General features: G+C 68.9%; 58 protein-coding genes (2 of these 58 running past the window's edge). 26 read left to right on the top strand and 32 right to left on the bottom strand.

Annotation, left to right across the window (positions count from 1 at the left end; translation table 11 throughout):
- Positions 1–641, top strand: partial view of a phosphoribosylformylglycinamidine synthase subunit PurL gene (purL, locus tag E1181_RS01185; RefSeq protein WP_207921966.1) — the end only. 1,630 nt of this gene lie to the left of the window's left edge; the window shows 641 of its 2,271 coding nt (coding positions 1,631–2,271); its start codon lies off the left edge, out of view; its stop codon occupies positions 639–641.
- A gap of 6 nt (positions 642–647) precedes the next feature.
- On the opposite strand, the gene E1181_RS01180 is transcribed toward purL, so the two are convergent.
- Both E1181_RS01180 and E1181_RS01175 read right to left on the bottom strand, forming a co-directional pair.
- A complete protein-coding gene (locus E1181_RS01180) occupies positions 648–1,631 on the bottom strand; it encodes a pentapeptide repeat-containing protein (protein ID WP_132671956.1) in 984 nt (327 codons plus the stop codon).
- A 142-nt stretch (positions 1,632–1,773) separates the two neighbouring features.
- Complete coding sequence (locus tag E1181_RS01175) at positions 1,774–2,556, bottom strand: lysozyme (protein WP_165944478.1); 783 nt, start codon at positions 2,554–2,556, stop codon at positions 1,774–1,776.
- A gap of 417 nt (positions 2,557–2,973) precedes the next feature.
- Between E1181_RS01175 and E1181_RS01170 the strand changes: the two genes are divergently transcribed.
- Positions 2,974–5,139 carry a putative bifunctional diguanylate cyclase/phosphodiesterase gene (locus tag E1181_RS01170; RefSeq protein WP_207921954.1) on the top strand — a complete coding sequence of 722 codons (2,166 nt, stop codon included), beginning with the start codon at positions 2,974–2,976 and terminating at the stop codon, positions 5,137–5,139.
- Here the strand turns inward: E1181_RS01170 and E1181_RS01165 are convergent.
- Positions 5,115–6,992, bottom strand: a complete 1,878-nt coding sequence (locus E1181_RS01165) for a glycoside hydrolase family 15 protein (RefSeq protein WP_207921953.1) — start codon at positions 6,990–6,992, stop codon at positions 5,115–5,117. The genes E1181_RS01170 and E1181_RS01165 overlap by 25 nt on opposite strands.
- Before the next feature lie 110 nt (positions 6,993–7,102).
- Positions 7,103–7,678: a type VII secretion system-associated protein gene (locus tag E1181_RS01160; protein ID WP_132671953.1), complete on the bottom strand. Its 576-nt coding sequence runs from the start codon at positions 7,676–7,678 to the stop codon at positions 7,103–7,105.
- 184 nt (positions 7,679–7,862) lie between these two features.
- Between E1181_RS01160 and E1181_RS01155 the strand changes: the two genes are divergently transcribed.
- The 6 genes from E1181_RS01155 to purM all read left to right on the top strand — a co-directional run bounded on the left by E1181_RS01155 (position 7,863) and on the right by purM (position 14,274).
- Complete coding sequence (locus E1181_RS01155; protein WP_132671952.1) at positions 7,863–8,279, top strand: PRC-barrel domain-containing protein; 417 nt, start codon at positions 7,863–7,865, stop codon at positions 8,277–8,279.
- Positions 8,280–8,568: 289 nt separating this feature from the next.
- Positions 8,569–9,741, top strand: a complete 1,173-nt coding sequence (locus E1181_RS01150) for a S8 family peptidase (RefSeq protein WP_132671951.1) — start codon at positions 8,569–8,571, stop codon at positions 9,739–9,741.
- 269 nt (positions 9,742–10,010) lie between these two features.
- A complete protein-coding gene (locus E1181_RS01145; protein ID WP_132671950.1) occupies positions 10,011–10,799 on the top strand; it encodes a helix-turn-helix domain-containing protein in 789 nt (262 codons plus the stop codon).
- Between the two features lie 167 nt (positions 10,800–10,966).
- Entirely contained in the window at positions 10,967–11,353 is a 387-nt protein-coding gene (locus E1181_RS01140) for a sterol carrier family protein (RefSeq protein ID WP_132671949.1), read from the top strand.
- Positions 11,354–11,474: 121 nt separating this feature from the next.
- The gene (gene purF / locus E1181_RS01135) at positions 11,475–13,079 is read left to right on the top strand and encodes an amidophosphoribosyltransferase (RefSeq protein WP_408008939.1); all 1,605 of its coding nucleotides are present in this window, start codon (positions 11,475–11,477) and stop codon (positions 13,077–13,079) included.
- An 82-nt stretch (positions 13,080–13,161) separates the two neighbouring features.
- Positions 13,162–14,274: a phosphoribosylformylglycinamidine cyclo-ligase gene (purM, locus tag E1181_RS01130; RefSeq protein ID WP_132671948.1), complete on the top strand. Its 1,113-nt coding sequence runs from the start codon at positions 13,162–13,164 to the stop codon at positions 14,272–14,274.
- A gap of 674 nt (positions 14,275–14,948) precedes the next feature.
- Here the strand turns inward: purM and E1181_RS01125 are convergent.
- Entirely contained in the window at positions 14,949–15,137 is a 189-nt protein-coding gene (locus tag E1181_RS01125; RefSeq protein ID WP_093419982.1) for a DUF3073 domain-containing protein, read from the bottom strand.
- Between the two features lie 246 nt (positions 15,138–15,383).
- On the opposite strand from E1181_RS01125, the gene E1181_RS01120 reads away from it, so the two are divergent.
- On the top strand, positions 15,384–16,262 hold the full coding sequence (locus E1181_RS01120; protein WP_132671947.1) for a hypothetical protein: 879 nt from the start codon (positions 15,384–15,386) through the stop codon (positions 16,260–16,262).
- Between the two features lie 137 nt (positions 16,263–16,399).
- Here the strand turns inward: E1181_RS01120 and E1181_RS01115 are convergent, their stop codons facing one another.
- From E1181_RS01115 to E1181_RS01095, 5 genes are all read right to left on the bottom strand, one after another.
- A complete protein-coding gene (locus E1181_RS01115; protein WP_132671946.1) occupies positions 16,400–17,206 on the bottom strand; it encodes a methyltransferase domain-containing protein in 807 nt (268 codons plus the stop codon).
- A gap of 98 nt (positions 17,207–17,304) precedes the next feature.
- Positions 17,305–18,222 carry an asparaginase gene (locus E1181_RS01110; protein WP_132671945.1) on the bottom strand — a complete coding sequence of 306 codons (918 nt, stop codon included), beginning with the start codon at positions 18,220–18,222 and terminating at the stop codon, positions 17,305–17,307.
- Positions 18,219–18,779, bottom strand: coding sequence for an RsiG family protein (locus tag E1181_RS01105; protein WP_132671944.1), 561 nt, complete (start codon positions 18,777–18,779; stop codon positions 18,219–18,221). Before E1181_RS01105 ends, E1181_RS01110 begins: the two co-directional genes overlap by 4 nt.
- 212 nt (positions 18,780–18,991) lie before the next feature.
- A complete protein-coding gene (ygfZ, locus tag E1181_RS01100; protein ID WP_132671943.1) occupies positions 18,992–20,134 on the bottom strand; it encodes a CAF17-like 4Fe-4S cluster assembly/insertion protein YgfZ in 1,143 nt (380 codons plus the stop codon).
- A gap of 37 nt (positions 20,135–20,171) precedes the next feature.
- Positions 20,172–20,600 (bottom strand): Fur family transcriptional regulator, encoded by a 429-nt coding sequence (locus tag E1181_RS01095; protein WP_246536093.1) that lies wholly within the window; start codon positions 20,598–20,600, stop codon positions 20,172–20,174.
- Between the two features lie 95 nt (positions 20,601–20,695).
- Between E1181_RS01095 and E1181_RS01090 the strand changes: the two genes are divergently transcribed.
- The gene (locus E1181_RS01090; protein ID WP_132671942.1) at positions 20,696–21,544 is read left to right on the top strand and encodes an aminodeoxychorismate lyase; all 849 of its coding nucleotides are present in this window, start codon (positions 20,696–20,698) and stop codon (positions 21,542–21,544) included.
- Positions 21,545–21,738: 194 nt separating this feature from the next.
- Here E1181_RS01090 and E1181_RS01085 read toward each other — a convergent pair whose 3' ends face one another.
- Complete coding sequence (locus E1181_RS01085) at positions 21,739–22,380, bottom strand: FABP family protein (protein ID WP_132671941.1); 642 nt, start codon at positions 22,378–22,380, stop codon at positions 21,739–21,741.
- A gap of 257 nt (positions 22,381–22,637) precedes the next feature.
- Between E1181_RS01085 and E1181_RS01080 the strand changes: the two genes are divergently transcribed.
- Positions 22,638–23,381, top strand: coding sequence for a class I SAM-dependent methyltransferase (locus tag E1181_RS01080; RefSeq protein WP_132671940.1), 744 nt, complete (start codon positions 22,638–22,640; stop codon positions 23,379–23,381).
- 53 nt (positions 23,382–23,434) lie between these two features.
- Here the strand turns inward: E1181_RS01080 and E1181_RS01075 are convergent, their stop codons facing one another.
- The 7 genes from E1181_RS01075 to E1181_RS01050 all read right to left on the bottom strand — a co-directional run bounded on the left by E1181_RS01075 (position 23,435) and on the right by E1181_RS01050 (position 27,403).
- On the bottom strand, positions 23,435–23,734 hold the full coding sequence (locus E1181_RS01075) for a DUF1416 domain-containing protein (RefSeq protein WP_132671939.1): 300 nt from the start codon (positions 23,732–23,734) through the stop codon (positions 23,435–23,437).
- A 34-nt stretch (positions 23,735–23,768) separates the two neighbouring features.
- Positions 23,769–24,608, bottom strand: coding sequence for a sulfurtransferase (locus E1181_RS01070; protein ID WP_132671938.1), 840 nt, complete (start codon positions 24,606–24,608; stop codon positions 23,769–23,771).
- Between the two features lie 32 nt (positions 24,609–24,640).
- Positions 24,641–25,084: a DUF4395 domain-containing protein gene (locus E1181_RS01065; protein WP_132671937.1), complete on the bottom strand. Its 444-nt coding sequence runs from the start codon at positions 25,082–25,084 to the stop codon at positions 24,641–24,643.
- 130 nt (positions 25,085–25,214) lie between these two features.
- Complete coding sequence (locus E1181_RS32820; protein ID WP_363786369.1) at positions 25,215–25,280, bottom strand: putative leader peptide; 66 nt, start codon at positions 25,278–25,280, stop codon at positions 25,215–25,217.
- Between the two features lie 94 nt (positions 25,281–25,374).
- Positions 25,375–25,812: a TlpA family protein disulfide reductase gene (locus E1181_RS01060; protein WP_132671936.1), complete on the bottom strand. Its 438-nt coding sequence runs from the start codon at positions 25,810–25,812 to the stop codon at positions 25,375–25,377.
- Complete coding sequence (locus tag E1181_RS01055; protein ID WP_132671935.1) at positions 25,809–26,612, bottom strand: LmeA family phospholipid-binding protein; 804 nt, start codon at positions 26,610–26,612, stop codon at positions 25,809–25,811. Before E1181_RS01055 ends, E1181_RS01060 begins: the two co-directional genes overlap by 4 nt.
- Positions 26,609–27,403: an alpha/beta hydrolase gene (locus E1181_RS01050; protein WP_235875610.1), complete on the bottom strand. Its 795-nt coding sequence runs from the start codon at positions 27,401–27,403 to the stop codon at positions 26,609–26,611. Before E1181_RS01050 ends, E1181_RS01055 begins: the two co-directional genes overlap by 4 nt.
- Before the next feature lie 184 nt (positions 27,404–27,587).
- Between E1181_RS01050 and E1181_RS01045 the strand changes: the two genes are divergently transcribed.
- The 6 genes from E1181_RS01045 (at position 27,588) to pstB (ending at position 33,549) form a co-directional block, all read left to right on the top strand.
- The gene (locus E1181_RS01045) at positions 27,588–28,352 is read left to right on the top strand and encodes a winged helix-turn-helix transcriptional regulator (RefSeq protein WP_132671933.1); all 765 of its coding nucleotides are present in this window, start codon (positions 27,588–27,590) and stop codon (positions 28,350–28,352) included.
- A gap of 82 nt (positions 28,353–28,434) precedes the next feature.
- Entirely contained in the window at positions 28,435–29,382 is a 948-nt protein-coding gene (gene mshD, locus E1181_RS01040) for a mycothiol synthase (protein WP_268952419.1), read from the top strand.
- A 221-nt stretch (positions 29,383–29,603) separates the two neighbouring features.
- Positions 29,604–30,719, top strand: coding sequence for a phosphate ABC transporter substrate-binding protein PstS (gene pstS, locus E1181_RS01035; RefSeq protein ID WP_132671931.1), 1,116 nt, complete (start codon positions 29,604–29,606; stop codon positions 30,717–30,719).
- A gap of 165 nt (positions 30,720–30,884) precedes the next feature.
- The gene (pstC, locus tag E1181_RS01030; protein ID WP_235875686.1) at positions 30,885–31,850 is read left to right on the top strand and encodes a phosphate ABC transporter permease subunit PstC; all 966 of its coding nucleotides are present in this window, start codon (positions 30,885–30,887) and stop codon (positions 31,848–31,850) included.
- On the top strand, positions 31,847–32,761 hold the full coding sequence (gene pstA, locus E1181_RS01025; protein WP_132671929.1) for a phosphate ABC transporter permease PstA: 915 nt from the start codon (positions 31,847–31,849) through the stop codon (positions 32,759–32,761). The genes pstC and pstA overlap by 4 nt, the downstream gene beginning before the upstream one ends.
- An 11-nt stretch (positions 32,762–32,772) precedes the next feature.
- Positions 32,773–33,549, top strand: coding sequence for a phosphate ABC transporter ATP-binding protein PstB (gene pstB / locus E1181_RS01020; RefSeq protein WP_132621701.1), 777 nt, complete (start codon positions 32,773–32,775; stop codon positions 33,547–33,549).
- A 257-nt stretch (positions 33,550–33,806) separates the two neighbouring features.
- Here pstB and E1181_RS01015 read toward each other — a convergent pair whose 3' ends face one another.
- From E1181_RS01015 to E1181_RS00985, 7 genes are all read right to left on the bottom strand, one after another.
- Complete coding sequence (locus E1181_RS01015; RefSeq protein WP_235875608.1) at positions 33,807–34,664, bottom strand: helix-turn-helix domain-containing protein; 858 nt, start codon at positions 34,662–34,664, stop codon at positions 33,807–33,809.
- A 133-nt stretch (positions 34,665–34,797) separates the two neighbouring features.
- A complete protein-coding gene (gene phoU / locus E1181_RS01010; RefSeq protein ID WP_132621699.1) occupies positions 34,798–35,445 on the bottom strand; it encodes a phosphate signaling complex protein PhoU in 648 nt (215 codons plus the stop codon).
- A 103-nt stretch (positions 35,446–35,548) separates the two neighbouring features.
- A complete protein-coding gene (locus E1181_RS01005) occupies positions 35,549–37,834 on the bottom strand; it encodes an LCP family protein (RefSeq protein WP_235875605.1) in 2,286 nt (761 codons plus the stop codon).
- A 251-nt stretch (positions 37,835–38,085) separates the two neighbouring features.
- On the bottom strand, positions 38,086–38,940 hold the full coding sequence (locus E1181_RS01000) for a GGDEF domain-containing protein (RefSeq protein WP_408008932.1): 855 nt from the start codon (positions 38,938–38,940) through the stop codon (positions 38,086–38,088).
- A gap of 268 nt (positions 38,941–39,208) precedes the next feature.
- Entirely contained in the window at positions 39,209–39,604 is a 396-nt protein-coding gene (locus tag E1181_RS00995) for a hypothetical protein (RefSeq protein ID WP_235875595.1), read from the bottom strand.
- 9 nt (positions 39,605–39,613) lie between these two features.
- The gene (gene dusB / locus E1181_RS00990) at positions 39,614–40,768 is read right to left on the bottom strand and encodes a tRNA dihydrouridine synthase DusB (RefSeq protein WP_132671927.1); all 1,155 of its coding nucleotides are present in this window, start codon (positions 40,766–40,768) and stop codon (positions 39,614–39,616) included.
- Positions 40,769–40,894: 126 nt separating this feature from the next.
- A complete protein-coding gene (locus tag E1181_RS00985) occupies positions 40,895–41,521 on the bottom strand; it encodes a superoxide dismutase family protein (protein ID WP_132671926.1) in 627 nt (208 codons plus the stop codon).
- Positions 41,522–41,946: 425 nt separating this feature from the next.
- On the opposite strand from E1181_RS00985, the gene E1181_RS00980 reads away from it, so the two are divergent.
- Positions 41,947–42,246: a hypothetical protein gene (locus E1181_RS00980; protein WP_132671925.1), complete on the top strand. Its 300-nt coding sequence runs from the start codon at positions 41,947–41,949 to the stop codon at positions 42,244–42,246.
- 225 nt (positions 42,247–42,471) lie between these two features.
- Here the strand turns inward: E1181_RS00980 and E1181_RS00975 are convergent, their stop codons facing one another.
- Positions 42,472–42,843 (bottom strand): ArsC/Spx/MgsR family protein, encoded by a 372-nt coding sequence (locus E1181_RS00975; RefSeq protein WP_132672095.1) that lies wholly within the window; start codon positions 42,841–42,843, stop codon positions 42,472–42,474.
- Positions 42,843–43,619, bottom strand: coding sequence for a galactan export ABC transporter ATP-binding subunit Wzt/RfbE (gene wzt, locus E1181_RS00970; protein ID WP_132671924.1), 777 nt, complete (start codon positions 43,617–43,619; stop codon positions 42,843–42,845). Before wzt ends, E1181_RS00975 begins: the two co-directional genes overlap by 1 nt.
- A gap of 84 nt (positions 43,620–43,703) precedes the next feature.
- Here wzt and E1181_RS00965 point away from each other — a divergent pair, with 84 nt between their 5' ends.
- Complete coding sequence (locus E1181_RS00965) at positions 43,704–44,318, top strand: TetR/AcrR family transcriptional regulator (RefSeq protein ID WP_235875593.1); 615 nt, start codon at positions 43,704–43,706, stop codon at positions 44,316–44,318.
- A 4-nt stretch (positions 44,319–44,322) separates the two neighbouring features.
- Here E1181_RS00965 and E1181_RS00960 read toward each other — a convergent pair whose 3' ends face one another.
- A complete protein-coding gene (locus E1181_RS00960) occupies positions 44,323–45,189 on the bottom strand; it encodes an alpha/beta fold hydrolase (protein ID WP_132671922.1) in 867 nt (288 codons plus the stop codon).
- Between the two features lie 126 nt (positions 45,190–45,315).
- On the opposite strand from E1181_RS00960, the gene folP (E1181_RS00955) reads away from it, so the two are divergent.
- From folP (E1181_RS00955) to E1181_RS00940, 4 genes are all read left to right on the top strand, one after another.
- Positions 45,316–46,182, top strand: a complete 867-nt coding sequence (folP, locus tag E1181_RS00955; RefSeq protein WP_132671921.1) for a dihydropteroate synthase — start codon at positions 45,316–45,318, stop codon at positions 46,180–46,182.
- A complete protein-coding gene (locus E1181_RS00950; RefSeq protein WP_132671920.1) occupies positions 46,182–46,928 on the top strand; it encodes a pyrimidine reductase family protein in 747 nt (248 codons plus the stop codon). Before folP (E1181_RS00955) ends, E1181_RS00950 begins: the two co-directional genes overlap by 1 nt.
- 152 nt (positions 46,929–47,080) lie before the next feature.
- Positions 47,081–47,896 (top strand): dihydropteroate synthase, encoded by an 816-nt coding sequence (gene folP / locus E1181_RS00945; RefSeq protein ID WP_132672094.1) that lies wholly within the window; start codon positions 47,081–47,083, stop codon positions 47,894–47,896.
- 78 nt (positions 47,897–47,974) lie between these two features.
- Positions 47,975–48,418: a GNAT family N-acetyltransferase gene (locus tag E1181_RS00940; protein ID WP_207921952.1), complete on the top strand. Its 444-nt coding sequence runs from the start codon at positions 47,975–47,977 to the stop codon at positions 48,416–48,418.
- A gap of 1,057 nt (positions 48,419–49,475) precedes the next feature.
- Here E1181_RS00940 and E1181_RS31945 read toward each other — a convergent pair.
- The gene (locus E1181_RS31945; RefSeq protein WP_235875583.1) at positions 49,476–49,907 is read right to left on the bottom strand and encodes a hypothetical protein; all 432 of its coding nucleotides are present in this window, start codon (positions 49,905–49,907) and stop codon (positions 49,476–49,478) included.
- A gap of 317 nt (positions 49,908–50,224) precedes the next feature.
- On the opposite strand from E1181_RS31945, the gene E1181_RS00930 reads away from it, so the two are divergent.
- From E1181_RS00930 to E1181_RS00915, 3 genes are all read left to right on the top strand, one after another.
- On the top strand, positions 50,225–51,241 hold the full coding sequence (locus tag E1181_RS00930; RefSeq protein WP_132671919.1) for an LCP family protein: 1,017 nt from the start codon (positions 50,225–50,227) through the stop codon (positions 51,239–51,241).
- A gap of 568 nt (positions 51,242–51,809) precedes the next feature.
- Complete coding sequence (locus E1181_RS00920; RefSeq protein WP_132671917.1) at positions 51,810–53,354, top strand: serine/threonine-protein kinase; 1,545 nt, start codon at positions 51,810–51,812, stop codon at positions 53,352–53,354.
- 164 nt (positions 53,355–53,518) lie between these two features.
- Positions 53,519–53,749 (top strand): hypothetical protein, encoded by a 231-nt coding sequence (locus E1181_RS00915; RefSeq protein WP_132671916.1) that lies wholly within the window; start codon positions 53,519–53,521, stop codon positions 53,747–53,749.
- A 446-nt stretch (positions 53,750–54,195) separates the two neighbouring features.
- On the opposite strand, the gene E1181_RS00910 is transcribed toward E1181_RS00915, so the two are convergent.
- The 3 genes from E1181_RS00910 to E1181_RS00900 form a co-directional block, all read right to left on the bottom strand.
- Complete coding sequence (locus tag E1181_RS00910; RefSeq protein WP_207921951.1) at positions 54,196–54,402, bottom strand: MerR family transcriptional regulator; 207 nt, start codon at positions 54,400–54,402, stop codon at positions 54,196–54,198.
- A 532-nt stretch (positions 54,403–54,934) separates the two neighbouring features.
- Positions 54,935–55,879, bottom strand: coding sequence for an SUMF1/EgtB/PvdO family nonheme iron enzyme (locus tag E1181_RS00905; protein ID WP_132671915.1), 945 nt, complete (start codon positions 55,877–55,879; stop codon positions 54,935–54,937).
- 52 nt (positions 55,880–55,931) lie between these two features.
- Positions 55,932–56,307, bottom strand: the end of a protein-coding gene (locus E1181_RS00900) for an aminotransferase class IV family protein (protein WP_132671914.1). The gene runs 404 nt beyond the window's last position; 376 of the gene's 780 nt are visible here — the last part of the coding sequence; its start codon lies beyond the right edge, outside the window — the gene reads right to left on this strand; its stop codon occupies positions 55,932–55,934.

Below are 56,307 nucleotides of genomic sequence, written 5' to 3'. Positions count from 1 at the left end.
TGGGCATCCCGGTCACCGGCGGCAACGTCAGCTTCTACAACCAGACCGGTCAGCAGGCGATCCTGCCGACTCCGGTCGTCGGCGTGCTCGGCACGATCGACGACGTCACCCGCCGCATCCCCACCGGCATCGGTGGCGAGGAGGGCGAGACGCTGATCCTGCTCGGCGAGACGCGCGAGGAGTTCGGCGGTTCGGAGTGGGCCCGCGTGGCGCACGACCACCTCGGCGGCACGCCGCCGAAGGTCGACCTGGCCCGCGAGAAGCTGCTGGCCGAGATCCTGCTCGCGGGTTCCCGCGACGGCATGATCTCCGCTGCGCACGACCTCTCCGAGGGCGGTCTGGCGCAGGCGCTGGTCGAGACGGCGCTGGTCGGCGAGTGCGGTGCCCGCGTGGTGCTGCCGGAGGGCGCGGACCCGTTCGTCCAGCTGTTCTCCGAGTCCGCCGGTCGCGTCCTGGTCGCGGTCCCGCGCTCCGAGGAGCTGCGCTTCACCGACATGTGCACCGCCCGCGGCCTGCCGTGGGCCAAGGTCGGCGTCGCCGACGCGGGCTCGAACTCCCTGGACATCCAGGACGTCACCGAGATCCCGCTGCCGGAGCTCCGCGAGGCCTGGGAAGGAACCCTGCCGAAGCTGTTCGGCTGAGTCCGCTCACTCAGGAGCCCCGACCGCGATGGTCGGGGCTCCTGTCGTTCCGGTCAGGTCCGGGGCCTGCTCGAAGACGACGCCGTCGAAGTCCGACCGCCCTTCGAACGTCGAGCCGGCCAGCGTCACCTCGTCGGCGAAGGTGCTGTCGGAGAACTTCACGGGCCCGTGGAACGTGGTGCGCTGGCAGCGCACCGGGCCGCCGAAGTGCACGCCGCTGAACCACGCGCGGCGGTGGAACACCGCGTCGTCGCAGCGGAACCTGCCGCTGAGCCGGCCGGTGCCGAAGGCGCTGCCGGTGAAGTAGACGTGGCCGTGGAAGACGCTGCGGCTGAGGTTGTTGCTGCTGAACAGGTGCGCGTAGCGCAGCAGGACGGTGCCGACCTTGCGGTCGGACAGCTCGAAGTACTCCAGCGTCGCCCCGGTCAGATCGAGGTCGAAGGCGGGTTCGTCGGCGTCGTCCGCACCGGGCAGCAGCTCGGTGATCAGGCGCTGCGCGGTCAGCCGCACCTGCAGCTGGCGCTCGGCGTCGTCGGACTCCTCCGGCGTCCAGCGCTGCGACGACGAGTAGCGCGGGTGCTGGAAGGGGCGTCGCAGGTAGGAGCAGAGCACGTCGAGGACGGTCTGGGTGTAGTCGCGGTTGCTGCGCGCCAGGCCGGCCAGCGCGTGCAGCGCACCCACCCTGACCTGGTCGGTCTCGTGCCCCAGCAGCTCGACCGCGCGGGCGAAGCGCTCGTCGGCGACGCGGTCGCGGTCCAGGTCGGTGCGGCGGCTCTCCAGGGTCTGCCGCTGCTCCTCGACGCGCCGCCGCCGATCGTTGAGCCACAGCGCGTACAGCGCGACCACCGACCCGGCCGCGAGACCCCCGGTCCGCAAGGCGTCGGCCCCGGTGATCCGCGGGTCGAACACCAGCAACCCGATGGTCACGCCGCACAGCACGAGGATCGCCAACGAGATCGTCAGAACCAACCCGACCTTGCGTTCACCCATGCCGGTGATTGTCCACGAAGACGATCACCGACGCGGTGCTCTTCCGCGCAGGGAGGGACGGATTGCTCCCGTATTCCGGTCCCCGATTGCGGCGGTGATCGGTCCCCTCAACGCGGTCGTGATCAGGTCTCCTCCGGCCGGGTCAGCCGTGGGCGAGGGCTTGGAGGCCTGAGAGGGGGCCGTTGAAGGTGTTCTGGTCGAGGGGGTCCGAGGTGTGCTGCCAGAAGGTCCACAGCAGCCAGCCGCGGGGGAGCTCGCCGGGGCTGTCGGCGTAGCGGGCGATCCACAGCGGGTTGGTGGTGCCGAAGGTGCCGGAGACGCACTGGTTCCACCAGTTCGTGCTCGTGTAGATGACCGGGTAGCGGCCGGTGCGCGCGTGGTAGGTGTCGCTGAAGTCCTTGATCCACGTGGTGAGCGCGTCGCCGCTCATGTCGTAGCAGGCCTGGCCGTACGGGTTGTACTCCACGTCCAGCGCACCGGGCAGCGTGCGGCCGTCGGCGGACCAGCCGCCGCCGTTGTCGACGAAGTAGTTCGCCTGGGCGGCTCCGCTGGAGGCGTTGGGGATCGCGAAGTGGTAGGCGCCGCGGATCATGCCGACGTCGTAGGACCCGTTGTACTGCTGCGCGAAGTACGGATTGGTGTAGCTGTGGGACTCGGTCGCCTTGACGTAGGCGAACCGCTTGCCCTGCCCGTACCAGGACGCCCAGTCCACGTTGCCCTGGTAGCTGGCGACGTCCATGCCCGGCACGGTGGCCAGCGGGTCGAGGTTCAGGTCCGGCAGGGGGTCGAGGGGCTCGAACTTGCGGATCTGCGATCCCAGCGTCGCGTTGTCCTCGTCGGTGGGACTCGCCTGAGCCGGGGCGGTGAGCACCGAGCACGCCAGTGCGACCATCATGACCAGGGCTGAGCGACCGCGTGCAGTCATCGTGGCCTCGCATTCACGGATAGTCGTGGAGCATGTCGAGCGGCTACGCATCGTGCCCCGAAAGTGTGGCGAACGCTTTCCGAAAGCTGAAGATGTTGTGTTAGCTTTTGACCGGATCGGCTCAATCCGTACAGCTGCGGGGCACCCGAACAGGGGTTTTGGCGAAGAATTGCCAGCGCAACCTCTAGGGGTGGGTTGAGCGTCTAATAGTGGGGGTTCGAACTCCGTCGCCGTTCATCGATGAACTGATCGCGGACGGTTGCGGTATTCGTCTCTCGGCCACGCGGATGGCCGCCCGACACAGGTGTCGCGACTGCTCCGGGTGCCGTACATGATGTTCGACCGCCAGGCTCAACCGGTCGTATGCTTCGACGAGTGACGGCCCAGGCTAGGACGACGAGTGGAGGGCGCCCAGGCATGACTGGCTGGACCGCGCCGGTGCCCAGCGCTCACGAGGTGGCCGCCAAGGTGAACCGAACGGACCGACGACGCTTCGCCGCGGTCTGGGCGCAGGCGCTGATGGGAACCAGCTACGTGCCGATGACCAGCGCCGAGGTCGAAGGCCGTCTGCACGGCTACACCGACCGCCTGGTCGACGCGCTGGTCGGCGAACCCTTCGACGCCTCGCCCGCCCGCGCGGTGGGAGCCGACCTGATCGGTGTGCACTTCACCAGCTCCGAGTCGCTGGCACGCACCGTCGAGCTCATCGGTGACGAGATGCTCGACGTGCTGCGGATCGGCGACGACCCGATGTGGCGCAAGCGCGTCGCCGCGCTGCAAGCGGCGCTGTGCTCCGGGTTCGTGCAGGCCGCGCGCAAGCGCACGCTCGACGAGCAGGAGGCCATCAGGCAGGCCGTGCTCGACGCGCGCGACGCCGTCGAGCTGGCGTTGCGCACCAGCGAGGCCCGCTTCCGGGCGATCTTCTCCGAGGCCGCCATCGGCATCGGCATCGCCGACATCGAGGGCCGGATCTTGGAGGTCAACGCGTCGCTGGCGCGCATCCTGGGCCGCTCCTCCGACGACATCCGCCGGATGCACGTCCCGGACATGGTGCACCCCGCCGACTCGGAGCGGATCTGGCGGCTCTACGACGAGCTGCTGCGCGGCGAGCGCGAGCAGTTCCGGGTGGAGAAGCAGTTCTCCCGGCCCAGCGGCAAGACGGTGTGGACCGAGCTGTTCGTCTCGCTGATCCGCGACGACGAAGGCAAACCGCTCTACCAGGTGGCCCTGATCGAGGACGTCACCGACCGCCGGGAGCTGCAGGAACGGCTCCGCTACCAGGCGATGCACGATCCGCTGACGAGGTTGCCGAACCGGGCGCTGTTCCTCGACCGTCTGGAGTCGGTCCTCAAGCGCCACGACCGCGATGACCGGATCGCGCTGTGCTACATGGACCTCGACGGCTTCAAGGTCATCAACGACAGCCTCGGCCACCACGTCGGCGACCAACTGCTGGTGACCGTCGCCGAGCGGCTCGCCGCAGCGGTGCACGGCGACGACCGGCTGGTCGCGCGGATGGGCGGGGACGAGTTCGTCATCCTGCTGCAGAACTCCACCGGAACCGAGCAGGCGGTCGAGATCGCCGAGCAGGTGCTGTCGGTGATCGACGAGCCGATCCGCATCGACGGCCACGAGCTGACCGTCTCGGCCAGCATCGGGATCGTCGAGCGCAACGTCGACGGGCAGACCGCCGCCGAGCTGATGCGCGACGCCGACGTGACGCTGTACTGGGCGAAGTCCGACGGCAAGGGCCGCTGGGCGCAGTTCGACCCGGAGCGCAACGCCAACGAGGTCGCTCGGCTTCGGCTGGCCGCCTCGATGCCCGCGGCGCTGGAGCGCGACGAGTTCTACGTGGACTACCAGCCGCTGATCGGGCTGCGGGACAGCTCGGTGGTGGGCGTCGAGGCGCTGGTGCGCTGGGCGCATCCTGACCTCGGCAGGCTGGGGCCGGACAAGTTCATCGGGCTCGCCGAGGAGACCGGGCTGATCGTCCCGCTCGGCCGGTGGGTGCTGCACATGGCGTGCGAGCAGGCCAAGCGGTGGCAGGACCGGTTCGGCGACTCGGCGCCGTTCGTCAGCGTGAACCTCGCGGTCCGGCAGTCGCGCGACCCGAACCTGGTCCGCGACGTCGCCGAGATCCTGGAGGAGACGGGTCTCGCCCCGCACCGGCTCCAGCTGGAGCTGACCGAGAGCACGATCATGTCCACCGCCGACGAGCCGCTGGACAAGCTGCGCGCGCTGTCGCGGATGGGCGTGCGCATCGCCATCGACGACTTCGGCACCGGCTACTCCAACCTCGCCTACCTGCGGCACCTGCCGGTGCACGAGCTCAAGATCGCCGGCTCGTTCATGGAGGGCCTGCGCGACGCCGAACGCGCTGATCCGGTCGACGCCCGCATCGTCGGCACCCTCGTCGACCTCGCCCACACGCTGGGCCTCACGGTCACCGCCGAGGGCGTGGAGACTCAGGCCCAGGCCCGCCGGATGGCCGAGATCGGCTGCGAGACCGGTCAGGGCTACCTCTGGGCCAAACCCGGCGATCCCGAGACGGTCACCGACTACATCTTCTCCCACCTGGACTGAGCGGGTGCCGCCGTCCCGTTGCGGCGGGACTTCTGCTCCCGCGTGCGGCCGCCGTAGAGGACCGACGCCGAGTTGACCAGCGCGAGGTGGCTGAACGCCTGCGGGAAGTTGCCGGTGAAGCATCCGGTCTCGGCGTCGAACTCCTCGGAGTAGAGGCCGACGTCGTTGGCCATCTCGACGAGTTCGTCGAACATCCGCTCCGCCTCGTCGCGCCGGCCGCAGTAGACCAGCGCGTCGACCATCCAGAACGAGCAGGCCAGGAACGAACCCTCCCGCCCGCTCAGGCCGTCGACCTCGCTCGGCTCGTCGGTGGTGGTGTAGCGGTCGACGAGCACCCCGTGCTGGAGCTCGCGCTGGATCGCCTCGACGGTGCTGCGCATCCGCTCGTCGTCGCCGGAGAGGAAGCCGACCGCGGGCAGCAGCAGGACCGCGGCGTCCAGCGAGGTTCCGCCGTAGAACTGGGTGAACGCGCGGATCTCGGGGTTCCACGCGCGACGCAGCACCTCCTCGCGGACCTCGTCGCGCAGCTCCCGCCAGTGCTCGACCGGTCCCGGCAGCCCGTCCTCCTCGGCTCCGCGCACCGCGCGGTCGAAGGCGACCCACACCATCACCTGCGAGTGCGTGAAGTGCCGGTCCGGCCCGCGCACCTCCCACAGCCCGCGATCGGGTTCCCGCCAGATCCGCTCCAGGTGGGCGAGCATGCCGCGCTGCACCGCCCACGAGTCCTCGCTCTCCACCAGCCCGCGTTCGCGGGCCAGGTGCAGCGCGTCCATCACCTCGCCGTAGACGTCCAGCTGCCGCTGCCGGTAGGCGGCGTTGCCGACCCGGACGGGGCTGGAGTCCCGGTACCCGCGCAGCCAGTCCGCTTCCCACTCGATCAGGTGCCGCTCGCCGCCGACGCCGTACATGATCTGCAGGTCGGCGGGGTCACCGGCCACGGAGCGGACCAGCCAGCGCCGCCACGCCTCGGCCTCGGAGGTGCAGCCGAGGTCGTCGAGGGCGAGCAGCACCAGCGTGGCGTCGCGGAGCCAGCAGTAGCGGTAGTCCCAATTGCGGTTGCCGGGAACGGCTTCCGGCAGCGAGGTGGTGGGGGCGGCGACGATGCCCCCGGTCGGCGCGTAGATCAGCGCCTTGAGCGTGGCCAGCGAGCGGCGCACGGCCTTCGGGTAGGGCCCGTCGTAGACGATCTTGGCGGACCAGTCCCGCCAGAACCCCTCGCACTCCCGCAGTTCCTGCTCCGGGTCCATCGGCGCGGGCAGCTCGTCGGGGTCCGACGACCACTGCAACACCCAGGACATGCGCTGACCGGCGGAGATCGTCCCGGTGTGGCGGTGGGCGCGTTCGCCGTCGACCCGGGTGGGCAGTTCCTCGCCGCGCAGCACGACGGTGTGCGGACCGGCGATGCCCAGGACGTACTCGTCGAGCACCGGCTCGGTCTCGCTGACCCGCCGCACCCACGGCACCGAATCGCCGTAGTCGAAGCGCAGCACCCAGTCGAGCTGGAAGCCGACCTCGCCGGACACGCCCTCGACGATCCGCACCACGCACGGCTCGTCGTGCTGGTTCACCTCGTGCGGCGGCATGAAGTCGATCAGCCGCAGCACGCCGGAGTCGGTGCGGAACTCGGTTTCCAGCACCAGGGAGTTCTCCCGGTACCGGCGGCGGACCTCGCGCACCGGATCGGTCGGGGCGATCGACCAGCGGCCGTCACCGCCCAGCAGCCGCGCGAAGCAGGCGGGCGCGTCGAAGCGCGGCAGGCACAACCAGTCGAGAGAACCGTCCTTGCCGACGAGCGCGGCCGTGCGCAGGTCGGACAGCAGCGCGTAGTCCTCGATCAGTCCTGGTCCGGTCACCCCGCCGACCCTAAGTTCGACGCGGGCGACCGGCCATCCGTCGATCGAGGTTCGAGGGCAACCGGTTCTTCAGGTTCCCCTACCGGCACCGCCTAGGGAGACGGGCTGCCTCATTCACCCCGGTCCTCGGCGAACTGGATGAGGACGCCGTTGGGGATCACGGCCTGGACGGCTTCGTGCAGGTTCAGGCCGAGGTCGTAGCCGCCGAGGACGTCGGGCAGCCAGGAACCGGGAACCGTGCGGTAGCCCGGCCAGTCCTCCGGAACCCGCGAGGCCGAGGTGCAGGCCGGGACCAGCGTGGTGCCGTCGGACATCTCGGCGGTGTAGACGTTGCGGTCGTCGGCCGACGGCGCGTACAGCATCACCTCGCCGTCCAGCACGGCCTGCGGCAGGTCGTCCTCCGGGCGCTCGCCGTCGGCGATCTCGTCGAGCACGCGCTCCAGGTCGTTGCTCGGTTCCGGCCGGTGCAGCATCAGGTCCGAGGGGACGTACTGCTCGTTGAACTGGAACTCCTCGTCGATCACGCCGTTCTCATCGATCCGGTAAGCACCGACGACGCCCTCCGGCGGCATGTCGCCCTCTTCGTCCTGGGCGTAGCCCGGGTCGGCGATGTACAGCCAGGTGTTCGGGTTCTCCTTGGCGTGCGCCCGCATCTCGTCGGTGATCGGCGGCGTGGGTTCGGTCATGAGGTTCGAGACTCCGTTAGCTCGGCTGGACAAGAACACGCCCCGCGACTGCCGAGCGTTCCCGTTGAAGGGTCCCATTCTTCGCCCGGCGTGGTCCGAAGAGGTCAGTCCGCCGTTTTGAGGTGCCGCCCCGCGCGACGAAGGGGGAGACTTGGTTCCCGGGCTTTGCGGGGAGGGGTGCTCGATGATCGGTCAGCGGGAAGCGTTGCGCATGTTCGGGTGCGAGGTCTTCGATCCGGCGGGGCAGCGAATCGGCATCGTGGGACAGCTGTTCATCGACGACGACACCGAACAACCCGCGTGGATCACGGTCCAAACCGGTCTGTTCGGCACGAACGAGAGCTTCGTGCCGCTCGACGGCGCCGCTTTCGACGGCGACACGGTCACCGTCTCGGTCGGCAAGGAGGCGGTCCGCCAGGCGCCCCGGGTCGATCTGGACAAGGGCGACCTGCCGCTGGCGACGGAACGGGCGCTGTACCGCTACTACGGGATGACCTACGGCGTGGATCCCGAGTCGGTCGACGGCGATTCCGAGCAGTCCGACGAGTACGTCGAGTCGGTTCGGCTGCGGTTGCGGCGCTGGGTAGCCGCCACCCGCTAGAGCGTACGCACCCTCCGTTATATTGAGTACGCAGTGTTACTACTACTTGCGGGTAACAACTGGGAAATCCGGCGATCGCCGGGCCGTTCAGCCCCTTGCGCTTGCACGGGTTTCAGCTGCTCATTCCCGGTAAGTCTGGTCCGATTGGGAACGCGTTAACCCCAACGTCCGATTGTTTGGCGCAAAATCGCCAACGTCGCCCATACGAGTGCACTCGCTGGTTACGTTCCGCACTGAAACACCTCCGCTCGGCCCCACCCGAGCGGAACCGTTTGAAGGAGGGGAACGCATGAGGAAGCTGCTCTTCGGCACCGGGGCAGGGGTTGCCGCGGCGGCGCTCGTGTTCGCCGGAGCTCCCGCCGGCGCACAGCCGCAGGTCGAACTCGCCCCGCTGACCCTGCACCCGCAGGCTCAGTCCAGGGACACCGCGGACGTCTACATCGTCAACCTCAAGGACGGCATCGCCCCGCAGGGCGTCGCCGAGGAACTGGGCGTCCAGGCCCGGCACACCTACACCAAGTCGATCAACGGCTTCTCGGCCAAGCTCACCCCCGAGCAGCTGGAGAAGGTTCGGGCCAACGACAAGGTCCAGAACATCTCGCAGAGCTACCGCATGGCGGTCGAGCCCAACGTCAAGCCGGCCGCCGTCGGCTCGTGGGGCCTGGACCGCATCGACCAGCCGGCCCTGCCGCTGGACGACAGCTACACCCCCACCGGCAAGGGTGAGGGCGTGACCGCCTACATCATCGACACCGGCATCGCGCCCGACCACCCCGACTTCGGCGGTCGCGCCTCGGTCGGCTTCGACGCCACCGGTGGCGACGGCATCGACAAGCAGGGCCACGGCACGCACGTCGCCGGCACCATCGGCTCCAACACCTACGGTGTCGCCCCGGCCGTCAAGCTCGTCGGCGTCCGCGTCCTGGACGACCAGGGCCAGGGCACCACCGAGTCCGTCGTCGGCGGCATCGACTGGGTCGCCCAGAACCACGACGAGAACTCCGTCGCCAACATGTCGCTGGGTGGTCCGAAGGACCCGGCCCTCGACGAGGCGGCCACCAACCTGGTCAACAGCGGCGTGTTCCTCGCCGTTGCCGCCGGCAACGAGTCGCAGGACGCCGAGCAGGTGTCCCCGGCCAGCGCCGAGGGCGTGTTCACCACGGCCGCGTCGGACAACACCGACACCTCCGCCGAGTTCACCAACTTCGGCGCCACCGTCGAGGGCTACGCCCCCGGCGTGGACATCGTCTCCACCGTTCCCGGTGGCAGCACCGAGGCGATGAGCGGCACCTCGATGGCCAGCCCGCACGTGGCCGGCGTCGGCGCGCTGTTCCTGGGCGCCAACCCGGGCACCGCTCCGGCCGACGTCATCAAGGGCCTGCAGGGCCAGGCGTCCGCGGGTGTCGTCCAGGGCGCCCCGCAGGGCACCCTCGCCGACCTCCTGCAGATCGGCGACCTGTGATCGCCTGACGCGATAGAGCGCCGTCGCGGGCCCTTCCTGAGCGCTTCAGGGAGGGCCCGCGCTGCGTGAAGGCGTTGCTTTCGGGGGTATCGGGGCTCCGCTGATCGGGCGTAAACACGTTCGTCGCCCATCTTGTCCGGCGAAAGTCGGTTACGGCGGTTGTTCCCGGTGGATACGTTGCCAACAACAGGGGGAGCTCAGTGTCCATTGCGGTGCCCGTGCCTGATCGCAGGCGGGCGCCGCCGGGGCACATCGAGGAGGGATGTGCCGTGTTACCCGGATACACCGAGGAACTGACCAAGGCACCGACCGGGGTCGCCGAGCCGGGCGCACCGGAACAGCTCAGCCAGCGGGCCGTGCAGGCGCAGGTCGCATCGGTCACCCGAGCGGCTCGGGCGCAGGCCGGCAGCGGCGGAGTGCTGCAGGTCGTGCACGGGGCCAAGCGGGTCGGCTGGGCGGCGTACGAGCTGCAGGCCAGCGCCACGCACCTGGTGCAGGGCGTCGCCAAGCCGCCCTACGCGCAGACCGGCACGCTGGACTCGCTGGAATCGCGCAAGCTCGCCGAAGGCGTGCGCTACCAGGTGCTCTACGACCGCTCCGCGCTCGCTCGTCCGCCGCAGCTGGACATCACGACCAAGCTCGTCGCGCTGGGCGAGCAGGCGCGGGTGATCCACGTGGCGCCCACCAAGCTGATCATGGTGGACAACGAGATCGCGCTGCTGCCGCTGACCGTCACCGAGACCTCGGTGGAGAGCGCGGTCGTGGTGCGCAGCTCGGCGATGCTGGCGGCGATCGCCCGCATCTTCGAGGACCTGTGGCGCTACGCGGCGCCGTTCACGGCCAACCAGGACCTCGACGGCAACGAGCTGCGGCCCACCGAGGAGGAGCGGTGGATCCTGTCGCTGCTGGCCTCGGGCGCCACCGATGACACCATCGGCCGGCTGATGGGCTTCAGCGCTCGCACCGCGCACCGCCGGGTGCGCGAGCTGATCTCGCGGCTCGGCGTCGAGACGCGGTTCCAGGCCGGTATGCAGGCGGTCAAGCTCGGCTGGCTGTGAACCGATCTGGCGGGTGAATCGATCAGGCGTCTCGGCACCGGTTCTGCACATCTGAGCACCGGCACCGAGGCGCACGATCGGGGGATCCATGGTCCGAACCGTCCATGATCGATGTCTGTTTTGCCCGGTCAGTTCGGGCCAGAACCGCCCGCACTAGACTTCGCGCCATGCCGAAGCGCGGTGCGGTGGACCCCGGGGAGATGCGCGAGGCGGTCACCGCCGTGCGCGAGTGGCTCGACGACGCCGAACGTCGTCCGGCCAGGCCCGAGATGGCCAAGGCCGTGCGGCTGAGCCTGCGGACGCTGGAGCAGATCGCGCCCGGCAACAGCGTCGAGGTGCGGGTCCCGCCGTTCGCGGCCGTGCAGTGCGTCGAAGGGCCCAGGCACACCCGCGGCACCCCGCCGAACGTCGTCGAGACCGATCCGCGCACCTGGCTGCTGCTCGCGACCGGGCGCCTGACCTGGGCGGAAGCCGTCGAAGGCGGCCTGCTGACCGCTTCGGGCTCGCGCTCCGACGTCTCCCAGTGGCTCCCGATCGTGCGCGTGGAGGGCTGAGGGCTTCGGACCTGCTACGTGTTGTGATGAGATGGCCGACACGCTTCGGTTGGGGTTCGCCCAGGTTTCCCGCGCCTTACACTGAGGTGTAACTCCGGCTCCGTCATCCAGGGAGTTCTCGGTGGTCACCGACCGTCCGGCTAGTGCCAGCACGACAACGGACCTGCCCTTTCCGACCTTCGACACCTCCGCCGACGCGTTAGAGCGGGACATCCCCCGCGAGGAATGCGGCGTGTTCGGCGTCTGGGCCCCTGGCGAAGAAGTCGCCAAGCTCTCGTTCTACGGGCTCTACGCCCTCCAGCACCGAGGCCAGGAAGCCGCCGGCATCGCCGTCGGCGACGGCTCTCAGGTGGTCGTCTACAAGGATCTGGGCTTGGTCAGCCAGGTGTTCACCGAGCAGACGCTCGCGTCGCTGCACGGTCACGTCGCGGTCGGGCACTGCCGGTACTCCACCACCGGTGGAGGTTCTTGGGAGAACGCGCAGCCGACCTTCCGCACCACCGGTGCCGGCAGCGGCCTCGCGCTCGGCCACAACGGCAACCTCGTCAACACCGCCGAGCTGCTGGAACGCGCGCGCGGCTTCGGCAAGGTCGACGGCGGCAACCTGTCGTCGCCCGCCAACGGCTGCGAACGCGCCACCAGCGACTCCGACCTGGTCACCGGCATGCTCGCGGCCAAGGCCGCGGACATCGGCCTGGAGCAGGCCGCGATGGAGCTGTTCCCGACCGTCTCGGGCGCGTTCTCGATGGTCTTCTGCGACGAGGACACCCTCTACGCGGTCCGCGACCCGCAGGGCGTGCGCCCGCTGGTGCTCGGTCGCCTCGAACGCGGCTGGGTCGTGGCCAGCGAGACCGCCGCGCTGGACATCGTCGGCGCGTCATTCGTCCGCGAGGTCGAGCCCGGTGAGCTGCTGGCCATCGACGCCGACGGGCTGCGCTCGCAGTCCTTCGCCAACCCCAAGCCCAAGGGCTGCGTGTTCGAGTACGTTTACCTGGCGCGCCCGGACACCACGATCTCCGGCCGCACGGTGCACGGCACCCGCGTGGAGATCGGCCGCAAGCTGGCCAAGGAGCACCCGGTCGACGCCGACCTGGTCATCCCGGTCCCGGAGTCGGGCACCCCGGCCGCGGTCGGCTACGCCCAGGCGTCCGGCATCCCCTACGGCAACGGCCTGGTGAAGAACTCCTACGTGGGCCGGACGTTCATCCAGCCCTCGCAGACGATCCGCCAGCTCGGCATCCGGCTCAAGCTCAACCCGCTGCGCGAGGTCATCCGCGGCAAGCGGCTGGTCGTGGTCGACGACTCCATCGTGCGCGGCAACACCCAGCGCGCGCTGGTGCGGATGCTGCGCGAGGCCGGAGCCGTCGAGGTCCACGTGCGGATCGCCTCGCCGCCGGTGAAGTGGCCGTGCTTCTACGGCATCGACTTCGCCTCCCGCGCCGAACTGGTCGCCAACGGCCTCGACGACGACGGGGTGCGGCGCTCGATCGGCGCCGACAGCCTCGGCTACGTCTCGCTGGACGGCCTGATCGCCGCCACGGAGCAGCCCCGCAACCGGTTGTGCGCGGCGTGCTTCGACGGCGAGTACCCGATCCCGCTGCCGGACGACGCGCGGATCGGCAAGTACCTGCTGGAGGGACTCGGCAACGAGCGCGGCGTGGCCGGACCCGCCGAGCCCGTGCTGCCCAGCGGTTACGGGGCGGAAGACGCGCTGCAACGTCCTTGACCTCACCTTCGCCGCGTAGCGTTGGCCGTGCCAGGATTGCGCGTCCGGCGAATCGCAAATCGCACTAGATGTGGAGCCAGTCGTGTCCGAAGACCTGATCGCAGGGTCTGCCCAATCCGAAACCCCGAAGGCCACCTACGCCGCGGCGGGAGTGAGCATCGAGGCCGGTGACGAGGCGGTGGAGAAGATCCGCCCCTGGGCGGAGCGCGCGACCCGGCCGGAGGTGCTCGGTTCCCTCGGTGGGTTCGCGGGCCTGTTCCAGCTCAAGCTCGATCGCTGGAAGGAGCCGGTGCTGGCGTCCTCCACCGACGGCGTGGGCACGAAGCTGGCCGTGGCGCAGGCCGTCGACAAGCACGACACGGTCGGCATCGACCTGGTCGCCATGGTCGTCGACGACCTCGTGGTCGCCGGTGCCGAGCCGCTGTTCCTGCAGGACTACATCGCCGTCGGGCAGGTCGTCCCGGATCGGATCGCGGACCTGGTCAAGGGCATCTCCGAGGGCTGCGTGCAGGCGGGTTGCGCGCTGCTGGGCGGCGAGACCGCCGAGCACCCGGGGATGATGGCGCCCGGCGAGTACGACATCTCCGCCACCGGCGTGGGCGTCGTGGAGGCCGACGGGATGCTGGGGCCGGACAAGGTCCGCCCCGGCGACGTGGTCATCGCGATGGGCTCGTCCGGTCTGCACTCCAACGGCTACTCGCTGGCCCGGCACGTGCTGCTGGAGCTGGCGCGGATGCCGCTGGAAGGCCACGTGGAGGAGTTCGGCCGCACCCTCGGCGAGGAGATGCTGGAGCCGACCCGGATCTACGCCAAGGACTGCCTGGCGCTGGCCGCCGAGGCTGAGGTCCGGACGTTCGCGCACGTCACCGGCGGTGGTCTCGCGGAGAACCTGGCGCGGGTCATCCCGTCGGGCCTGACCGCGACGCTGGACCGCGGCTCTTGGACGCCCGCGCCGGTGTTCCGGATGATCGCCCAGCGCGGCCGGGTCGAGGCCGAGGAGATGGAGCGCACCTTCAACATGGGCATCGGCATGGTCGCCGTGGTCACGGCGGAGGACGTCGACCGCGCCCTGGCCGTGCTCACCGCCCGCCACGTGCCCGCCTGGGTCCTCGGCGAGGTCGCCAAGCAGCCCGCGGTCGAGGGCGCCGGAGAAGACGACCGAGTCGTCCTCCGAGGCAACCACCCCCGCTTCTGACAACACGCGAAAAGCCGCAGCCCCACCAGGGAGCTGCGGCTTTTCGCGCTTCTCACACAAAGAAAACCACGTCAGGCAAGCACCGAAGGTGCTTTCTCCTTCACCACCTGAGCAACCTGCACCGCCGGGGGTTCTGAGCGGCTTCGTGGCGAGCACGGCGTGACGCCGCGTATATCGAATACTCAAGGAGCGGCGCGCGGAGTCCACGGAGCCGCTCAGGTCCCCCACCCGCACCGCTGAGCAGGCCCACCACGAGCACGGAAAAGAGAAGCCGGGTCGTGCGGGCCGCCTCTCGGCGGGTGGCACTGATGGGCTCCAGCCGAACGGTATTCCCAGCAGGCGATAGTTGGAGCCCGGGGGCACGCGCACGACGCCGGCACCCGGTACAACGAGCGGACCCCGCCGAGGATTCCCGGGATGGTGACGATCACCCGTTGGAGGGTCCGCACGCGCGCAGCACGAGGGGCGGTGCGGGAGTTGATCCCCGCACCGCCCCTGCGTCCTGCCGTGTCCAGTCCCGTTTCCGGGTGTTTCTCAGACGTGAGCGGCGCCGCCGGTCGTGACCGGCGGCGCCATCCACGTCGTTGTTCCTCTTGTGGGTCCTGCGAGCTAAGCGACGCACTCCGCCGTCGAACGAACAGCGTTCAAACCGCCGTTCTCACCGGAGGAGTGCGTCAACGTCGACCGTAGTCGTAGTCGTCGTACCCGTCGTCGTGCGAGTCATCGCGGTCTTCGCTGGACCACTCGCCGGACTCCGAGGTCGACAGCTCTCGCTGCAACGCCTCTATGTCCATGGACGGGGAACTGTACTTAAGCTCGCGGGCCACCTTCGTCTGCTTGGCCTTAGCCCGGCCGCGCCCCATGGCTCGACCCCCTCGCACAGGGTGTGCGGGGCGGACAGGGGAAAGCCGGCCCCGCATGATCTCGACAACTTTTCCTGTAACTACCGTACCGTGTCGAGGCGGTTCAACGCGACGTGGTGCCAGGAGTTGGCCGCCGTGTCTTGGGTGACGTCGCCCTCGCCCGATTCGATCAACGACTCGGGGCGGCTCGCGGAGGGCCGTGAGTCGCGCGAACCGGCTCGTCGGGGGCATGACACCATGCTCGCTGTGCCAGAGCCGTTCGTCGCCTATCTGAGGGTTTACGAGCCCCTGTCGTCGTTCGAATCACCGCTGCGCGAGGAAGTCGACGCCGCGGTGGAGCGCGGGTCCGTGGACCCGTTCGACGCGGGGCTGTGGGAGCAGCACCTGTGGCTGCGCAGTCAGCTCGCCGCGCCCCCGAGGTTGCTGCCGGGCGAGAACGCCGACGGCGAGGTCCAAGGCGTGGGCGGTGTCCTCGTGCTGGACCCTGAGGACGTGCCCACCGCTCCGGCCGCCACGGTCGGCCCGGGACCGCTGGTGTGCCCGTTGGACGTGCACGGGCGCGCTGCGGCGGCCCTGGTGGGGTTCCTGGGTGACGCGGAGATCCCGTTGCGGACGGCGGCTCTGCCGGAGTCGGTGGACAAGGCCCGCACCCGCGCCGGCGCGGTGGTCAGCGAGCTCTCCGGCGGCGCCGTGCACGTGCTGTCGTCGACCTGGACCGTTCCGCTGCCGTGGTTCGTCGTGGTGGATCCGACCGAGCGCTGCGTGTTCACCGAGCCCGATCGCCGCCGCGTCTGCTGGCGGGTCGCGATGGCCGACGCCCGCCGCCGGGTGGCTCGTGCGCACTCGGTGTCGAAGCAGTCGATCGGCGACGACGGTCCGACCCGGATCCTCAAGGAGACCGGGCGCTGGCTGGAGCGCTTCCACCCGCACAGCGCCGTCGAGCTCGACTACGGCGGCCTCGTCCAGCTGATGAACCAGTCGGACCTCGACGCCGACACCTCTGCCGAGGACGTCCACGCCATCGTCGACGCCATGGAGGCCGACGACGCGGAAGAGGTCGCCACCCGCTACGAGCAGCTCCGAGACTTCTGGTCCGAGTTCGCCGCCCGCGAACACCACAACTGATCCCCGCTCGATCAGTGCTCCTGAGGTCACCCCGCGCGGGTGCTCGTCCCGATTTCAGTGGAAATCAGGGTTCGGACTTCCACTGAAATCGGGAACCTGATTTCCACTGAAATCGGGTACCCGCGCGGGGTGATGGGTCAGGGGCGGCAGCGGATCTCCCCGTTGAGGACGGCGAACCAGCCGGACTCGGCGTCACGCCAGGCGTGCCAGGCCTGAGCCAGGGTCTCCAGTTCTTCTCGGGTGGTCAGGCCGTGGGTGATGGCCTGGTCGGCGAAGGAGGACTGGCGGATGCGGTCCGCCCAGAGGTCGCCCCACCAGGCGCGTTCCTCGGGCGTGGCGAAGCACCAGGCCGAGGCGGTGCACTCGACATCGCTGAAACCGGCCTGCAGGGCCCAGGTCTTGAGGAGCTTGCCGCCGTCGGGGTAGGCGTCGTTGCTGCAGGCGACCGCGCGGTAGAGATCCAGCCAGCGGTCCATCCCCGGGTGATCCGGTGACCAGCGCATGCCGCCGTAGTCGGCGTCGCGGGCGGCGACGACCCCGCCGGGCTTGCACACGCGACGCATCTCGCGGAGCGCGGCGACGGGGTCGGTGAGGTGCTGCAGGACCTGGTGGGCGTGGACGACGTCGAAGGTGTCGTCGGCGTGGGGCAGGCGGTAGACGTCGGCGACCTCGAACCGGGCGTTGTCCACCCCGCGCTCGGCCGCGGCGGCGCGCGAGATCGCCAGCGGTTCTTCGACGTTGTCGATGCCCAGCACCTGGCCCGGCGCGACCCGTTCGGCGAAGTCGAGGGTGATCGTTCCCGGACCGCAGCCGACGTCGAGCACCTGGGCGCCGGGACGGAGGTCGCCGAGCAGGTACGCGGCCGAGTTCTCAGCCGTCCGCCACTGGTGCGACCGCAGCACGCTCTCGTGGTGCCCGTGCGTGTAGGTGTCCTGCCCGCTCATGCTCACCGTCCCGAAATGTGGGATATCTGTTCCGAAATATGAGCATATCGCGGGCAAGGTGCTGGTGAGAAGTGTTCACCCGAGGAGATCGGGAGAGGTCAGGCCAGGGCGTTCGGGATGAGGCGGACCGAGCCGACGGGGTGGCCTCCGCCGTAGACCGGCTCCTCGGCGAGGTCGTCCAGGCCCGTGACGCCCAGGGCCGACAGGATGCCGACCGCGATCGGCAGCCGGGCGCGGTCACCGCCGTCGGCGATCTTGATCGCCGCGGCGCGGCCGTCGGGCAGGGCGAAGGCGAAGACGCCCTCCGCGCCGATCTTGCTGATCAGCCCCGGGACCGCACCCATCAGTCGGACGTCCTCGCGGCCGGTGCCCGAGACCAGCCACGGGTGCTCGTGCATCGCCTGCCCGACCGGGGTGTTGACCAGCTGCTGGAACACCCGGGCCAGGCCGGTCAGCGAGATCGCGAACAGCGGGGCGCCGCAGCCGTCGACCGCGGTGTTGGCCAGCGGCTCGTCGGCCAGGTCCACGACGGTGTCGGCGATCGCGACCTGCAGCGGGTGCTTCGGATCCAGGTAGTCCGCAGTGGACCAGCCGTTGATCACGCAGGTGGCGAGCATCGCGGCGTGCTTGCCGGAGCAGTTCATGGTGATCCGCCGCTCCTCCGAGACGCCCCGGCGCGCGGCCTGGCCCAGCGGCAGGTCCGGCGGGCAGCGCAGGTCGTCCTCGGTGAGCGAGAACCGCTCCAGCATCTCGGAGACGCGAGCGATGTGGTCCTGCTCGCCGCTGTGCGAAGCGGCGGCGAGCGCCAGGTCGGCGGAGGGGAGTTCGAGCCCGCAGCGCAGCATCCCGGCCGCCTGCGCGGGCTTGAGCGACGAGCGCGGGTACATCGGAGCGGTCGCGTCACCCCGCGTCATCAGGGGCGCACCGTCCGGGTCGATCACCACCGCCGAAGCGTGGTGCACACCTTCCCGAAGTCCACTTCGGACGATCTCGACGAGTGGAACAGGTGGGATCAACGCCGGTCTCGCTCCTCTGCCAGAAGGTCATCCACCGACGCGGCGCCTTCCCGGTAGCGGCGGGCGATCTCTGCGTTGAGTCGATCCACGACCTGCTGAACCTCGCGGCGGCGCTGCGAGACCGAGTCCTCCTCGGCGGTGTAGGCGCTCAGCGCCCGGTCCAGTTTCTCATCGGACAGCGACATGACGTCGGAGAGGTCCACGTCCGAGACCAGCGCTTCCACGTGCCTGCGGTGCGCCTCGGCCCGCGAGGGCTCGGTGGTCTGGTAGCGGCCCGAACCGGTGGCCGGGCCGACCGCGTTGTCGGACAGGATGTTCACCAGCTGCTCGACCACGGACCGCGAACCGTCCTCGCGCCGGCGCCGCTGCTCGGCGCGCACGATGTCGATGCGCGCGTGCAGCACCCGTCGCAGGTAGGACAGGTCCGTCTCCTCCTGGGCGGCCTCGTCCCGCAACGCGCGCACGTCACCCAGCACGTGTTGTTCGATGCCACTGGTGTAGTCCGGGGACAGGACCCTGTCGATACGGCGCCGTCCACCCGGGCGGACTTCGATCACGTGGCCATCCTCCGGCAATTCGGTCGAGCTCGCCAACAGTTCGGGTGATGTCGTTACGACAACAGTGTGACGCCGAGCGTTCGATCAGCGTTCCTCGGTGTTCGAAACGACCCCTGATCGGGCGACCGGCATGCCTCAAGGCATACCGGCCCTGTCAAACACCGACGTCACTTGGCGCGCAGAACTTGAGGACCGTTACCGAAACTAACCGCTCACCGGCCGCGGAGGCGGTCGGCGGCCACCCGGCCGGGCGGCTCACCGCTGTCCGGCGGCACCGAGTCCGGGTCCACCGCCGCGGCCACCGCGCGGTCCTCCTCCGGATCACCGGCCATCAGCTCACCGTCCACCGGAGCGGTGCGCTTGAGCAGCGCCAGCGCCACCGGCCCGAGCTCGTGGTGCTGCACGACGCTGCCCACCCGGCCGACCTTGCGGTCGCCGTGGAACACCGGGTCGCCGATCTCCGGCGAGACCTCCACCGAACCGTCCAGGTGCAGCAGCACCATCCGGCGCGGGGGCTTGCCGACGTTGTGGACCTTCGCGACCGTCTCCTGGCCGCGGTAGCAGCCCTTGGCCACGTGCGCGGCGAGGTGGATCCAGCCCAGCTCGTGCGGGATCGCGCGGTCGTCGGTGTCCATCCCGACCCGGGGCCGCAACGCCTCCACGCGCAGCGCCTCGAACGCCATCGTGCCCGACGGGCGGATGCCCGCGTCGGTGAGCTTCAGCCACCAGTCCACCAGCGATTCGCGCGGAACCAGCAGGTCGTAGGTCTGCAGCGCGCGGAACGGCACGTTGCGCACGAACCCGCCGCCCGGCAGTCCGCGCACCTCGTAGGGGCCGGAGGGGACCTCGGTGAACCCGGCGAGGATGCCGCCGGCGTCCGGGCCCATCGCGGTCAGCACCGCGAACTCCGAGGTGGCGTCGCGCGGCTCGACCTTCGACCAGAACCGCATCGCTTCCAGGTATTCCGGCAGCGACTGCCTGCCGTTCACGCCGATCGTCGGCAGCGCGCTGGTGACCTCCGAGGGCGCGTCGGTGTCCAGGTACACCACGCCCTCGTGGTGGGCGACCAGCATGTGGCTGTCCACGCGGCCGTGGGTGTCGAGCACGAGCGCTTCGGTGCCCTGCCCGTCGGGCAGTTCCGTGAGGTGTTGCGAGAGCACCAGGTGCAACCAGCTCAGCCGCTCCTCGCCCGGAACCGCGATGACCTCTCGGTGCGAGCGGTCCACCAGGACGGCCGAACGCGCTGCCGAGCGCTGCTCGGCGAACGGGTCGCCGAAGTGCCAGGGAACGCCGCGGTCCACCGAGTCCTCCGGCGCGGGCACCGCGCCCGGCAGATCCAGCGTGGGTGAACTCATTCAACGCTCCTTGAGTCGTGCTCGTGCGACACCGGGTTCAGCCGATGTCGGCGGCCTGGCATTCCCGGCAGGTGCCGGACAGCGCCAGGTGCGTCGCGTCGAGGGCGAAGCCGTGCTCGGCGCGCAGCTTGTCGGCCAGCTCGTCCATCGTCTCGATGGCCACCTCGTCGATCCGGCCGCAGCGGTGGCACGCGAGGTGGACGTGCTCGTGCTCCTCGGCGGAGTAGGTCGGCGCACCGTGGCCGAGGTGGGTGTGCCGCACCAGCCCGAGCTGTTCGAGCAGGTCGAGCGCCCGGTAGATGGTGGTGATGTTGATCGTCGGAGCGATCTCCTGCACCTTCTTGCAGGCCTGCTCCGGCGTGGCGTGGCCCAGCTCGCGCACAGCGTCGAGCACCAGCTGGCGCTGCGGCGTCATGCGCATGCCCCGTTGGTGCAGAGTGCTGCGCAGCGATCCCTGGTCGCTCAATGCCCGCTCCCGTGCTCGACGCGCTCGGATGGGAAACCCACCTCGATCGTAACCTCCGGGCCGACTCCCGGATCTGGACGCTCTACCCTTCCGGCATGCGCGTACTGGCACTTTTGGACGGGACCCTCGCCGATCCCGAAGCTCCGCTGTTCCGGGCCGATGACCTCGGTGTGATGCGAGGTGACGGCTGCTTCGAGACGATCCTGGTCGTCGACCGCGAGCCGCGCGAGCTCGGGCCGCACCTCGACCGCATGGAGAGGTCCGCGCGGCTGCTGCAGATGCCGCTTCCCGAGCGCGCGGCCTGGGAGCGCGCCGGGCAGGCCGTCATCGACGCCTGGCCGTGGGATTCCGAGCCGGAGATGGGCCTGAAGCTCGTCTGCACCCGGGGCATCGACGGTGGGGACGGCACGCCGCACGGGTTCGCGATGGGCATGGACGTCGGCCCCGACACCAAGCGCAAGCGCGACAGCGGGGTCGAGGTCGTGACCCTGGACCGCGGCTACGCGCCGGACCTGATGGACAGGGCCCCGTGGCTGCTGCTGTCGGCCAAGACGCTGTCGTACGCGGTGAACATGGCCGCGCTTCGCGAGGCCGAGGAGCGCGGTGCCGACGACGTCATCTTCACCGCCAGCGAGGGCACCGTGCTGGAGGGCCCGACCTCGACGGTCGTGCTGGCCCAGGGCCGCAAGCTGCTGACCACGCCACCCGCCTCGGGCGTCCTGGCGGGCACCACCCAGGGCGCGCTGTTCCGCGCGGCCGAGCAGGCGGGCTGGGAGACCGAGGTGGTCGACTTCCCCACCTCGGCGCTCTTCGATTCCGACGGCGTCTGGCTCGCCTCCAGCATCCGCCGCCTGACCCAGGTCCGCGCCATCAACGGCACCTCGGTCAAGGCCGACGACGCGCTGCACAACGAGATCGTCAACCTCTACGAGTCGAACTACTGAACCTCGCTTCACCTGCTCAGCGGTGCGGGTGGCGGAACCTCAGACGTCTTCTGGCTCCGGGATCCGAGACTTGAGTATGAACGGATACGCGGCGCTACGGCTGTCCTCGCCAGAAGACGTCTGAGAACCCGCGGCGGTGCGAGTTGCTCAGGTGGGGCACTGAGGAAGCGCCTTCGGCGCTTGCCTGACGTCGGTCAGCCCGCGACTCGGTCGAGCTTGGCTGAGAGGCGCGGCTGCAGTTCGTGCTCCGAGGTCGCTCGCTCTTCCACGTAGGCGAGGGCTCCGTCGACGACGCCGTAGAGGCGGCTGGCGGCCGTGACGTCCTCGCCCGTGGGGGTGCGCAGCACTGCGTCGGTGCCGAACTCCCAGGTCGTGGTGTTGCGCGGCTGCCCGATGAACAGCTCCGAGACGCCCGTCGAGTGCATCAGCATGAGCTCGATGGTGTCGTCGGGCTGCGGGCGCAGGAAGCCGGTCTCGCGGAACGCGGGTGCCACGACGTTGCCGCCCTCGCCGTCCAGCCGCCACGCGCGGCTGGAGTACATGAGGAACGGGCGACCGTCGTGCGAGATCGTCACCTGCTGGATGAACCGGAAGGTCTCCTCCAGCGACGGGTGCGAAGCCTCGCCCTCGCCGCGCCACACGCCGACCAGCGGCAGCAGCGACAGGCAGGCGTCATCGAGCGAGGGGCCCAGCCGCAGGTTCGCGGTGTCGCCCTCGCCCGGGAGGTCGTCGAACTCCGGGACGTTGCGTTCCCGGGTGATCTTGGCTCGTTCCGCCGCCGCGGCAACTGCGGCATCGCCGCTGCCCGGCTGCGGTTCGTTCGGCGTTGCAGTCATCGCATCGAGGCTACAACGAGGCCGTCATCAGTCGTTGTACAGGCGGTACACGACGTAGAAGGCGAACCAGATGGTCGCGACCGCAGCGAGTCCGACGAGCGTGACGAGGCCGTAGTGCAGAAAGTCGAGGAGTTCCACGGATGAAGGATAACCACGGCGACGTCCCGGCGGAGTGTGGCGTGCGGCATGATCGGCGTGGTGAGCGGCGGGAACAGGCCGCTGAACACCAGGAACGTCAGAGCCGGGACGAGGATCACATGGACTTCGAGACGCTGCGCGAGCGCGCGCTGGCCTACCGCGAGGAGCTGCTGGCCCGCAAGGACAAGATCACGCCGGCCGACTTCGGTTGGTACCCGTACGACACGATGGCCAACATCTTCCACCTGGACGCCCTGCTCAGCGGGCCGCAGCGGCAGGTGTTCGACAGCATCGCGGGGACCCGCATCGCCGACATCGGTGCCGCCGACGGTGATTTCGGGTTCTTCCTGGAGGACGAGCTGGGCTGCGAGGTCGACCTGATCGACAACGCGCCCACCAACTTCAACGGCCTGCGCGGCGCCCGGCGCCTGGTCGAGGAGCTGCCGTCGCGCGCGCAGGTGCACGAGATCGACCTGGACGCCCAGTTCCGGCTACCCGCCGAGCGCTACGGCGCGGTGTTCTTCCTCGGCCTGCTCTACCACCTGAAGAACCCGTTCCTGGTGCTGGAGCGCCTGGCCGAGCGCGCGGAGCTGTGCTTCGTCTCGACCCGCATCGCCCAGGTCACCCCGGACGGCACGCGCATCGCCGACCAGCCCGTCGCCTACCTGCTGGACCCGGCCGAGGCCAACAACGACGCCACCAACTTCTGGATCTTCAGCGAGACCGGGCTCCGCCGGATCTTCGACCGGACCGGCTGGGACGTCGTCGACTTCACCACGGTCGGCTGCCAGGAGGACTCGGATCCCCGGACCCCGGACCGCGACGAGCGGGCCTTCGCGCTGCTGCGCTCCCGCAAGGTCTGAGACAGCAGAAGGGCCGGCACCTCGGGAGGTGCCGGCCCTTCCGCTCGCGCAGGTCAGGCGACCGCGATGTCCACGGCGTGGACTCCGGTGCCCGTCGGGGAGACCGTGGACTCGCCCTTGCCGCTGCGGTGCAGCGCGCGGACGGTCCAGTCACCCGGAGCCGCGTAGAACCGGAAGTCGCCCTCCTCGGAGGTGACGACCTCGGCGGTGAACTCGCCGGAGGAGTCCAGCAGGCGGACGAAAGCCCCGCCGACGGGCGACTCCCCGGCCCGCACCTTGCCGGCCACGACGACCTGGTCAGTGGCCTCGTCGACCGCGGTTGCCGACTGCTGCGGCGCTCCGCATCCACTCATGACACAAACTCCTTGCTCGGTGTTACCGGGGTGATCAGGCGCCGGACGGGTTCTCGATCGGCACGCCGATCAGCGAGCCGTACTCGGTCCAGGAACCGTCGTAGTTCTTCACGTTCTGGTGGCCGAGCAGCTCGCGCAGCACGAACCAGGTGTGCGAGGAGCGCTCGCCGATGCGGCAGTAGGCGATGGTGTCCTTGCTGGTGTCCAGCCCGGCCTCGCCGTAGATCTCCTTGAGCTCCTCGTCGGAGCGGAAGGTGCCGTCCTCGTTCGCGGCCTTGCTCCACGGCACGTTGATCGCGCTGGGGATGTGGCCACCGCGCTGCGCGGCCTCCTGCGGCAGGTGCGCCGGGGCCAGCAGCTTGCCGGAGAACTCGTCGGGCGAGCGCACGTCGACCAGGTTCTTGGTGCCGATGGCGTCGACGACCTCGTCCCGGAAGGCGCGGATCGAGGTGTCCGGCTCCTGGGCCTTGTAGGTGGTCGCGGCCTTGGTCGGCTCGTCCTTGGTCAGCTCGCGGCCGTCGAGCTCCCACTTCTTGCGGCCACCGTCGATCAGCTTGACGTCGCTGTGGCCGTAGAGCTTGAAGTACCAGTAGGCGTAGGCGGCGAACCAGTTGTTGTTGCCGCCGTAGAGCACCACGGTGTCGTCGTTGCCGATGCCCTTGGCGGACAGCAGCTTCTCGAAGCCCTCGCGGTCGACGAAGTCACGACGGACCGGGTCCTGCAGGTCCTTCTTCCAGTCCAGCTTGATGGCCCCGGGGATGTGGCCGCCGTCGTAAGCGGTGGTGTCCTCGTCCACCTCGGCGAACACCACCCCGGCGGTGTTCAGGTTCTCTTCGGCCCACTCGGTGGAGACCAGGACCTCTGCGCGGCTCATCGAGCGACTCCTTCGTTGATCTTCGAACTTGGTCAGTCGGTTGTGGACGCCCCGGCCGGCGCGAACCGGCGGAGCACCAGGTACATCTGGCATCCGAGGCAGTAGCCGAACACCGCGTTGAGCAGTGCCGCCACCAGGGCTAAGGCGTTTGCCGCGATGCCGAGAGCGGTCAGGTCCGCCGCGTAGCCGATGGTGGCCACGAGGGCGAAGACGAAGCCCACTCCTTGCGAGAAGCGAACGGGTGCGGGGTCCTCGCGCTCTTCCGGCGCGACCGGTGCGAGCTTGGGCTGCACGGTGGTCCGGTACAGCGCGCCCCACGGGTTGAGCTGCATTCCGATGAACGCGCACAGACCGAACAGAACCATCTGGGCCGCCATGACACGCCAGCTCGTGGTGACCAGGCCCAACGCGAGGATCACGCTGGTCATCGCTGCGGTGAACCTGACCCCGCGTGGGTCGAGCGTCGTGACAGACATGTTTCGAGGGCCTCCTGACGATGTGGACTGGGTCTGCCGAGTCCGTCAGGCGGAGGGCGCGCGCCGGCGAGGGTCATGAGGGCATGACGAGGCCGTGCTTGGAACGCGTACTACCGCCCGGTCAGTGCCTTCAACACAGGCTGCTACCCACGCGGCAGAGATCAACCGCGCGCCTTCGGGTCAGCAGTACATGCACGAGTCGGAGGTTACCCGGACAGACCGATCGCCGGGAAGAACGTTCATACAGTGGGACGGGTTAAGCCGTTCCGCTCACTTCGCGCGGGGGCGCGTCACAGGTGCGGCTGGATGGCCTCGGAGAGGGCCTGCGGGCGGGGGACGCCGCCGACGCGGAACAGCTCACGGCCCGCGTGGTCCAGGACCAGGGTCGTCGGTGTGCTGTGGACGCGCAGCGGCGTGGACCACTCGGGGTGGTCGGTGAGGTCGACCTCGACGTGGCGGACGTCGCTGGTCTTGCCCGCGAAGTCGGCCAGCAGGATGCGGGCGTGCCGGCACGGCTGGCAGAAGGTGGTCGACAGCTGCAGCAGCGTCACCTTCGCGTCGGGTTCGGGGGCGTCGGCGAGCCGCTGCTTGAGCCCGTCCGGGACGTTGTCGGTCACGTTCTCCTCGCCGCCGCTCTTGCGCACCTTGCCCTGCCTGGCCTGCCAGATCAGCCCGAGCACGAGGGCCACCGGCACGACGATCAGCAGTGCGATCACACCTGGGCTCATCCCGTGGTCACCCCGTTGCCGTTGATCGTGACGTTCTCCGCGGTGCCCTCGATGACCAGCGCGCCGCGCTCGGCGCGCACCGCCGTGGGCTGCACCTCGAAGGGCAGCATCCCCGGGTCGAGGGTGGTGTTGAACTGCTTGAGCACCGACTGCTCGAAGATCGGCGGCAGGTCGATCGGTCCCAGCGCGCTGTTGTTCAGCTCCAGCTTGCGCGGCTCGATCTCCATCTTGCCGTTGACCAGCGACAGCACCGCGATCACCCGGACCTTGTTGTCCGAGCCCGCGATGTTGACGGTGCCGTCGAGCTGCACCGGGGCGCGCTGGTCGTCGCCGCCCTCGGCCAGCCGCTTGTCGGACTCGCTGATGTTGCCGTCGTCGTCGGCGAGCGCGTCCGGGGCCGCGGGTTCGATGGTCAGGTCCTGGATGCCGATCAGGCGCGCGACGTCGGAGGCCTTCAGCTTCACCCGGCCCACCAGCTGGTCGACGGTGAACTGCTCGGCGGTACCCGCGATGACCTCCGAGGTCGCGACCTTCACGCCGTGCAGGTCGGCCTCGATGCCCACCTCGTTGAACGGCTCGACCGGCACCGAGTTGGCCACCAGCTGCACGTCGCGGTAGTTGCCCGCGGCGACCTGGGTCAGGAACGGGAAGCCGTTGATCGAGACTTCGGGCTGCTCCGGCAGCTTGAGCTGCTGGGCGACCTTCTTCGACACCTGGTACTCGGCGAACGCGGCCGAGCCGAAGTCGGCGGCGACCAGGAGGCCGATGACGAGGACGAGGGTGATCGCGAGCTTCTTCACTCCGCGCGTTCCGTTCTGTCGGGGCGCCGGGAGCCCGACCGGGCTCGATCGGGCCGTCCCACTGTATCGACCGCCCACGCCGCGATCCGGTCCAGCAGCTCCGGGGTGGTCGAGCTCTCAGCGTGCCGCATGCCCTCGACCAGCCAGAACTCCGCTCCGCCCGCCTCGCTGAGGGCGCGCGCGTCGGCCGGTGGGAAGTAGTGATCCTCGGCACCGTGCACGATCAGCTGCGGCACCTCGATGCGGGTGGCGAGCTCGATCGGCGACACCGGAACCCGGGGCCACGGACCGGCCAGCCGCACGCCGAGCAGGCGGGCGCTCAACCGCCCGTGGGGTTGTTCGAGCAGCCAGTGGACCCTGCGCATCGCGGGGGTGTCGCGCACGAACCAGCGCGCCGGGCTGCTCACCGAGATCACCGCTTCCGGCGGGGTCCCCAGCGCCGCTTGCCGGAGCACGACCGATCCGCCGAGGGAGAAGCCGACCGTCACGACGCGCGCGCACCCGGCCGCGCGCAGGTGCGCGACGGCGACGTCGACGTCCATGGCCTCGTTCGGGCCGACGGTGGTCCGGCCGCCGGAGCGGCCGTGACCGCGGAAGTCCGTCGCCAGCACCGGCCCGTGCGTGGCGAGCCGTTCCAGGACGCCGCGCACGCTGGGCTTGCGGATGTGGTTGGTGAAGCCGTGGCCGACGACGAAACCCAGCGGCGCCGGCAGCCCCGGGCCGGGATGCAGAACGCCGCGCAGCCGGGTGCCGTCTTCGGCGCGCAACGTGACCGGGCGATCTCGAAACACCCGCGAAACATGCGGTGCGCTGCTGTTCACAAATGTGATGCCCTCGGTTGGACCTGGGTTTTTCCGCCGCATGTCGGTTATTCTCCTTGCCATCCACAGGCAACGACGCCAAGTCATCCGATGACTGCGGGTGATGGCCGGTTCACGGCCGTCGGTCGTTCTCGCCTGGAGATGGAGGCCCCAGATGAGCTCCGAACTGCTCCTGCTGACCAGTGAATCCGATTGCGACGAGGTCCTTCCGTCGCTGGCACTGCTGCCGCACCGGGTGCGAGTCCTGCCCGCAGACCCTGGGGCGATCCTGTCGGGTGGAGCGCACGACGTGGTCGTCGTCGACGCCCGCACCGACCTCGCCGGCGCCCGCGACCTGTGTCGCCTGCTCGCCGCCGGTGATGCCCCGGTGGTCGCCCTGGTCAACGAGGGCGGTCTGGTGACCGTCAACGCCGAGTGGGGGGTCGACGACATCCTGCTGCCGACCACCGGGCCGGCCGAGATCGACGCCCGGCTGCGCCTGCTGGTGTCCCGCCGCACCGAGTCCTCCTCCACCGGCGACGGTTCGCTGAGCGTCGGCGACCTGGTCATCGAGGAGGCCACCTACACCGCCCGGCTGCGCGGCCGGGCGCTCGAACTGACCTACAAGGAGTTCGAGCTGCTGAAGTACCTGGCCGGTCACGCGGGCCGTGTGTTCACCCGCGCCCAGCTGCTGCAGGAGGTCTGGGGCTACGACTTCTTCGGCGGCACCCGCACCGTCGACGTGCACGTCCGGCGCTTGCGCGCCAAGCTCGGCCCGGAGCACGACTCGATGATCGGCACCGTGCGCAACGTGGGCTACAAGTTCGTCCGCCCGAACCGCGGGGGTTCGACCTCCCCGCTGGCCGCCGAGGTCGCGGAGGCCGAGTCCGCTGCGGCGGAGGCCGTGGAGTCGGCGGACTTCCGGAGCATCAACGCGTAACCGCGAGATCAACCGCGAAGCCCTCGATCTTGAAGATCGGGGGCTTCGTCGCGTGCGCGTGGGTAGGGTCGTGGGTGTGCAGCTGACTTGGCGTAATGGACTGGACGACAGCGAGACGGCCGAGGTGATTGGCCTGCTCGCCGAGACCGAGAAGGCCGACGGTGTCGCTCCGGTCGGCGAGCACGTGATCCTGCGGCTCAAGGCCCACCGCGACGTCGTCCACCAGATCGAGCCGGTGCAGGCCGACGTGCGGTCCGAGCACTTCATCGTCCGCGATTCCGGCGGCGTGCTGACCGGTTACGCGCACCTGGACACCGAGCACGAGGCCGGTGCGGGCCAGCTGGTCGCCGAGCTCGCCGTCCACCCCGAGCACCGGAGGCTGGGTGCGGGCACCCGGCTCGTCGAGGCGCTGCTGGAGCGCGCCGATCTGGGTGCTGAGCCCGACGCCGACACCGGACGGCTGCGGATCTGGTCGCACGGCGAGCACCCGGGCGCGCTGCGGCTGTCCGAGCGCTACGGCTTCCACCGGCCGCGCGAGCTGTGGCGGATGGGCCGCGAGCTGGCCGAGCCGGAGCTGCCCGAGGCGCAGCCGCCGGAGGGCGTGACCATCCGCACCTTCCGGCCCGGGAAGGACGAGGCCGACGTGGTCCGGGTCAACCACCGCGCGTTCGTCTGGCACCCGGAGCAGGGCGACATGACCGAGGCGGACGTGCGCGCCAAGGAGAAGGAGGACTGGTTCGACCCGGGGGGCTTCTTCCTGGCGGTCGACCCCTCCGGCGAGCTCCTGGGGTTCCACTGGACGAAGGTGCACCCCGACGGGACCGGTGAGGTCTACGTCGTCGGTGTCGACCCGCACGCGCAAGGCGGTGGCTTGGGGAGGTCACTGACCGTGGTCGGCCTCCGTCACCTCCGTGATACCGGGCGTAGTCGCGTCATCCTCTACGTCGAAGCCGACAACGTTCCGGCGGTGAAGGTCTACCAGCGGTTGGGCTTCGCCAAGTGGGACAGCGACGTGCAATTCGGACGCTGAGCCGAGAATGCTGTGAGTCACGGTGCGAGCGGAAGATCCACCTCCCTCTCGCCCGTTGGGGTGTGTCCCCGCTTACTAAGCGTGCCTTGTTCACTTCGCGTTCACTTGGATGGCGAAGGCAGTCCATCCGCGCTGCTTAGCGTCAGCCCCAAGCGGCATGAAGCACGAGCCTGCGCGGCTCGGCCGCGCCCCGCAGTTTGTCCCTTGGGTGGAGGAACGAAGTGAGAATCAAGCGGCACAGCGCTGCGTTGGCCGTCGTCGCCGCGGGCGCGCTCGTGCTCGCCGGCTGCGGCTCGGACCAGAACGTCCCGCAGGGCGGTGGCAACCCGGCTCTCGACGGCCTGCAGGTCGAGTGCGGCACCAAGCCGATCTCCGGTGAGGGCTCGTCGGCGCAGAAGAACGCGGTCGACGTCTTCGCGCGCGACTACGGCCTCAAGTGCGCCAACCAGACGGTGAACTACACCAAGTCCGGATCCGGCAAGGGCGTCGCCGCCTTCACCGCCGGCCAGGTCGACTTCGGTGGTTCCGACTCCCCGCTGAAGGAGGAGAAGGGCGAGGTCGCCAAGGCCGCCGAGCGCTGCCAGGGCAACCCGGCCTGGAACGTCCCGATGGTGTTCGGTCCCGTCGCGATGTCCTACAACATCCCCGGCGTCTCCGACCTGACCCTCAACCCCGACGTGATCGCCAAGATCTTCAAGGGTGAGATCAAGAAGTGGGACGACCCGGCGGTCAAGGCGTTGAACCCCAACGCGCAGCTGCCGTCGATCGACATCGTTCCGTTCTTCCGCTCGGACGAGTCGGGCACCACCGAGAACTTCCAGAAGTACCTCAAGACCGCCACCGGTGGCGCGTTCGCCGGTGAGGGCAAGACCTTCCAGGGCGGGCAGGGCGTCGGCCAGGGTCGTGACGGCTCCGACCAGGTCGCGCAGTCGGTCAAGGCCACCGAGGGCGGCTTCACCTACGTCGAGTGGTCCTTCCCGAAGAACCTGGGCCTGGGCATCGCCAAGATCGACAGCGGCGCCGGCCCGGTCGAGCTCAACACCGCCAACGTCGGCAAGGCCATCGAGGGCGCCAAGATCGAGGGCCAGGGCAACGACCTGAAGGTCGACCTCGAGTCGATCTACGGCAACAAGTCCGCGGGCGTCTACCCGATCGTCCTGAACACCTACGAGATCGTCTGCTCGAAGGGCTACGACCCGGAGACCGCCAAGGCGGTCAAGGCGTTCCTGACCGTGGCGGCCAACGCCAACCCGCAGGAGCTGGAGAAGGCGGGTTACGTCCCGCTGCCCGAGGCTTTCAAGGGCAAGGTCCTCCAGGCCGTCAACGCCATCTCGTGAGAGTGACCGGGCCCGCCCGCACCCCGGGCGGGCCCCTGGTCCAACGGATTAGATGAGAGGCTGCAAACAGCAGTGACCGACTCGACGAGAGCCGCCACGCGCCCCGCGGGCACCACCGGTGCCCAGCGGGGCGTTTCGGCGCCCAGTTCCGGACCGGAGGCCCCCATTTCCGCTCCAGAGAAGACAGCGGGCAAGTCCTCCCGCGTCGGCGACAAGGTGTTCTCCTCACTCGCCACCGCGTCCGGTGCGTTCGTGGTGGCGGTGATCGCCGCCATCGCGATCTTCCTGCTCATCCGGGCGGTTCCGGCGCTGCAGGTGAACCACGTGAACTTCCTGTTCAGCCGGGAGTGGGACACCCGGGATCCGGCGAACATGAGCTTCGGGATCTTCGACCTCGCGTGGATCACCATCGCCAGCTCCGTGGTCGCGCTGGTGATCGCGATGCCGCTGTCCGGCGGGATCGCCCTGTTCCTCACCCGCTACGCGCCGAAGAACCTGGCCCGCCCGTTCGCCTACATCGTCGACCTGCTGGCCGCGGTGCCCTCGGTCGTCTACGGCCTCTGGGGCTTCCTGGTGCTGGGGCCGTTCCTCAAGCCGGTGTCGAACTGGCTGAACGAGACGCTGGGCTGGATCCCGATCTTCGGCCAGGGCAACATCGCCCAGGTCGACTCCGGGGCGAACGTGTTCACCGCCGGGATCGTGCTCGCGGTGATGATCATCCCGACGATCACCGGTGTGACCCGCGAGGTCTTCGCCCGCACCCCGGACGCGCAGATCGAAGGCGCGCTGGCGCTCGGCGCCACCCGCTGGGAGGTCATCAAGACCACGGTGTGGCCCTTCGGCCGCAACGGCTTCGTCGGCGGCTCGATGCTCGGCCTCGGTCGCGCGCTGGGCGAGACGATGGCGCTGACCATCATCCTGAGCGCGACCACCGCGCCCCCCGGGTACAGCATCTTCGACAGCGGGGCGACCTTCGCCTCCAAGATCGCCCTCGGGTCCGCGGAGTTCAACAACAACCTGCAGGTCGGGGCCTACATCTCGGCCGGTCTGGTGCTGTTCATCATCACCTTCGCAGTCAACGCGATCGCGCGCTGGATCGAGAGTGCGGCCGGCGCTAAGGGGAAGTCATGAGGACCGACGCTGCCGACGTGGAGCAGCTCGCAACCGCGCCGGCCTTCCAGAGCATCGGCTTCGGCCGGAAGTTCAAGGACAACCTGGCCACCGTCCTGTTCGCGGCGGCCTTCGTGATCGCGGTCATCCCGCTGCTGTGGGTGCTGTGGACGCTGCTGGAACGCGGGCTCAAGCCCGTCCTCAGCGCCGACTGGTGGTCGCACTCCTTCAAGGGCCTGCTGCCCACCGACTTCGGTGGCGGCGTTTACCACGCGCTGGTCGGCACGGTCTTCGAAGGCCTGGTCTGCCTGGTCTTCGCGGTGCCGCTGGGCGTGATGGTCGCCGTCTACCTGGTCGAGTACGGCCAGCAGTCGAAGCTGGCCAAGGCCGCCACCTTCATGGTGGACATCCTCAGCGGTCTGCCCTCGATCGTGGCCGGCCTGTTCATCTACGCGCTGTGGATCACCACCTTCGGCATGACCCGCAGCGGTTTCGCGGTGGCGCTGTCGCTGCTGCTGCTGATGCTGCCGGTCGTCGTCCGGGTCACCGAGACGATGCTGCTGATCGTGCCGAACGAACTGCGCGAGGCGGCCTACGCGCTGGGCCTGCCGAAGTGGAAGACGATCGTGCGGATCGTGCTTCCGACCGCGCTGTCGGGCATCGTCACCGGTGTCATGCTCGGCCTGGCGCGCGTGCTCGGTGAGACCGCACCACTGCTGATCCTGGTCGGGTACTCCTCGGCGATCAACTTCGACCTCTTCCGCGGGGAAATGGCGTCGCTGCCGCTGACCATCTTCATGGAGCGCAGCACCGGAACCATCGCCGGTGAGTACCGGATGTGGGGAGCGGCGCTGACCCTCGTGATCGTCATCATGCTGATCAACCTTGCCGCGACCGGTCTGTCCAAGATCTTCGCGATCAAGACCAAGTAGGGACATTCGACATGGCCAAGCGTCTCGACATCAAAGACCTGAACCTGCACTACGGCAAGTTCCACGCGGTGCAGGACGTGACCCTGCAGGTGCCTGCCCGCAGCGTCACCGCGTTCATCGGTCCCTCCGGTTGCGGCAAGTCCACCGTGCTGCGGTCGCTCAACCGGATGCACGAGGTCATCCCGGGTGCCCGCGTCGAGGGCAAGGTGATGCTCGACGGCGAGGACATCTACGCCGACAACGTCGACCCGGTGCAGGTCCGCAAGACCATCGGCATGGTCTTCCAGCGGGCCAACCCGTTCCCCACCATGTCCATCCGGGACAACGTGGTGGCCGGGCTGAAGCTCGCGGGCGAGAAGAACAAGTCGCACCTCGACGAGGTCGCCGAGCAGGCGCTGCGCGGCGCGAACCTGTGGGAAGAGGTCAAGGACCGGCTCAACAAGCCGGGCGGCGGCCTCTCCGGCGGTCAGCAGCAGCGCCTGTGCATCGCCCGCGCCATCGCGGTGCGTCCCGACGTGCTGCTGATGGACGAGCCCTGCTCCGCGCTGGACCCGATCTCGACCCTGGCGATCGAAGACCTGATCTCGCACCTCAAGCAGGACTACACGATCGTCATCGTCACCCACAACATGCAGCAGGCCGCCCGCGTCAGCGACCAGACCGCGTTCTTCAACCTGCGCGCGGTCGGTGAGCCCGGTCAGCTCGTGGAGATCGACGAAACCGGCAAGATCTTCTCCAACCCCACCCAGAAGGCCACCGAGGACTACATCTCCGGCCGCTTCGGCTGATCCCCGGAAACTTGAAATGCAGGGCCTCCCAAGGGAAGCCCTGCATTTTTTGTCCTCTTCTCACGTCAGGCAAGCGACGAAGTCGCTTTCTCCTCACCCCACCTGAGCAACTCGCACCGCCGCGGGTTCTCAGACGTCTTCTGGCGAGGACAGCCGTAGCGCCGCGTATCCGTTCCATACTCAAGTCTCGGATCCCGGAGCCAGAAGGCGTCTGAGGTTCCGCTTCCCGCACCGCCATGCAGAAAGACCACAGCGTCTTAGACCTGCAGCTCGTCCGCAACCGAGGAGATGAAGGCGCTGGAGTCCTTGGGGTTCAGGGCGTTGGTGCAGACCTGCTCGAAGGCCTTGAGGTAGTCGGCCGTGTCCGCGGCTTTGTCCAGGAAGCGGGAGTTGGCGGAGTCGCCGAGGTGCACGACCTGGGGGTCGGCCTCGTTGGTGAAGGAGAACACCGCTGCGCGGTCGCCCATCAGCGGGTGGCCGCCCTTGCTGAACGGCAGGACCTGGATGGTGACGTTGCGGCGGTAGCCCAGCAGCACCAGGTGCTCCAGCTGCTGCCGCATCACGGCGGGACCGCCCACGCGGCGCCGCAGGGCCGACTCGTCGAGGACCGCCCACAGCTCCAGGGGTTGTTCGCCCAGCAGCCGCTGCTGGCGCGTGGAGACCACCTTGAGGCGTTCGGCGATCTCGTCGTCGGTGAACACCCGGGAGTCGGAGGTCAGCAGGGCGCGCGTGTAGTCGGTGGTCTGCAGCAGCTCGGGCAGCGGGTCGCTGCCGAAGCAGCTGACGGCCTTCGCCGAGGTCTCCAGCCCGAGGTAGGTCTGCAGGCCGGGACGCACCGCCGTGCTCGGGTACTGCTGCCACCAGCCGCGCTGCTTGGAGTCCTGGGCCAGGTCGATGAGCGCTTCGAGCTGATCGCCCGCGGCGCCGTAGAACTCGGCCATCAGGCGCACGTCGGAGGTGCGCACCGGTACCCGGCCCAGCTCGATCTGGCTGATCTTGCCCTGCGAGCAGTCCAGGTGGGCGGCGACCTCGCGGTGCGTGCGGCCGGCGATCTCGCGGAGGCGCCGCAGTTCACTTCCCAGTCGACGTCGGTGCACGGTCGGACTCTTACCCACCGAGCACCTCATCGGTACGAGTTCGGTCGCTTCTCACTCGAAAGAGGATGGCACACGATGATCACAACATCGAGTGCTGAGACCGACTATTAATACTTTCCGCGCGAGATCGTCACCTGCCTGCGGAAACCGATCAACGGGACGGCATCTTTCCGGTCACGATGAACTCGACCCGGCGAGCGACCGCGACCGCGTGGTCGGCGAAGCGCTCGTAGAAGCGGCCCAGCAGCGTCACGTCGACCGCCGTGGCCACGCCGTGCTCCCAGTCCGGGCTCATCAGCACGGTGAACAGGTGGCGGTGCAGGTCGTCCATCTCGTCGTCGACCTCGTCCAGCAGCCGGGCGGCCTCGACGTCCTGGGTGCGGATCACGGTGCTGACCTGGTGGGCCAGCTTCACGGCGATGCGGCCCATCTCGGCGAAGTAGGCGGCGACGTCGTCCGGCAGCACCGCGTTCGGGTGCCGGCGCCGGGCTGCCTTGGCCACGTGCAGGGCGAGGTCGCCCATCCGCTCCATGTCCTCGGCGGCGTGGATGGTGGCGATGACGCTGCGCAGGTCACCGGCCACCGGGGCCTGCAGGGCCAGCAGCCCGAAGGCGTACTCCTCGGCCCGGGACCGCGCCTCGTCGACCAGTGCGTCCTCGTCGATGACCTGCTCGGCCAGGCTCAGGTCTGTCTCCAGGAGCGACTTGGTGGCGCGCTCCATCGCCGTGCCGACCATCGCCGACATCGAGGCGAGAACGTCGGTGAGCATGCCTAGTTGTTCCTGGTAGACCTCGCGCATGTCACCCAGCGTACTTCCCCGCGGAATCGGACAGAATGACCTGTGGTGAACCGGAGGTGAAATCGCCGTGATCGACCAGCTCGACGCCGGCGATAACCGCAGGTCAGCCGCAGATCTCGGTCCCGGCGTTCACGGTTGAGTCGCCCGGCAGGGACGGCTCCGCGGGCTGCTGGTGCAGCACCCGGCCGACACCGGCCGCACCACCGGAACCGCCCGACCCGCCGGTCGGCGTGGACTGGGCGGCCTTCTGCGGAGCGCCGTCGGTGGTCACCGGCGCGTCGTCGATCATCGACTGGAACAGCGCCCTCGCGGCGTCGTCGCGCAGGACCTCCATGCCCTCTTCGTTGGCGTAGCCGGTGGTCGGGACCGTCACGAAGGTGACCTTGTTCGGGTCCAGGCCCTGCAGCTGCTGGCCCAGGTCCATCAGCCGGTCGGCGCCGATGTTGTCGCCGAAGGTGTTGGCGCTGACGGCCTTGACGAAGTCGCTGAGCTTGCGCGGGTCCAGCAGCACCTGGCTGGACATGGTCTTGCGCAGCAGCGACGACAGGAACATCTGCTGGCGCTGCATCCGGCCGTAGTCGGAGGTCGGATCGCCCTTGACGTGCCGGGCGCGGACGTAGGTCAGGGCCTGGTCGCCGGTGAGGTTGTGCCGTCCGGCCTCGGGGATGACCGTGCCGAGCGTGGAGTCCACGACGGGCTTCTCGGTGCAGATCTCGACGCCGTGCACGGCGTCGACCATGGACTTGAAGCCGTTGAAGTCGATGCCGAGGAAGCTGTCCATCCGCAGGCCGGAGACCTGCTGGATGACCTTGGTGGTGCACAGCGGGCCGCCGACCGCGTACGCCTCGTTGAGGCGCGCGCCCTTCTTGCCCGGGACGATCTCGTCGCTGTACTTGCCGGTCTTGGGGTCCCAGCGCTGGCAGTCGGGCCGGTCCACCTGCAGGTCGCGCGGGAAGGACACCAGCTCCACCCGGCTCCGGTCGGCGGGGATGTGGGCGACCATCGTGGTGTCCGAGCGCGCGCCCGGCTCGTCGGTCTCGTCGCCGACGCCGTCGGACGCGCTGGCTCCGGCGCGGGTGTCGGAGCCGATCATGAGGAAGTTCTGGTCGCCCGCCTGCCCGGCGGCGTCCTTGATGTCGGAGGAGTTCGGGTCCAGCGCCAGCACGGCCGAGGGGCCGAACAGCGCGGTCGCGCCCCAGGCGAAGCCCAGCGACAGGAACACCGTCAGCGACGCGGCGACCGCCACGGCCATGACGATCAGGTGCGTGCGGCGTTTGCGCTGCTTCTTCTTCCACTCCATGCGCGACCCGCCACCGCGGTTGTCGCGGAAGTCGAAGGGCATGTCGCTGCCGAGCTCGGGCTCCTTCTTGTTGCCGGGGAGCCACGCGTAGCGCTTGCGGCGCTTGGCCTCCTCGGCGGCGATCTCGTCGTGCACCGCGGAGAAGCGGGCGAGCGTGAGGTCGATCTGCTCGATGTCGTTCTTGCGATCGTCGTCGTCGCCGAAGTCCTCGGCGATGCCGGCTTCGTCGTCGAACTCGTCGAGTTCGGAGTAGCCGTCGGCGGGCGCCACGATCGCGGTCTTCTCGGCCTGCTCGACCGGCGGCGGAGTGGGTTTGGCGGGCTGCGCGGGCCGCTCCTGCTGCGGGGCCGCCGGCACGCGCGGGTGCTGCGTGGTGGCGTCCATGTCGGCGGGCGGGCGCGCGGGGTTCGGGCGCGGGTTGCGGCCGGACGGGGGTGAGACGCGCTGCGGGGCGTCGGTGCTCAGCGCCTGGCTGATCCGGGTGGCCTCGTCAGCGGGCGGCTCGGGGCTGCGCCGGGCGGGACGTGCGGCGGCGCCACCGGCGAACGCGGCGGCGGCACCCGGAGCGGCGGGCGGTGGCGGGGTGGGTCGCTGGTTGCGACCGGAAGGCGGGGAGACCGGGCCTGCCGGCGGCTGCTGCACGGGCCGCGGGCCGGTGCTCGGCGGCGTCCAGCCGGCCGGGGGTGCCGGGTTGTTCGGCGGAGCGGGCGGCGTGGGCATCGGGCGGCTCGGCGGTGCCTGCCGGGGGCGCCGGCCGGTCGGCTCGGGCGAGGTCCACGCCTGCGGAGGTTCCGGCGGTGCCTGCGGAGCGGCCCGACGCGGGCCGGTCTGCGGAGGTTTCTGCTGCGGTTTCTGCTGAGGCTGAGGTGCCGACGGCGGCTGCGGTTCAGCGGCGCGGCGGTGGCCGGAGGTGCCCGGGCCCTTGCCGTGCTTGGACAGCAGGTCGATCACGCGGGTGCCACCCGTGCCGTCCTCGGACAACGCTCGTCGGCGACGTCCGGAACCACTTGCCGAACCGGTGGCATCGGCGTCCTCGTCGGGGCGGGTACGCCGGTGCCCGAAGTCGCCATGCCGGGGGTCTTGCGGCACGCGTGTTCCCTCCCAACCTGCCTCAGTCATCGTTCTGCGGATCTTGACGCGCTCGATACTCCCCGACATGTATCGCGTTGCGCCTCAAAGATAGTACGGCTGATCGCCCGAACTGACGATAGCGCCGACAGTTTCTTCACAATCAGTGCACGATCCTACTGGCTCACTGGTCTGTTACGACTAACCGTGCTAAGCCAGATGACCGGTATGCGCGAAAGCTGAAAGCACCCTGTGTCCTTGATTGATCGCCATCAGTAACCGGCGGCTCTCCTGCCCGCTTCGGTGACGCGCTCGGCAGCGGCCCCGGCCAACCGGACCTCCGCGCCCTTCCGGTACGCGACGGCGTTCCGGCCGGCCCGCTTCGCCGCGTACAGCAGCGCGTCGGCGGAGATGAGCTGCTGCTCGCCCGAGACGTGCCCGCCGGTTCCCTGCTCGTGCACGACTCCGATGCTGATGGTCACGCCGAGGCCGGGCGCCATGGTCTCCCACGGGAAGTGCTCCACCCGCTGCCGGGCCGCTTCGCAGACCTGCACCCCCGAGTTGGGCAGGATGTGCGGCAGCACCAGCACGAACTCCTCGCCGCCGTAGCGGGCGCAGAACGCGCCGTCCGGCAGCGCTTCCTGCAGCAGGTCCACGACGCGCTGCAGCACCCGGTCCCCGAACAGGTGTCCGTAGGTGTCGTTGACCAGCTTGAACCAGTCCAGGTCGATCAGCGCCACGGCCATGCCCTCGCCGGTCATCGAGTTCTCGGTGACCAGGTCCGCGAGTCGTTCGTCGAGATAGCGACGGTTGTAGCTGGCGGTGAGGCTGTCGCGCAGGCTCTCCTCGCGGGCCTTGGCGTGCTCCTTGCGCAGCAGTTCGACCTCGCTGCGCAGCTGTTCGGGCACCGCGGGCTTGTCCGAGGACATCATGTCCAGCGCGGACCGCAGGTGGTGGTACGCCTGCCGCCACTGGCCGCGGGAGGCCAGCAGGCGCGCTATGGACTCGTGCAGCTCCGCCATGCCCGTGCCGTTGGCGACTTCCTCACGGCTGCGAGGCGTGGGCGGTTGCGGCAGGTCACCGCCACCGGAGTGCGGGTCTTGCCCGGCGTACCTGTTGCGGATCACGTCGACCACCTCCCGTCCGCGCTGTCGTCATCTGACGGAACGATCATGCCGGTTGGACTCGCCCCGCGTCTCAATTCGCGCGATCGGGTGACAACGTCGGCGATCGGAGACCGACCCTTCGGCTCCTAGGTGTGTACCGGGCGGAGGGGCGGATGTGGAAGCGAATCGGTTCGGACCCACCCGCACGGACGAGCAAACCAGTGTCGGTTTCATATCACCGCTCTGCAACCGTATCGAGGTGATCTTGGCCGCATGTCTGGATTTTCGATTATTGGGGACAGGGTGCGAACCCGAAGGTCCGCCCGTCGAGGACTACGAGGTGTTGTGACCCGATCTGATGACCGGTGGCGCTGCCGTTCACGCGGGTGGTGACTTCGACGCCGATCGCCCAGATCTCGCCGCGCGGGACCACGCCGTCGGCGGTGAACCCGGGGTCCGGCCGCAGCGTGCTCCAGGCGGGGTCCAGCTGCACCGTGAGATCGCCGAGTTCGCACGTGCTGTCGGTGAAATCGGGGTGCTGCGAGCGGTGGAAGAACTCCTGCTGCGCCTGCGGGCCCGCGGTCGCGGCGGCGTTGTTGTCCGCGAAGTAACCGCGGAAGTCCGGCTGCTGCGGGGCCGTCGCACACCCGGTCGCGCACAGCGCGACCAGGAGCGGCCAGACCACTCGCACGGGTCAGCCGCCGCTGGAGTCGATCTCCGCGCCCGAGGGCACGGTGAGGTCGTCGGGATCGTCGAGCCAGCCCTCCGGCAGCACGACCTTGCCAGCCGATCCCTGACGTCCGCGCGGTCCTTCGGCGTCGACCGGGAACGGCACGTCCGGGTCGAGCTGGGCCAGCAGGTCGTCGAGCTGCGCGAGGCTGGAGACGAGCCCGAAACCGTGCCGCAGATCCGATCCCACGGGAAATCCCCGCAGGTACTGCGACATGTGCTTGCGCAGGTCCCGAAGCCCCTTCTCCTCGCCCATGTGGTCGGCGAGCAGCTCGGCGTGACGCCGCAGCACGCGCGAGACCTCGCCCAGGTTCGGGCCTTCCGGGACGGGCCGTCCGGTGAACGCGGCCTGCAGGTCGCGGAACAGCCACGGGCGCCCGAGGCAGCCGCGGCCGACGACCACGCCGTCGCAACCGGTTTCGGCCACCATCCGCAGCGCGTCGTCGGCGCTGAAGATGTCGCCGTTGCCCAGCACCGGGATGGAGGTGACGTGCTCCTTGAGGGTGCGGATCGCCGACCAGTCGGCGGTGCCGGAGTAGCGCTGCGAGGCGGTCCGGCCGTGCAGCGCGACGGCGGCGGCACCGTTGTCCTCGGCGAGGCGACCGGCGTCGAGGTAGGTGATGTGCTCGTCGTCGATGCCGATGCGGAACTTCACGGTGACCGGGATCCCGGCGGGCTCGGCGGCTTCGACCGCGGCGCGCACGATGTCGGCGAACAGCCGCCGCTTGTACGGCAGCGCCGATCCACCGCCCTTGCGGGTCACCTTCGGCACCGGGCAGCCGAAGTTCATGTCGACGTGATCGGCGAGGTCTTCCTCGACGATCATGCGCACGGCCTTGCCCATGGTCTCCGGGTCGACGCCGTAGAGCTGCATCGAGCGCGGGTGCTCGTCGGCGTCGAAGGTGATCATTTCCAGCGTCTTCGGGTGCCGCTCCACCAGCGCGCGGCTGGTGATCATCTCGCACACGTACAACCCGGCGCCGTACTCCCGGCACAGCCGCCGGAACGCGACGTTGGTGATCCCCGCCATGGGCGCGAGCACCACCGGCGGATCGACCTCGTGGGGCCCGATCCGCAGCGTCTTGGCGCCCGTCGCGGCGGGCAGGTCCAGAGCGGTCATCGCACCCATTGTCCCTGACGCCGAACCTCGATCACCCGTGACCTGCGTCGCGGTCGTTCCCGCAGCCGGAAGAGCGGGAAGGGCACCCGCCTGCCGGCGAGTGCCCTTCCCGGTGCTTCAGGCGGCTCAGAAGTCCGCGGAGATGCAGGCCAGGCGCCCGCCCGCGGAGCCGGCCTTGCCGGGCTCGGAGTGGGTGTGGGTCTCGTGGATGACGACCGACTGGGCGTCATCGCGGGTGGCCAGCGCCCAGGTGCCCTCGGCGGTGGCGGTGCCGTTGCCCTGGGCGTCGGTGTGGAAGTCCAGCCAGACCTCGTTCTGCGGGTTGGCGAAGGCCGGGTCGACCGACGGCTTCACCGGGTCGGCCTTCTCCTGGTAGTGCGAGCCGGCGTCCTCGCCGGTCGGGCCGCACGCCTTGACGTGCACGTGAGCACCGTAGGCACGGTTCGGCTGCAGGCCCTTGACCTCGACGGTCACCTTGCTCTTGCCGTCGGCGTTGGAGGAGGACACGTTGATCTGCCCACCCACCGGCACCTGGTCCGGCTTGTAGGTGATGGCCTTGGCGGCCGGCGAGAAGTTCTCGAACGTCCCGGAGGTCTGCTTGCCCGCAGCGGACTGCCCCTGGGCGGGAGCCTGCGGCGCGGGCTGGTGCTGCGCGTGCTCGGCCGATTCGCCACCGCCGCAGCCGGCGAGCAGTGCGCCGGCGGTGCACAGGCCCGCGATGGAACCGAACAGTCGCGTCCGCTGCTGAAGCATAGGTATCTGTCCTTCGTGGTTGCCGACGTGTCGGCGCCGTTTCTGCCCACATCAACCGTTTTGGCATGTTCAGGTTCACGCCTGCTCAGCGGCCGTGCGGGCAATCCCTCTCCTGGGGCTTTGATCCTATGTGCCCGAGGTTGCGGTCGGGCATCGGCCGGGCCACGCGGAATCACAACTTCCGGTTACAGGAAGGAGTAGTCCCAGTTCGGCACGATCAAGTCGCCTCCGGAGCGACTCTCGTCACGCTCGGCGGCAGGTGATCCACAGTGGACTGGACCTGATGCACCAGCGGGCTCCGGCCAACGCCCGCTGCGCTGCTCCGCACGACTCGTCGATGCGGCGGGCGTTGCGGATGAGGTGTGATGTGCCTAATGTGTTACTCGAAGTAACAGGTTCCCTCGGCGTCTCCGGAGGAGGTTGCGGTGCCGGTTCCCGAAGCGTTCTCGAAGCTGGTCGACAGCACGGTCGCGCAGACCGCGAAGTTCTACGAGCAGGTTCGCGAGGACGCCGCCGAGCACGTCGCGCGGTTCTCCGGGCGCGCCGCCAGCTGGGCGGATCAGGCCGGTGCTGCGACGGCGGAGTTCACCGAGGACGCCGCGACCAAGGCCGCGGCGGTGAGCAGGACCGCGGCGGACCGGGTCGCCCACGCCACCAGCGATCTCGCCGACAACGTCGGCGAGCGCATCATCCGCGTCGGCGAGCGCCTCAGCCGCCGCGACTGATCCGCCGAAAACCCTTGGTGGTCAGGGGCTGTTCAAGCATGCGGCGGAGCCGCATCCTCTTCCCCCACCCAAGGCACCGGCACCGCCGCGGGTTCGCCAGCGCCTTCGTGGCGAGTACGCCGGGACGCCGCGTATTCACGTGCTCAAGGAGCGGCGCACGGAGACCACGAAGGCGGCCAGGTTCCGCTACCCGCACCGCCGCGCAAAGCAATTCCTCAACAGCTCTCAGGCGTTCTTCTCGGCGTCGAGGACGCGGCTCACCGATTCCGGGTCGCGGCCGACGACGGTGGTGCCCTCGGACGCGGTGATGATCGGCCGCTGGATCAGCTTCGGGTTCTCGCTCATCAACCGCAGCCAGTCGTCGCGGTGCTCGGCGTCCTTCGGCAGCTCGCGGAGCCCGAGCTCCTTCGCCACGGCCTCACCGGTCCGCGCGATGTCCCACGGTTCCAGGCCGAGCCGCCCCAGCACGGCTTCGAGCTCGGCGACGGACGGAGGATCTTCGAGGTACCGCCGCACGGTGTACCCGGCCCCGGCGGCGTCGAGCTCGCCAACAGCGGAACGGCACTTCGAGCACTGCGGGTTCACCCAGATCTCCATCACGGCCCCACAGTACCGACGCCACCCGCCCACATCGCCCGATGCCCTTTGTAGGCAGCAAGAACGTCCCGAACATCCCCGACCTCGCGGATCGTGCCCTCGTCCATCCAGATCGCCGTGGTGCACAGCTCCAGCAGGAGTTCGTCGGAGTGCGAGGCGAACACCAGCATTCCCGAGCGCTCGACCAGATCCACCATGCGCTGGCGGGCTTTCGCGATGAACGCCGCGTCGACCGCGCCCAATCCCTCGTCGAGGATGAGGATCTCCGGGTCGATCGTGGTGACCACACCGAGCGCGAGCCGCACCCGCATGCCGGCGGAGTAGGTGCGCAGCGGCATGTGCAGGTAGTCGCCGAGTTCGGTGAACTCCGCGATGTCGTCGGCGCGTTCCCGCATCTGCGCGCGGGTCATGCCGAGGAACAGGCCGCGGATGACGATGTTCTCGTAGCCCGAGACCTCCGGGTCCATTCCGACGCCGAGGTCGAAGACCGGGGCGACCTTGCCCCGGATGCGGGCGGTGCCGCGGGTGGGTTCGTAGATGCCCGACAGCAGCCGCAGCAGCGTCGACTTGCCCGCTCCGTTGTGCCCGACGAGCGCCACGCGGTCGCCGTCGCGCAGCGACAGCGTGATGTCGCGCAGCGCCTCGATGATCGGCACCTTCGCCCCGGTGCCGATCTTGCCTCCGACCTTGCCGAAGACCTTCTTCTTCAATGAGCGCGTTTTGGCGTCGAAGATCGGGAAGTCGACGTAGGCGTCGCGCACCTCGATGTTCACCACTGTCCGGCCTCGCTCTCGCCTATGCGAATAGAAATTATCATTCGCATATGGAGGGGTTCGGGGGCGGGCGGTAGCGTCGTGGAGATGACCGCCCCGCACTTCCGGCCGCCGCAGCAGGCCCGCAGCCGAGAGTCCCTGCAGAAGCTGCTGACCTCGGCCGAGCACGTCCTCAGCACCGGCGGCATCGACGACTTCACCGTCGCGGCGGTCGCCGAGCACGCGGGCGTGTCGGTGGGTGCGATCTACCGCCGATTCAGCGGCAAGGAACAGCTGCTCGAAGCTGTGAAGGACCAGCTCCTCGAACAGCTGGAATCCGCTGTGGCCGAGGCGCTCCGGTCAGCGAACCCTGGTCTGCGCGGCGTGGTCGAAGCCTTCACCGGCGCGATGGCGAGCGCCTTCTCGGGACACACCCGCGCCTTCCCCGAACTGCTCAGCGCGCAGTCGGCGGACGGCGCCGAGCGCGGCTTGCGGGCGCTCGACACGGTCCAACGCGCGCTCGTCGACGCCGTCGAGCCGCACCTGGACGACATCGCTCGGCCCGAACCTCGCGCAGCCGTGCGGTTCACCGCCCGCACCATCATCGGCGCCTGCGTTCACCGAGCCGCCAGCTGCCACGCTTGGCCGGACGACCTGACCTGGCCGACCTGGGCCGACCGGACCGTGGACATGGCGGTGGCCCACCTGACCTCGCGCGGTTGACGTCTCAGGTGCGGGACCAGAGGTTCTGGATTGCGGTGTTGACGTTTTCGGGTTCTTGGACGTGGGGGTAGAAGCCGGGAACCGTCAGGAGATCTGCGCCGATGCGGTCGGCGAGGACCTGGGCGGCGATGGTGAGCGGTTCGCCCGCGAGCCGGCGGTAGGCGTCCGGAGCGCCTGCCCAGTCGCCGACGATGACCAGCGACGGCCAGGGCGCGTCAGCGATCGGGCCGAGGTCGACCGCCGCGTCCCAGCAGGGCCTTTCGCCCATGCTGGTGCGGGCGGCGCGAAGACGTTCCGGTGTCGCGGGCGGGGTCGGCATGCCGACGCTCTCGGTGGCCAGCCGGAGGTACTGCTCGGCGGTCATGTCCGGCGGCAGCGAGCCGGTGGCCGCGCGGTTGCGGGCGAGGCAGTCCGCGATCACCGGGTGGTCCTCGGCGACGCGCAGCGATCCCGGCTGGATGAGGCACAGCGACCGGACGAGGTCGGGGCGCCGGGAAGCGGCCAGCAGCGCCGCCACGCCTCCGTAGGAGTGCCCCACCAGGTGCGCGCCGTCTCCGAGCGCGTCGACGACGTCGGCGGCATCGACCTCGTAGTCGGTCCGGTGCGGCCCCTCCAGATCCGGGCTGCCGCCGTGGCCGCGCCGATCGAGCAGCACGATCCGGCGATGCGCGGCGAGCGCCCGCTGATGCCCGAACCCGTACCGGTCGTCGTCGCCCCAGGCGAGCACCCCGTGGACGAACACCGCCGGCGGCTCCGCGGCCCCGGGCTCGGCCAGGACGGTCGCGCTCAGCTCCACCACGACGTCGATCGAAGCACGCCCGCGCTCGGCCGGGGGCGGTTGTGGCCCGAACCGTCCGGGCAGAACCGACATCGATCGACCAGAACCGCCCGATGCCAACGGCCGCGGAGGCGGTGGGTGAGCGGACCGCGGAACGGTCGCGGTTCGGTAGGCTCGGCGAGAAGCGGTACGCGCGAGTTTTCCCAGTTAGGGGGCTGGATGCCTGAGTTGGCCTTCCGAGGTCGAGCGGTGGTCAGCGATCGAGCTCTGATCATGGCGATCGTCAACCGCACGCCGGATTCGTTCTACGACCACGGCGCCACCTTCGAGGAAGGCCGGGCACGGGCAGCCATCGCAGACGCCGTCGCCGAAGGCGCCGACGTCCTGGACATCGGCGGCATCCCGGCGAGCCCCGGGCCGGAGGTGACGGTCGAGGAGGAGATCCGCCGCGTGCTCCCGACCCTGGAGTGGTCTCGCGCGGAGTTCCCCGACCTGATCATCAGCATCGACACCTACCGGCACGAGGTCGCCGACCGCGTGTGCCAGGCCGGTGCCGACCTGCTCAACGACACGTGGCAGGGCTACGACCCGCAGATGCTCGACGTGGCCGCCCAGTACGGCGCCGGATACGTCTGCTCCCACACCGGCGGACTCGAACCGCGCACCGATCCGTCGCGCCCGCACTACGACGACGTCGTCGCGGACGTCATCGACCAGACGACGAAGCTGGCGGAGAAGGCGGTTTCGCTCGGCGTTCCCCGCGAAGGCCTGCTGATCGACCCCGCGATCGACTTCGGCAAGAACACCTACCAGTCGCTGGAGATCCTCCGCCGGTTGCCGGAGCTGATCGACACGGGATGGCCGGTGCTGATGGCGATGAGCAACAAGAACGTCGTGGGCGAAACGCTCGACGTGGAGCTCGGCGACCGGGTGACCGGCACGCTCGCCGCGACCGCGCTCGCCGCGCAGGCCGGAGCGGTCATGTTCCGCGCGCACCAGGTTCGGCAGACCCGGCACACCCTGGAAATGGTCGCGAGCATCGCCGGTGGGCGCGAGCCCTCGAACGTCGTGAGGTATCTGGACTGATGTACCGGTTGTGGCCGCCGGACGAGGCGGGGAACGTCGATCGCGCGGAGCTCGAACGCCTCTACGGCTATCCCGAGGGCGAGTCCAAGTGGGTGGCGGTGAACTTCGTGTCGAGCGTGGACGGTGCCGTCGAGGTCGCCGGACGCTCCGGCGGGCTGACGAACGCGGCCGACCGCGAGGTGTACCCGCTGGGGAGCAAGTTGGCCGACGTCATCCTGGTCGGGTCGAACACCGCGGTCATCGAGGAGTTCCGCGGCATCGAACCCGACGAGGACCAGGCCGAGCTCCGCGAGCGCCACGGTCTGGCGCCGATCCCCCGCATCGCGGTCGTCACGTCCGGCCGAACCCTCCCGCCGGACGCGCCGGTGATCACCGACGTCCAGGTCCCGACGATCGTGATCACCAGCGGCTCAGCGCCTCGCGAGCTGCGGGAGCAGTGGGAAGCGGCCGGTGCGGAGGTCGTGCTGGCCGGTGAGACCGAGGTCGACTTCGCCGCGGCGACAGCGGCCCTGGAACAGCGGGGACTCCGGCGGATCCACTGCGACGGCGGGCCGCGGCTCTTCGGCTCGCTGCTCGAAGCGGGTGCCGTCGACGAGCTGCGCCTGACGATCTCGCCGCTGCTGGTGTCCGGGACGGCGGACCGGATCGCCAAGGGAGCCGGCATCGACCCCGCCCGGCTCAGCCTCGCCTCGGTGCTCGCGCAGGACGACACCTTGCTGGTCCGCTACCTGGTCTCGAACAGCTGAGCGCTCCTCGCGGCGCGGCCGTTCTGGCAAACTGCCGGTATCGGGCTCCCCCAGGCCCTCGCAGGAAGGAACGGGAATTGCGAGATCTTGGATCCAGTGCGGTCGACCTGGTGTTCCGCGGTCGCCGAGTCGTTCGGGACCGGGCGTTGGTGATGGCGATCGTCAACCGCACGCCGGATTCGTTCTACGACCGAGGCTCCACCTTCGAGGAGGACGCGGCCAAGGCCGCCGTCGAGCGCGCGGTCGCAGAGGGCGCCGACGTGATCGACATCGGTGGCGTGACCGCGAGCCCCGGCGACGAGGTCGACACCGAGGAGGAGATCCGGCGGGTGCTCCCGACGGTGGAATGGACCCACCAGAACCACCCGGACGTGCTGATCAGCGTCGACACCTGGCGGCACGAGGTGGCCGACGCGGTCTGCCGCGCGGGCGCGGACATCATCAACGACGCCTGGGGCGCAGCCGACCCGCAGATCCTCGACGTGGCGGCTGATCACGGCGCCGGGTACCTGTGCACCCACGCCAACCGCGACCCCCGCGCCGAGCCGGTCCGCTCGGACTACGACGACGTCGTCTCCACGGTCGTCGAGGAGACCACGCGCTTGGCCGCGCTCGCCGAGTCCAAGGGCGTGCCCCGCGAAGGCATCCTCATCGACGGCACCGGCTACGGGAAGAACACGGTGGACCACCTGGAATTGGTGGCGCGCGTCGAGGAGATCGTCGCCGCGGGGTGGCCGGTGCTGATGGCGCTGTCGAACAAGACCTTCGTCCGCGAAAGCCTCGACCTGGACGCCGCGGACAAGGACGAGCTCCTCACCGGAACCCTGGCGGCCACCGCGGTAGCCGCCCACGCCGGAGCCATCATGTTCCGCTCCCACCAGGTCCTCCCCACCCGGCGAACCCTGGAGATGGTGGCCTGCATCCGAGGCATGCGCCCCCCGATCAGAGAACAGCAGTGGATCTCCTGACCAGCCAGACCGCGGCCTGCGACCGGAGAAGTCGAAAATCGTTTGATCGGAGCAGGAGGCCTGCTTAGCGTGCGCGAGGTGGGAACGAAACCAGTCATCCGGCGCTACCAGGCCTCCGACGAAGACGTGGTGGTCGATCTGTGGTCGCGCGCCTCGAAGTCGGCACACCCGTTCATCGACGGCGAGGGCGAGGGGGAACGGGCGCGCAAGCTCCGGGAGATCTACCTCCGCGAGGCTGAGAACTGGGTCGCGGAGGACGGCGGAGGCGTCATCGCCCTGCTGGGCCTCCTCGGGAACGAGGTCGGCGGCTTGTTCGTCGACCCCCGGGTGCAGGGGCGAGGCGTGGGTCGAGCGCTGGTGGAGCACGCTGCGGCGCTGCGCGGCGAGCTGCGGCTCGAAGTGTTCGAAGCCAACACCAGCGCTCGGGGTTTCTACGAGCTCATGGGATTCGAAGAGCGGGGAAAGCGCCTGGACGAGGAGACCGGTCACCCGTTGATCGCCTTGGTCCGTCCGCAACGGTGACCGCAGCACCCGGTGCCGAACCGGTCAGGCGACCGCCAACGGGCGCCGTCCGCCTCCGGCGCGTCGTTCTCACCGGCGGAGCGGCTCAGCGGAACCATCGGGTCGTGGCAGCCGATCTCGCTTGAAGGCGATCGTGAAAGCAAAGAACCCCAGGCCGTGTGACCTGGGGTTTTGGTGGGCCGCCAGGGGATCGAACCCTGAACCCGCGGATTGTCGATCCATGGTGGACAGTGCTTGCCGTTGCCTGACAAGACCTTTGGTTAGCTGCATGGATGGGAATTCTGAAGTTCGCCTTGCCTATCGTCGTTTGCCGTCGTCTGCGGCTGATTCTTGGCAATTAACTGGCGACTTCTGCCGTCCTCTAGCGTGGTTTGACGGCGCTCGCAGGTACGAGCTGAGTCACGACTAACGCAGGCTTGCCGGATCGGTTGGTCAGCTCGAAGGTGGCGAGTGCCCACCAGTCGCCTACGCACGTCTGATGCCAAGCCAGCAGGACCCCAGGGGCGGTGGCGGATACGTCGATGCCGCCCGCTCGTACGCGGAGCTGGGTGTTGCAATAGCCGATGCCGCGTTGTGGCGGTAGGGCCTGCGTCAGGCGGACCCAGATGGGTTGCGGGGTGTCCGGCCGTCGCCGTGTGCCCTGCCAGCCATCGCCACCCTCGTTCGCCACCTGGTGTCCGCTCCGACGTGAAGTTTGGTCGGGTCGGTCAGAGAGGTGCAGCGACCGACCCGGTGCCGAGCCTTCTGGATCTTCCCCATCCTCCAGCCCGACAACTTAAGGATGGAACACACGTGCGAATGATCGCCAGTCTGACTCCGCCAGCCCGGTGCGAAGCCACCCGTTCGGGCGGCGGACAGAGGCAGCTGCGCTCCAGGGCGGGGCCGAGGCAATGGCGCATCACAGGCCCCCGAAAGCAACGAAGGCGGACCGGCGGTGCATTGACCACCAGTCCGCCCACGCGGAGAGCTCAGTTCCAGAATGATTCTGGCAAGCGGAAGCCGAGAAAAGTGGAAATCGTCCTGCCACTTTAGTCGTAGGTTTCCGGTCTGTCAGGCGTCAGCGGCGGAGGGCCTTGATAACGAGCTTGCCGCCGACGGCCCAGACGAGGGCGGCGAGGGCGTAGTTGAGGACAACGCCGAGGAGTTCGTCGTCGGGAGTGAAGACGTCGCCGAGGCCGAGTACGAAGACCTGCGCCATCGTGTAAATGAACGAGACGAATCCGTTTCCTTGATTGGCGTCGAAGACCACGAACAACACGTGCAGCGTGAAGATCGCGATGACCACGCCCACGACGACGCGGACGATGTGGGCGATGGTCTCGCTGCTGTCGTCTCGACGCCGACCGTGCGGCGGCTCGTCGTAGTATCCGCCCTGGTGAGGCGGCTGCTGTGGGTACGGGCCCGGCGGCTGCTGCTGATACGGGCCCGGCTGCTGCGGGTGCGGGTAGCCCTGCTGGGGCGGCGGACCGTAGCGCGGGTCGTAGTTCATGGTTGCGGATTGTGTCCGCCTTGACCCGGTTGAAACAACCCGGCCCTCATTCGGGTGACGCGAGAGAAGGTTCACCAGGTCTTGCAATTAACCTGAATCTGCGTCGCTTTGCCGCCGTACCCAGCTGAAATATCGAATTGTCTCATGCAACTAAATTGCCGCTTGCGCGGATGGTTATCGATGCGTGATGACTCTGTGTTCGGAACGTAGGTCACCCATGTGGGCTAGGCCCTACTTTCGTCGGTGTCGCTCTGCGATGCTTCGCGCCGTGCCGTCGGGGGGCGGGTACGTGTCCGGCGATTGTTTCGGAAGGCGATATGACCTACGCACAGCGACAGCGTCCCTACGGGCCGCCGCAGCACTACCGCCCGCGCCGTCGTCCGGGCCGCAGGATTCTGGCGGTCTTCTTGCTGGTCTTGGTGGGGTTCCTGGTCTACGTGGACTTCTCGCTCAAGCGCGAGGACGCCATCCCGACCGATGGTGAACGGCCGGCCGATGGGCCGGGGACGAACTGGCTGCTGGTGGGCTCGGACTCGCGCGAGGGCCTGGACCCCGAGCGGCAGGCCGAGCTCGGCACCGGCGACACCGCGGGTCGCCGCACCGACACGATGATGCTGGTGCACGTGCCGGCCGCCGGTGGCAAGCCGACGATGGTCAGCCTGCCGCGCGACTCCTACGTGTCGATCCCGGGGCAGGGCAAGGACAAGCTCAACTCCGCCTTCGCCTACGGCGGGTCGCAGTTGCTGGTCAAGACGATCGAGGCGAACACCGGGCTGCGCGTCGACCACTACGCCGAGGTCGGCCTCGGCGGGTTCGCGGACATGACCGACGCGGTCGGCGGCGTGGACCTGTGCGTGAAGGAGCCGATGCAGGACCCCAAGGCCAACCTGGACCTCCAGCCGGGCTGCCAGACGCTGACCGGTCCGCAGGCGCTGGGCTACGTGCGCACCCGCGCCACCGCTCGCGGCGATCTCGACCGCGTGGAGCGGCAGCGCGAGTTCCTCAGCGCGCTGTCGGAGAAGGCGTCCAGCCCGGAGGTGTTCCTCAACCCGCTGCGGCTGTTCCCGCTGATCCTCAACACCTCCAGCACGTTCCTGGTCAACCGCGACGACCACGTGTGGCACCTGGGCGGTCTGGCCTTCGCCATGAACGGCATCGCCTCCGGCGACGGCATCACCACGACCGTGCCCTTCGGCGGCTTCGGCGAGACCGACGGGGGTGGGTCGGTGGTCAAGTGGGACAAGCAGAAGTCCCAAACCCTCTTCGAGGCCCTGGCCTCTGACAGCCCGGTCCCGCCGGAGGTCATCACCACCGCCGAGTCCATGGGCGGCTGAGCGAAGGGGGCCGCGGTATGCGGGAAACGCGACTGGGCGGCATCGGCGACGACGTGGAGGAGGCGTTGCGCAGTTACGAGTCCGCGTTGCAAGCCGACTCTGCTGGACGCCATGCCCACCCGGATGAACGCCCCTCGCATCTGGAGGAGCTGCGGATACAGGTGATCGCCCGAGCTGAGGCGCTGCCAAGTATCTGCTGGCCCCGGCCCAGATGCGAGCACTGCCAGGGGCAGCGCGAGGTCTCCGCAGTGCAGGTGCTCACGGAAGCCGGGCAAGCGCCGGAGTTCGTCACCCGCAAGCGGCTCTGTCCGCAGTGCAGGGGCACGGGTCTGACCATCGCTCCTGGCCTCCAGCTCCCGTACGAACCACCTGAGAGCGCGAGTGAGGTCGGTCATTAGGGAGCATCTTCACTAATCCGACCGGGCTACGTAGGATCGGCCGGGCCGACGCCCGCTCGCGGATGGCGGTCACACCCATCTCAGCGCGGGCGTCGGCACCAGCCTTCATGCCCCCCGAAACCCGCTGCCACAGGCGCGGTTCGGGCACAGTCAAGCACGAAGGACAACGAGTGAGCGAGATCGGCACGCTGCTGGCCAGCCGGTACCGTCTGGAACGGCAGCTGGGCAGCGGCGGCATGGGCGTCGTGTGGCTGGCCACCGATGAACTGTTGCAGCGCCCCGTCGCCGTCAAGCAGCTCCACGCCACGCACGGCATGGAACCACGAGCTGCCGACGAGGCACGGCAACGCGCCATGCGCGAAGGACGGCTGGCCGCCCGCTTGCAGCACACCAACGCCATCGCCGTGCATGACGTCACCGAGCACGACGGACTTCCCGTGTTGGTCATGGAATACCTGCCTTCACGCAGCCTCGCCGATGTCCTGGCCGAACAGCACCGCATGGCCCCGGAAACCGTCGCGGTCATCGGCTCCCAAGCCGTCCAGGCCCTGGCCGCAGCCCACCAGGCCGGCATCGTGCACCGCGACATCAAGCCCGGCAACGTGCTGCTCGGCGACGATGGCACCGTCAAGATCGCCGACTTCGGGATTTCGCACGCCGCCGACGACATCGCAGTGACCAAAACCGGAATCCTCTCCGGCACCCCGGCCTACCTCGCACCCGAGATCGCTCGAGGCAAGGACCCCAGCCCGGCATCGGACATCTACGCGCTCGGGGCCACCCTCTACGCCGCCGTGGAAGGTCTCCCGCCTTCCGGCGAGGACACCGAGAACTCCCTGGTGCTGCTGCACCGCGTGGCCGCCGGTGCGATCCGACCGGCCGAAAACGCCGGAACATTGGGCCCCGTGCTCGACCGCATGCTCGACACCAACCCGAACCAACGCCCTACACCGGAGCAACTGCATGCAGCACTGCACGCCGTGGCCTCCGGCCACTCCCTGCCCGCCGAGCTCACTGCTCCCCTGGAAGACCGCACCCAGGTCATCAGCAGAATCTCCGAGCACACCACAGCCGTCGTGCCACCCACCGGCGGCCACCACGGCACACGCCTGGACAACACCCCGGTCGCCGAATGGAACCAGCACACCAGCCCGCAGTACAACACCCGCCCAAGCCGCCGTCCGCGGCTGATCGCCGGACTCGTAGCCGTCGCGATCCTGCTGGTCATCCTGGCGATGACACAGCTGCCCTCCGAGGCCCCGGAGCCTGCGGCCGGTACGAGCACGGCCTCACCCGCCGAACTCGAACGCGTCGTATCCGACTACTACGCCCTGCTGCCCCAGCACCCCGGCAACGCCTGGCCCCGCCTCGGTCCACAGCTGCAGGCGCAAGGGCAGCAGAACTACGACGCGGCATGGGCTCAGATCGCCGACGTCACCGTCTTCTCACCTCCGGCCACCACTGGCGACAACACCGTGCACGTCGGCATCGAGCTGACCAAACCCGACGGAACCCGCGTCAAGGAATTTCACCAACTCGGACTGCTGGTCGAAGACGGTGCACCTCTGATCAACACTGACACCGTCCTGCATGCCGAAACCATCACGCCGCCACCACCTCCACCCCCACCTGCGCCCACGAAAACCAAGGAACAGGAAGGCAAAGGCGAAGACGATAAGAAGGGCGAGGAAGACAAGAAGGGCGAAGACAGCTGACGAAGTGAACTGGTTTCACGGCACGTCGTCTGTGGCATCGGTCGCGCGTTCGTCTGCTCGCGAATGATGGCCAGTGAAGAGGCTTCGCCTTTGTCGGAAAGGTACGGTTCGAGGCACGCCAGCGGGGGTCGCTGAAGAAGTTCACCACGGGCAGCGAGGAGACCATGGCCGAAACCGAGAGCACGGGCCTGGAACAGGCGCTACTGGCTGTCGCGCGCCAGATGGAAGATCAAGGCTCTGCTGGCGCACCCCATTACTTGCGGCGGTGCGTGGCCAATCTCCGTGATGCCTGGTCAGGCGCTGAAGGGTACGAGGATCCCAATTTGGCGCTGGTCATCATCCGTGACTCGGCACAATCGTTGCTCGAAGCCATGCACCACCATGGTGCTCTTTAGGAAGATGACGGCTGAGTTGTTGGATGCATGTAGCGACCATAAGCCGGTGAGCACCTTCGCGGCCGGCACCTTGTGCGCTCGCTGGAGTGGGAAGGCGACCAGCTCCGCAGCGCGCCCAGCACTGTGCTCTGAGTGTGCCCAGGTGAGCGATGGATGTGGTGAGGGAAACCGCGGTTGACTTGGTCTGCGTCGGGCGTGCTCCTGCGGGGCCGCCTGCCACCGCTGGCGCCAGGGTGCAGCTGCCGACCTTTCCGCTTGCGCCCGGCCGCCTGCCGCCTGGCCGGGACCGGCGAAGCCGCACGCCCGGCCAGGCGGCAGGCCTGGCCGGGCTCGCATACAAGAAGGTCGGCAGCTCCACCCTGGCTCGCATACAGCGGCAGGCGGCCCCGCAGGGGCCGCCCTTGATGAAGTAGAGAAAGTCTAAACACGCGGACCGCTACTGCAGGTCAGTCGCTTTCCTTGCGGCGTTCCTCGGCGAGTTTGCGCATCTCGGCAACGACGTCGTCGTAGCGCCAGCGGTACTGGCCGCCAGGGGTGGTCAAGGCTGGTGTGATCCAACCCTTCTGGGCGTAGTTCGAGATCGTCCGCCTGGCAAGGCCAAGCCTCTTTGCAAGCTCGGAGCTGGAGATCAGCGGAGTCTCGTTGTCGGCCACCTGGTCATCGTGTGTGCCCCGATCGGTTCCCGCTGCCTTGCTTGCCTCGAACGACCTGCGATACCGTGAATGCCTACTTTGCCTTGTTGGGGGTGGCGATGGCTTCTGGTTCGCGTCTTGCAGTGCTCGCGCGTTCGGTCCAGTGGGAGCTGGATGAGGCGGCGTTCGAGCTAGGAGGTGGTCGGTACACGCCTGAGCAGCGTTGTCGTCTGGCTGCGCGGCTCAGGCTTCTGGCGGGTGAGCTCACTCCCGGCGATGAGCAGACCATGGTGATCGACTCGGGGGCGGGCTGAGGCCATGAATCGCGGAGCATGGACGTTCAGCGTCGGCGGGCACACCTACGTCTGGGCCCACGGTGAAGTGGTCCACGTTTTCAGCTCGGACGCGTACTTACGCCGACTGTCCGGAGAGGTTCGGGATGCAAGCCCGTTCAGCGTGAAGCCCGTGCCAGGCGGAGGCTTCAGCTCTGCGGACTTGTTCGAGGATTGGTGCCGTAGAGAGCGCAAGACCCGTTGATCTTGTGCGAAGCTCGCTAGCGGGTTCCGTTGAGGAGACCGTCGAGAGCTTCAGCGGAGACCACGCATCGGAAACCTGTGTCGTCGTCGCACATCGATTCGGCAGCGTCGTTGAATGACGATGGGGTGCACCGACTGAAGGGGCTCGTCCACGCACCGCCCTTGAGCTCATGGCGCCCCGGTCGGCTCTCCGTGGCGCACCATTCCCAGACGTTGCCGCACATGTCGAAGAGGCCGTATGGACTGACGCCGCTCTGGTAGCAGTTGCCCGGTGTGGTTGCCCCGACGCCATTCTCCCGGACATTGCACTTCGCCGGAGTCGGCTGATCGCCCCACGGGTAGGCGTTGCCGCGTGTACCGCGAGCTGCTTTCTCCCACTGCTGTGAAGTCGGCAGGGACTTCCCGGCCCATGCGGCGTACTGAGCCGCGTCCGACCACGTCACGAAGACCACCGGGTGATCGGCGAGCTCTTCTGGGAGCTTCCCGTCGTTCCAGTGCTCTGGCGCGGTGTGGCCGGTCGCTGCGAGGAAGAGCGCGTACTCGGCATTGGTCACTGGGTGAACGTCGATGTAGAAGTCGTCAAGCCAGACCGGCTCGTTGCTCGGGCCTGACAAGAAGACGCTGGCATCGACCTTCACCATCGGAGCGCCATCTGCGGGGTGCTTGATCTGGCTGCTCCCGATCGGTTCAACGCTGGCCTCGGCCTGGCCGTCGTCGGTCGTCAGGGCGTCGCCTGCTAGGTGGATGAAGCGGGCTTGAGTCTCCGGATCGCTGCGGGACAGGGACGTGTCGAGTGCGGCTTGGTTGACCGGCCGGGGCGTGATGTCGGGGCCCGCCTTCTCCCAGTTCGAGAGTTGCCGTTCGCTGATGCCGAGATGGGCAGCGAATTCGACCAAGCTCATCCGCTTTGCGGTGCGGAGAGCTTTAATTTCGATACCTGTCCACTTCTGAACCGTAGCCACCTAGTCCCCCTGAGCGATCTTCGACACGAGGGTAACTGGTGTGGCTGGCTCGTTACAGGAGTTCGGGAGGGATCTCGGCGTAGAGGTCACGCAACTTGCTGAGGAGCGGATGGTCGGCCGTCCACTGGGTGTTGTCCACGCCGACGACCGGCCTGACGCCTGTAGCTGCGTTGGTTGCGAACGCAGCGTCCATAGTCGGCAGGTCCGACAGGGTCAGCGGTTGCGTGTCAACGGTCTCGTCGAGAGCTTGGCGCAGGAGCGTCATGGTGGTTCCAACGAGGCACTCGGAACGTGGCCAGATGACTTGGTCGTCCCGGATGAACCCGATGTTCGAGGTTGCGATCTCGGAGATCGTGCCATCGGGGTTCAGAAAGAGAACGTCGTCGAACCCTTCGCGCTGTGCCGACCGTCGCTGCATCATGGCTCCG

Source organism: Saccharopolyspora terrae (genome assembly GCF_004348435.1).
GTDB classification, from domain to species: Bacteria; Actinomycetota; Actinomycetes; order Mycobacteriales; family Pseudonocardiaceae; genus Saccharopolyspora; species Saccharopolyspora endophytica.
This window is presented reverse-complemented; position numbering and strand designations above follow the sequence as displayed.

Bases quoted from the DNA above. Each gene is read 5' to 3' on its own strand.
- folP (WP_132671921.1), top strand. From the start codon at position 45,316: ATGCCTGAGTTGGCCTTCCGAGGTCGAGCGGTGGTCAGCGATCGAGCT.
- E1181_RS01180 (WP_132671956.1), bottom strand. From the start codon at position 1,631: ATGGGTGAACGCAAGGTCGGGTTGGTTCTGACGATCTCGTTGGCGATC.
- E1181_RS00965 (WP_235875593.1), top strand. From the start codon at position 43,704: ATGACCGCCCCGCACTTCCGGCCGCCGCAGCAGGCCCGCAGCCGAGAG.
- pstB (WP_132621701.1), top strand. From the start codon at position 32,773: ATGGCCAAGCGTCTCGACATCAAAGACCTGAACCTGCACTACGGCAAG.
- E1181_RS01080 (WP_132671940.1), top strand. From the start codon at position 22,638: ATGGACTTCGAGACGCTGCGCGAGCGCGCGCTGGCCTACCGCGAGGAG.
- E1181_RS00915 (WP_132671916.1), top strand. From the start codon at position 53,519: ATGGCCGAAACCGAGAGCACGGGCCTGGAACAGGCGCTACTGGCTGTC.
- E1181_RS01125 (WP_093419982.1), bottom strand. From the start codon at position 15,137: ATGGGGCGCGGCCGGGCTAAGGCCAAGCAGACGAAGGTGGCCCGCGAG.
- E1181_RS31945 (WP_235875583.1), bottom strand. From the start codon at position 49,907: ATGAACTACGACCCGCGCTACGGTCCGCCGCCCCAGCAGGGCTACCCG.
- ygfZ (WP_132671943.1), bottom strand. From the start codon at position 20,134: ATGAGTTCACCCACGCTGGATCTGCCGGGCGCGGTGCCCGCGCCGGAG.
- E1181_RS01170 (WP_207921954.1), top strand. From the start codon at position 2,974: ATGACTGGCTGGACCGCGCCGGTGCCCAGCGCTCACGAGGTGGCCGCC.
- E1181_RS01140 (WP_132671949.1), top strand. From the start codon at position 10,967: ATGCCGAAGCGCGGTGCGGTGGACCCCGGGGAGATGCGCGAGGCGGTC.
- E1181_RS01090 (WP_132671942.1), top strand. From the start codon at position 20,696: ATGCGCGTACTGGCACTTTTGGACGGGACCCTCGCCGATCCCGAAGCT.
- folP (WP_132672094.1), top strand. From the start codon at position 47,081: ATGGCGATCGTCAACCGCACGCCGGATTCGTTCTACGACCGAGGCTCC.
- E1181_RS01075 (WP_132671939.1), bottom strand. From the start codon at position 23,734: ATGAGTGGATGCGGAGCGCCGCAGCAGTCGGCAACCGCGGTCGACGAG.
- E1181_RS01070 (WP_132671938.1), bottom strand. From the start codon at position 24,608: ATGAGCCGCGCAGAGGTCCTGGTCTCCACCGAGTGGGCCGAAGAGAAC.
- pstA (WP_132671929.1), top strand. From the start codon at position 31,847: ATGAGGACCGACGCTGCCGACGTGGAGCAGCTCGCAACCGCGCCGGCC.
- dusB (WP_132671927.1), bottom strand. From the start codon at position 40,768: ATGACCGCTCTGGACCTGCCCGCCGCGACGGGCGCCAAGACGCTGCGG.
- E1181_RS00950 (WP_132671920.1), top strand. From the start codon at position 46,182: ATGTACCGGTTGTGGCCGCCGGACGAGGCGGGGAACGTCGATCGCGCG.
- E1181_RS01150 (WP_132671951.1), top strand. From the start codon at position 8,569: ATGAGGAAGCTGCTCTTCGGCACCGGGGCAGGGGTTGCCGCGGCGGCG.
- E1181_RS01045 (WP_132671933.1), top strand. From the start codon at position 27,588: ATGAGCTCCGAACTGCTCCTGCTGACCAGTGAATCCGATTGCGACGAG.
- E1181_RS01085 (WP_132671941.1), bottom strand. From the start codon at position 22,380: ATGACTGCAACGCCGAACGAACCGCAGCCGGGCAGCGGCGATGCCGCA.
- E1181_RS00930 (WP_132671919.1), top strand. From the start codon at position 50,225: ATGACCTACGCACAGCGACAGCGTCCCTACGGGCCGCCGCAGCACTAC.
- phoU (WP_132621699.1), bottom strand. From the start codon at position 35,445: ATGCGCGAGGTCTACCAGGAACAACTAGGCATGCTCACCGACGTTCTC.
- E1181_RS01160 (WP_132671953.1), bottom strand. From the start codon at position 7,678: ATGACCGAACCCACGCCGCCGATCACCGACGAGATGCGGGCGCACGCC.
- E1181_RS01155 (WP_132671952.1), top strand. From the start codon at position 7,863: ATGATCGGTCAGCGGGAAGCGTTGCGCATGTTCGGGTGCGAGGTCTTC.
- E1181_RS00975 (WP_132672095.1), bottom strand. From the start codon at position 42,843: ATGGAGATCTGGGTGAACCCGCAGTGCTCGAAGTGCCGTTCCGCTGTT.
- E1181_RS00985 (WP_132671926.1), bottom strand. From the start codon at position 41,521: ATGCTTCAGCAGCGGACGCGACTGTTCGGTTCCATCGCGGGCCTGTGC.
- E1181_RS01175 (WP_165944478.1), bottom strand. From the start codon at position 2,556: ATGACTGCACGCGGTCGCTCAGCCCTGGTCATGATGGTCGCACTGGCG.
- E1181_RS01060 (WP_132671936.1), bottom strand. From the start codon at position 25,812: ATGAGCCCAGGTGTGATCGCACTGCTGATCGTCGTGCCGGTGGCCCTC.
- E1181_RS00960 (WP_132671922.1), bottom strand. From the start codon at position 45,189: ATGTCGGTTCTGCCCGGACGGTTCGGGCCACAACCGCCCCCGGCCGAG.
- E1181_RS01115 (WP_132671946.1), bottom strand. From the start codon at position 17,206: ATGAGCGGGCAGGACACCTACACGCACGGGCACCACGAGAGCGTGCTG.
- E1181_RS01065 (WP_132671937.1), bottom strand. From the start codon at position 25,084: ATGTCTGTCACGACGCTCGACCCACGCGGGGTCAGGTTCACCGCAGCG.